At 72.2% G+C, this 55961-nt stretch carries 50 protein-coding genes and 2 pseudogenes (2 of these 52 only partly in view); 28 read left to right on the plus strand and 24 right to left on the minus strand.

Annotation, left to right across the window (positions count from 1 at the left end; translation table 11 throughout):
• From leuA to ACFY7C_RS11160, 3 genes are all read left to right on the plus strand, one after another.
• Nucleotides 1-1112 carry the 3' portion of a 2-isopropylmalate synthase gene (leuA, locus tag ACFY7C_RS11150; RefSeq protein ID WP_389647222.1) on the plus strand. 652 nt of this gene lie to the left of the window's left edge, so only the last 1112 of its 1764 coding nucleotides appear in the window; the start codon falls outside the window, past its left edge; its stop codon occupies nucleotides 1110-1112.
• A gap of 227 nt (nucleotides 1113-1339) precedes the next feature.
• Nucleotides 1340-2659 carry a choice-of-anchor A family protein gene (locus ACFY7C_RS11155; RefSeq protein WP_389647225.1) on the plus strand — a complete coding sequence of 440 codons (1320 nt, stop codon included), beginning with the start codon at nucleotides 1340-1342 and terminating at the stop codon, nucleotides 2657-2659.
• A gap of 156 nt (nucleotides 2660-2815) precedes the next feature.
• Nucleotides 2816-3511, plus strand: a complete 696-nt coding sequence (locus ACFY7C_RS11160; protein WP_389647228.1) for a TerB family tellurite resistance protein — start codon at nucleotides 2816-2818, stop codon at nucleotides 3509-3511.
• A 12-nt stretch (nucleotides 3512-3523) separates the two neighbouring features.
• On the opposite strand, the gene ACFY7C_RS11165 is transcribed toward ACFY7C_RS11160, so the two are convergent.
• The 3 genes from ACFY7C_RS11165 to ACFY7C_RS11175 form a co-directional block, all read right to left on the minus strand.
• Complete coding sequence (locus tag ACFY7C_RS11165; protein WP_389647231.1) at nucleotides 3524-4936, minus strand: LuxR family transcriptional regulator; 1413 nt, start codon at nucleotides 4934-4936, stop codon at nucleotides 3524-3526.
• 106 nt (nucleotides 4937-5042) lie between these two features.
• Nucleotides 5043-6416: an FAD-dependent oxidoreductase gene (locus ACFY7C_RS11170; RefSeq protein ID WP_389647234.1), complete on the minus strand. Its 1374-nt coding sequence runs from the start codon at nucleotides 6414-6416 to the stop codon at nucleotides 5043-5045.
• 154 nt (nucleotides 6417-6570) lie between these two features.
• Nucleotides 6571-7392: a hypothetical protein gene (locus ACFY7C_RS11175; protein ID WP_389647237.1), complete on the minus strand. Its 822-nt coding sequence runs from the start codon at nucleotides 7390-7392 to the stop codon at nucleotides 6571-6573.
• 90 nt (nucleotides 7393-7482) lie between these two features.
• Between ACFY7C_RS11175 and ACFY7C_RS11180 the strand changes: the two genes are divergently transcribed.
• From ACFY7C_RS11180 to ACFY7C_RS11195, 4 genes are read left to right on the plus strand one after another with little or no spacing between them, the layout of a single operon-like run.
• A complete protein-coding gene (locus tag ACFY7C_RS11180) occupies nucleotides 7483-8211 on the plus strand; it encodes a VanZ family protein (protein ID WP_389647240.1) in 729 nt (242 codons plus the stop codon).
• Between the two features lie 23 nt (nucleotides 8212-8234).
• Entirely contained in the window at nucleotides 8235-8930 is a 696-nt protein-coding gene (locus ACFY7C_RS11185) for a response regulator transcription factor (RefSeq protein ID WP_389647243.1), read from the plus strand.
• Nucleotides 8923-10020, plus strand: a complete 1098-nt coding sequence (locus ACFY7C_RS11190; RefSeq protein WP_389647246.1) for a sensor histidine kinase — start codon at nucleotides 8923-8925, stop codon at nucleotides 10018-10020. Before ACFY7C_RS11185 ends, ACFY7C_RS11190 begins: the two co-directional genes overlap by 8 nt.
• Complete coding sequence (locus ACFY7C_RS11195) at nucleotides 10017-10694, plus strand: class I SAM-dependent methyltransferase (protein ID WP_389647249.1); 678 nt, start codon at nucleotides 10017-10019, stop codon at nucleotides 10692-10694. The genes ACFY7C_RS11190 and ACFY7C_RS11195 overlap by 4 nt, the downstream gene beginning before the upstream one ends.
• Here the strand turns inward: ACFY7C_RS11195 and ACFY7C_RS11200 are convergent.
• Nucleotides 10660-11217 carry a GNAT family N-acetyltransferase gene (locus ACFY7C_RS11200; RefSeq protein WP_389647252.1) on the minus strand — a complete coding sequence of 186 codons (558 nt, stop codon included), beginning with the start codon at nucleotides 11215-11217 and terminating at the stop codon, nucleotides 10660-10662. The two genes, ACFY7C_RS11195 and ACFY7C_RS11200, sit on opposite strands and share 35 nt — an antisense overlap.
• Before the next feature lie 86 nt (nucleotides 11218-11303).
• Between ACFY7C_RS11200 and ACFY7C_RS11205 the strand changes: the two genes are divergently transcribed.
• Nucleotides 11304-11831, plus strand: coding sequence for a hypothetical protein (locus ACFY7C_RS11205; protein WP_389647256.1), 528 nt, complete (start codon nucleotides 11304-11306; stop codon nucleotides 11829-11831).
• On the opposite strand, the gene ACFY7C_RS11210 is transcribed toward ACFY7C_RS11205, so the two are convergent.
• The 3 genes and pseudogenes from ACFY7C_RS11210 to ACFY7C_RS11220 all read right to left on the minus strand — a co-directional run bounded on the left by ACFY7C_RS11210 (nucleotide 11819) and on the right by ACFY7C_RS11220 (nucleotide 13740).
• Nucleotides 11819-12652, minus strand: coding sequence for a hypothetical protein (locus ACFY7C_RS11210; protein WP_389647259.1), 834 nt, complete (start codon nucleotides 12650-12652; stop codon nucleotides 11819-11821). The two genes, ACFY7C_RS11205 and ACFY7C_RS11210, sit on opposite strands and share 13 nt — an antisense overlap.
• Nucleotides 12649-12924 carry a DUF397 domain-containing protein gene (locus ACFY7C_RS11215; protein ID WP_389647262.1) on the minus strand — a complete coding sequence of 92 codons (276 nt, stop codon included), beginning with the start codon at nucleotides 12922-12924 and terminating at the stop codon, nucleotides 12649-12651. Before ACFY7C_RS11215 ends, ACFY7C_RS11210 begins: the two co-directional genes overlap by 4 nt.
• Nucleotides 12900-13740 (minus strand): annotated as a pseudogene (locus ACFY7C_RS11220) (Scr1 family TA system antitoxin-like transcriptional regulator). Before ACFY7C_RS11220 ends, ACFY7C_RS11215 begins: the two are co-directional and overlap by 25 nt.
• Before the next feature lie 117 nt (nucleotides 13741-13857).
• Here ACFY7C_RS11220 and ACFY7C_RS11225 point away from each other — a divergent pair.
• The 6 genes from ACFY7C_RS11225 (at nucleotide 13858) to ACFY7C_RS11250 (ending at nucleotide 18001) form a co-directional block, all read left to right on the plus strand.
• Nucleotides 13858-14097, plus strand: coding sequence for a hypothetical protein (locus ACFY7C_RS11225; RefSeq protein WP_389647265.1), 240 nt, complete (start codon nucleotides 13858-13860; stop codon nucleotides 14095-14097).
• Nucleotides 14094-14309 carry a hypothetical protein gene (locus ACFY7C_RS11230; protein WP_389647268.1) on the plus strand — a complete coding sequence of 72 codons (216 nt, stop codon included), beginning with the start codon at nucleotides 14094-14096 and terminating at the stop codon, nucleotides 14307-14309. Before ACFY7C_RS11225 ends, ACFY7C_RS11230 begins: the two co-directional genes overlap by 4 nt.
• 175 nt (nucleotides 14310-14484) lie before the next feature.
• A complete protein-coding gene (locus tag ACFY7C_RS11235) occupies nucleotides 14485-15804 on the plus strand; it encodes a S8 family serine peptidase (protein WP_389647271.1) in 1320 nt (439 codons plus the stop codon).
• An 83-nt stretch (nucleotides 15805-15887) separates the two neighbouring features.
• Nucleotides 15888-16637, plus strand: a complete 750-nt coding sequence (recO, locus tag ACFY7C_RS11240; RefSeq protein ID WP_389647274.1) for a DNA repair protein RecO — start codon at nucleotides 15888-15890, stop codon at nucleotides 16635-16637.
• A gap of 13 nt (nucleotides 16638-16650) precedes the next feature.
• On the plus strand, nucleotides 16651-17475 hold the full coding sequence (locus tag ACFY7C_RS11245; protein WP_389647277.1) for an isoprenyl transferase: 825 nt from the start codon (nucleotides 16651-16653) through the stop codon (nucleotides 17473-17475).
• A 19-nt stretch (nucleotides 17476-17494) separates the two neighbouring features.
• On the plus strand, nucleotides 17495-18001 hold the full coding sequence (locus tag ACFY7C_RS11250; protein ID WP_389647280.1) for a YcxB family protein: 507 nt from the start codon (nucleotides 17495-17497) through the stop codon (nucleotides 17999-18001).
• Nucleotides 18002-18085: 84 nt separating this feature from the next.
• Here ACFY7C_RS11250 and ACFY7C_RS11255 read toward each other — a convergent pair whose 3' ends face one another.
• The 4 genes from ACFY7C_RS11255 to ACFY7C_RS11270 all read right to left on the minus strand — a co-directional run bounded on the left by ACFY7C_RS11255 (nucleotide 18086) and on the right by ACFY7C_RS11270 (nucleotide 21272).
• Nucleotides 18086-18496: a Fur family transcriptional regulator gene (locus ACFY7C_RS11255; protein WP_389647283.1), complete on the minus strand. Its 411-nt coding sequence runs from the start codon at nucleotides 18494-18496 to the stop codon at nucleotides 18086-18088.
• A gap of 72 nt (nucleotides 18497-18568) precedes the next feature.
• A complete protein-coding gene (locus ACFY7C_RS11260; protein WP_389647286.1) occupies nucleotides 18569-19459 on the minus strand; it encodes a metal ABC transporter permease in 891 nt (296 codons plus the stop codon).
• 2 nt (nucleotides 19460-19461) lie between these two features.
• Nucleotides 19462-20223 carry a metal ABC transporter ATP-binding protein gene (locus tag ACFY7C_RS11265; protein ID WP_389647289.1) on the minus strand — a complete coding sequence of 254 codons (762 nt, stop codon included), beginning with the start codon at nucleotides 20221-20223 and terminating at the stop codon, nucleotides 19462-19464.
• 23 nt (nucleotides 20224-20246) lie between these two features.
• Nucleotides 20247-21272, minus strand: coding sequence for a metal ABC transporter substrate-binding protein (locus tag ACFY7C_RS11270; protein ID WP_389647292.1), 1026 nt, complete (start codon nucleotides 21270-21272; stop codon nucleotides 20247-20249).
• 64 nt (nucleotides 21273-21336) lie between these two features.
• Here ACFY7C_RS11270 and ACFY7C_RS11275 point away from each other — a divergent pair, with 64 nt between their 5' ends.
• Both ACFY7C_RS11275 and ACFY7C_RS11280 read left to right on the plus strand, forming a co-directional pair.
• Nucleotides 21337-21852: a hypothetical protein gene (locus ACFY7C_RS11275; protein WP_389647295.1), complete on the plus strand. Its 516-nt coding sequence runs from the start codon at nucleotides 21337-21339 to the stop codon at nucleotides 21850-21852.
• An 86-nt stretch (nucleotides 21853-21938) separates the two neighbouring features.
• On the plus strand, nucleotides 21939-23321 hold the full coding sequence (locus ACFY7C_RS11280) for a glycine--tRNA ligase (RefSeq protein WP_389647298.1): 1383 nt from the start codon (nucleotides 21939-21941) through the stop codon (nucleotides 23319-23321).
• Between the two features lie 99 nt (nucleotides 23322-23420).
• Here the strand turns inward: ACFY7C_RS11280 and ACFY7C_RS11285 are convergent, their stop codons facing one another.
• The 3 genes from ACFY7C_RS11285 to ACFY7C_RS11295 all read right to left on the minus strand — a co-directional run bounded on the left by ACFY7C_RS11285 (nucleotide 23421) and on the right by ACFY7C_RS11295 (nucleotide 26618).
• Nucleotides 23421-24008, minus strand: a complete 588-nt coding sequence (locus ACFY7C_RS11285) for a TetR family transcriptional regulator (protein WP_389647301.1) — start codon at nucleotides 24006-24008, stop codon at nucleotides 23421-23423.
• 43 nt (nucleotides 24009-24051) lie between these two features.
• Nucleotides 24052-25098: an aldo/keto reductase gene (locus ACFY7C_RS11290; RefSeq protein WP_389647304.1), complete on the minus strand. Its 1047-nt coding sequence runs from the start codon at nucleotides 25096-25098 to the stop codon at nucleotides 24052-24054.
• A 74-nt stretch (nucleotides 25099-25172) separates the two neighbouring features.
• On the minus strand, nucleotides 25173-26618 hold the full coding sequence (locus tag ACFY7C_RS11295; RefSeq protein WP_389647307.1) for an MFS transporter: 1446 nt from the start codon (nucleotides 26616-26618) through the stop codon (nucleotides 25173-25175).
• A gap of 101 nt (nucleotides 26619-26719) precedes the next feature.
• On the opposite strand from ACFY7C_RS11295, the gene ACFY7C_RS11300 reads away from it, so the two are divergent.
• Entirely contained in the window at nucleotides 26720-27685 is a 966-nt protein-coding gene (locus tag ACFY7C_RS11300; RefSeq protein ID WP_389647310.1) for a helix-turn-helix domain-containing protein, read from the plus strand.
• Here ACFY7C_RS11300 and ACFY7C_RS11305 read toward each other — a convergent pair.
• The gene (locus ACFY7C_RS11305; protein WP_389647313.1) at nucleotides 27655-29121 is read right to left on the minus strand and encodes an MFS transporter; all 1467 of its coding nucleotides are present in this window, start codon (nucleotides 29119-29121) and stop codon (nucleotides 27655-27657) included. The genes ACFY7C_RS11300 and ACFY7C_RS11305 overlap by 31 nt on opposite strands.
• 52 nt (nucleotides 29122-29173) lie before the next feature.
• Here ACFY7C_RS11305 and dusB point away from each other — a divergent pair, with 52 nt between their 5' ends.
• The 3 genes from dusB to ACFY7C_RS11320 all read left to right on the plus strand — a co-directional run bounded on the left by dusB (nucleotide 29174) and on the right by ACFY7C_RS11320 (nucleotide 34952).
• Nucleotides 29174-30310, plus strand: a complete 1137-nt coding sequence (gene dusB, locus ACFY7C_RS11310) for a tRNA dihydrouridine synthase DusB (protein ID WP_389647315.1) — start codon at nucleotides 29174-29176, stop codon at nucleotides 30308-30310.
• 356 nt (nucleotides 30311-30666) lie between these two features.
• Nucleotides 30667-33378 (plus strand): pyruvate, phosphate dikinase, encoded by a 2712-nt coding sequence (gene ppdK / locus ACFY7C_RS11315; RefSeq protein ID WP_389647318.1) that lies wholly within the window; start codon nucleotides 30667-30669, stop codon nucleotides 33376-33378.
• 521 nt (nucleotides 33379-33899) lie between these two features.
• A complete protein-coding gene (locus ACFY7C_RS11320; RefSeq protein WP_389647321.1) occupies nucleotides 33900-34952 on the plus strand; it encodes an ArsR/SmtB family transcription factor in 1053 nt (350 codons plus the stop codon).
• On the opposite strand, the gene ACFY7C_RS11325 is transcribed toward ACFY7C_RS11320, so the two are convergent.
• Nucleotides 34922-36079 carry an alkaline phosphatase PhoX gene (locus ACFY7C_RS11325; protein ID WP_389647324.1) on the minus strand — a complete coding sequence of 386 codons (1158 nt, stop codon included), beginning with the start codon at nucleotides 36077-36079 and terminating at the stop codon, nucleotides 34922-34924. The two genes, ACFY7C_RS11320 and ACFY7C_RS11325, sit on opposite strands and share 31 nt — an antisense overlap.
• A 162-nt stretch (nucleotides 36080-36241) precedes the next feature.
• On the opposite strand from ACFY7C_RS11325, the gene ACFY7C_RS11330 reads away from it, so the two are divergent.
• Nucleotides 36242-37345, plus strand: coding sequence for a hypothetical protein (locus ACFY7C_RS11330; RefSeq protein WP_389647327.1), 1104 nt, complete (start codon nucleotides 36242-36244; stop codon nucleotides 37343-37345).
• A gap of 84 nt (nucleotides 37346-37429) precedes the next feature.
• Nucleotides 37430-37876, plus strand: coding sequence for a VOC family protein (locus ACFY7C_RS11335; protein ID WP_389647330.1), 447 nt, complete (start codon nucleotides 37430-37432; stop codon nucleotides 37874-37876).
• 25 nt (nucleotides 37877-37901) lie between these two features.
• Here the strand turns inward: ACFY7C_RS11335 and ACFY7C_RS11340 are convergent, their stop codons facing one another.
• The 5 genes from ACFY7C_RS11340 to ACFY7C_RS11360 all read right to left on the minus strand — a co-directional run bounded on the left by ACFY7C_RS11340 (nucleotide 37902) and on the right by ACFY7C_RS11360 (nucleotide 43586).
• Nucleotides 37902-38663 (minus strand): SDR family NAD(P)-dependent oxidoreductase, encoded by a 762-nt coding sequence (locus ACFY7C_RS11340; protein WP_389647333.1) that lies wholly within the window; start codon nucleotides 38661-38663, stop codon nucleotides 37902-37904.
• A gap of 140 nt (nucleotides 38664-38803) precedes the next feature.
• On the minus strand, nucleotides 38804-39388 hold the full coding sequence (locus ACFY7C_RS11345; protein WP_389647336.1) for a TetR/AcrR family transcriptional regulator: 585 nt from the start codon (nucleotides 39386-39388) through the stop codon (nucleotides 38804-38806).
• A 79-nt stretch (nucleotides 39389-39467) separates the two neighbouring features.
• A complete protein-coding gene (nirD, locus tag ACFY7C_RS11350; RefSeq protein WP_389647339.1) occupies nucleotides 39468-39797 on the minus strand; it encodes a nitrite reductase small subunit NirD in 330 nt (109 codons plus the stop codon).
• Nucleotides 39794-42358, minus strand: coding sequence for a nitrite reductase large subunit NirB (nirB, locus tag ACFY7C_RS11355; RefSeq protein ID WP_389647342.1), 2565 nt, complete (start codon nucleotides 42356-42358; stop codon nucleotides 39794-39796). The genes nirD and nirB overlap by 4 nt, the downstream gene beginning before the upstream one ends.
• A 1-nt stretch (nucleotide 42359) precedes the next feature.
• Entirely contained in the window at nucleotides 42360-43586 is a 1227-nt protein-coding gene (locus ACFY7C_RS11360; protein WP_389647345.1) for an NAD(P)/FAD-dependent oxidoreductase, read from the minus strand.
• 215 nt (nucleotides 43587-43801) lie between these two features.
• Here ACFY7C_RS11360 and ACFY7C_RS11365 point away from each other — a divergent pair, with 215 nt between their 5' ends.
• Entirely contained in the window at nucleotides 43802-44590 is a 789-nt protein-coding gene (locus ACFY7C_RS11365) for a sulfite exporter TauE/SafE family protein (protein WP_389647347.1), read from the plus strand.
• Nucleotides 44591-44618: 28 nt separating this feature from the next.
• Here ACFY7C_RS11365 and ACFY7C_RS11370 read toward each other — a convergent pair whose 3' ends face one another.
• The 3 genes from ACFY7C_RS11370 to ACFY7C_RS11380 form a co-directional block, all read right to left on the minus strand.
• Nucleotides 44619-45239, minus strand: coding sequence for a class F sortase (locus tag ACFY7C_RS11370; protein WP_389647350.1), 621 nt, complete (start codon nucleotides 45237-45239; stop codon nucleotides 44619-44621).
• Between the two features lie 83 nt (nucleotides 45240-45322).
• Nucleotides 45323-45883 (minus strand): hypothetical protein, encoded by a 561-nt coding sequence (locus ACFY7C_RS11375; RefSeq protein ID WP_389647352.1) that lies wholly within the window; start codon nucleotides 45881-45883, stop codon nucleotides 45323-45325.
• Between the two features lie 233 nt (nucleotides 45884-46116).
• Nucleotides 46117-46944, minus strand: coding sequence for an aminotransferase class IV (locus tag ACFY7C_RS11380; RefSeq protein WP_389647355.1), 828 nt, complete (start codon nucleotides 46942-46944; stop codon nucleotides 46117-46119).
• Between the two features lie 68 nt (nucleotides 46945-47012).
• Here ACFY7C_RS11380 and ACFY7C_RS11385 point away from each other — a divergent pair, with 68 nt between their 5' ends.
• The 5 genes and pseudogenes from ACFY7C_RS11385 to cutA all read left to right on the plus strand — a co-directional run.
• Entirely contained in the window at nucleotides 47013-47612 is a 600-nt protein-coding gene (locus tag ACFY7C_RS11385) for an NADPH-dependent FMN reductase (RefSeq protein ID WP_389647358.1), read from the plus strand.
• 15 nt (nucleotides 47613-47627) lie between these two features.
• Nucleotides 47628-49358: pseudogene (locus ACFY7C_RS11390) on the plus strand (ABC transporter ATP-binding protein); the annotation flags it as partial.
• A 98-nt stretch (nucleotides 49359-49456) separates the two neighbouring features.
• Nucleotides 49457-51352 (plus strand): ABC transporter ATP-binding protein, encoded by a 1896-nt coding sequence (locus ACFY7C_RS11395; RefSeq protein WP_389647361.1) that lies wholly within the window; start codon nucleotides 49457-49459, stop codon nucleotides 51350-51352.
• Nucleotides 51353-51405: 53 nt separating this feature from the next.
• A complete protein-coding gene (locus tag ACFY7C_RS11400) occupies nucleotides 51406-55680 on the plus strand; it encodes a trypsin-like peptidase domain-containing protein (RefSeq protein ID WP_389647364.1) in 4275 nt (1424 codons plus the stop codon).
• On the plus strand, nucleotides 55677-55961 hold the 5' portion of the coding sequence (cutA, locus tag ACFY7C_RS11405) for a divalent-cation tolerance protein CutA (RefSeq protein WP_389647367.1). 36 nt of this gene lie beyond the right edge of the window; 285 of the gene's 321 nt are visible here — the first part of the coding sequence; its start codon is at nucleotides 55677-55679; the stop codon falls past the right edge of the window. The genes ACFY7C_RS11400 and cutA overlap by 4 nt, the downstream gene beginning before the upstream one ends.

The raw sequence follows: 55961 nt of genomic DNA on the forward strand, positions 1-55961 counted from the left end.
GCGACGTCTGGCAGCCCGGCCCCGGCCGCGAGATCATCCTCAACCTGCCCGCCACGGTGGAGCGTTCGACGCCGTCCACGCACGCGGACCGCTTCGAGTGGATGTCCCGCAACCTGACCCGCCGCGAGTACGTCTGCCTGTCCGTCCACCCGCACAACGACCGCGGCACGGCCGTGGCGGCGGCCGAGCTGGCGATCATGGCCGGCGCCGACCGCATCGAGGGCTGCCTGTTCGGGCAGGGCGAGCGCACCGGCAACGTCGACCTGGTGACCCTGGGCATGAACCTGTTCAGCCAGGGCGTCGACCCGCAGATCGACTTCTCGCAGATCGACGAGATCCGCCGGACCTCCGAGTACTGCAACCAGATGGAGGTCCACCCGCGCCACCCCTACGCGGGCGACCTGGTCTACACCGCCTTCTCCGGCTCCCACCAGGACGCCATCAAGAAGGGCTTCGACGCCATGGAGGCCGACGCGGCCGCCCAGGGCAAGACCGTCGACGAGATCGAGTGGGCCGTCCCGTACCTGCCGATCGACCCGAAGGACGTCGGCCGCTCCTACGAGGCCGTGATCCGGGTCAACTCGCAGTCCGGCAAGGGCGGCATCGCGTACGTCCTGAAGAACGACCACAAGCTGGAGCTGCCCCGCCGGATGCAGATCGAGTTCTCGAGGATCATCCAGGCCAAGACCGACGCCGAGGGCGGCGAGGTCACCCCGAAGGAGATCTGGTCCGTCTTCCAGGACGAGTACCTGCCCAACCCGGACAACCCGTGGGGCCGCATCCAGCTGCGCTCCGGCCAGTCGACCTCCGACACGGACGGCACCGACACCCTCAAGGTCGAGGCCGTCGTCGACGGCGTGGAGACGGTCCTGACGGGCTCCGGCAACGGTCCGATCTCCGCCTTCTTCGCCGCGCTGCAGGCCATCGGCGTGGACGCCCGCCTGCTGGACTACCAGGAGCACACGATGAGCGAGGGCGCCTCCGCGCAGGCCGCCTCGTACATCGAGTGCGCCATCGACGGCAAGGTCCTGTGGGGCATCGGCATCGACGCCAACACCACCCGCGCCTCGCTGAAGGCGGTCGTCTCGGCGGTCAACCGCTCGGCGCGCTGACCCGACGCCCGCCCTCTTCACCGAAGCCGCCCCGCATCCCTTCCGAGGGGTGCGGGGCAGCTTCGTTTGTGAGCTGCGTCACGGTTTCAGGTTCGCTTAAGGAAGATCATGACGACATGCCGGAATCAGTGTCATATCGGGTGAGTTGACGCCACATCAGGCCGTGCCGGAAGGTCGGCTCGTCCACTCGGACAACCCTTCCCCCGCACTCCCGACCTGGAGCTCGCATGCGCACGTCCGCTGCCGTGGCCGCCGTTCTCGCGGTGACCGGAGCCGCCCTCACCTGGGCCCCCGCCGCCTCCGCCGCCCCCGGCCGGGACGGCACGGAATGCGTGACGAACCCGCTCGGGACGGCCGGCCGCTACGCCGAGTTCGTCGAGAAGGACTCGACCCGCTTCTCCGACTCCGAGGGCGCCGTCGCGGTCGGCGGCGACGCGCACTTCGGCGACGCCGGGACCGGCCAGGGCTTCTCCATCGGCCACAAGCTCACCGCCACCGACCTCGCCGCGCTCCCCGGCGGCCACAGCCTCGTCGTCGGCGGCACCCTCCACGCCAACCAGGTCGTGCTGACCAAGGGCTCCGGCGTCTACGGCGCGCTCGACGACCGCTCCGTGAAGGGCGCCGGCTTCGCCGTCGACGGCCCGCACGGGAAGGGCGCCTCCCCGACCTCCCCGATCGACTTCCGCAAGGAGTTCACGGGCCTGCGCGCCCTGTCCGCCGCCTGGGCGCGGGTCGAGCCGAACGGCACGGTCGCCGCCGACCGGACCGGCCGGGGGCTCTTCCTCACCGGAACGGACGAGCGGCTGAACGTCTTCGCCGTGAGCGCCGCCGACCTGGAGAAGGCCGGCGCGATCTCGGTCAAGGTCCCGGCCGGCTCGTCGACCCTCGTGAACGTCCTCGGCACCTCGTACGACATGCACAGCGAGCCGACCTACGGCGTCTGGCTGTGGGACCAGGCCAAGGGCGCCTACGTCCAGGACGACTACGCCGCCGGCAGCGACGCGTTCAAGAGCGTCCGCTCCAGGCTGCTGTGGAACTTCCCGCAGGCCGAGCAGGTGCGGAAGAACTACACCTCCTGGCCCGGCACCCTCTTCGCGCCGAACGCCACCGTCCGGATGGGCGACCGGAACGTCGGACCCGGCCACGTCAACGGCTCCGTGATCGCCGAGGAACTGATCACCGTGCCCGGCGCCGAGACCCACCAGATGAACTTCACCGGCTGCCTGCCCAGGGAGACGGAGCCGGGCCCGGTCGTCACCCCCGAGAAGCCCAGGCCGACCGACACCCCCGTCCCCACCCCGACCGCCACCCCCACGCCCACCGCCACCTCGACCGCTTCGGCCGCGCCCTCCTCCCCGGCCACCACCGCTCCCGCCCCCTCACAGTCCTCCTCGGCCGCGGTTCCCGCGCCGTCGTCCACTCCGGAGGGTGATCTCGCCCGGACCGGTTCGTCCTTCGGACCTGCCGCGATGGGCGTCGCCGGAGCGGCCGTCCTCGTCGGCGGCGGCTTCCTGGCCTTCGCGAAGCTGCGCAAGCGGGCTTCCTGAGGCCCCGGAAGGGCCCGGCGGAGGCCCGGCGGCGGTCCGTCGGGTCTCGGCCATCTCCGGGGCGTTCTGCTGACGAGGTGCTGACGCCACATCATCGATGTGGCTAACATCACGCCAACGCCGGCAGTGTTGCCGGACCGTCGAGGGAGGTGCGGCGTGCGGTCAGCGCGGAAGTCACGGGACCGGAGCAGGGTTCTCTGCGGAATTCGCACCTCCTGGAACACGGTCGGCGACGGCGAGTTCTTCTGCGCCGAGTGCGGCGGAGACCGCAACTACCGGCGCCGCACCGGCCGCCGCCGGTTCACCCTCCTGGGCGTGCCGCTGCTGCCCCGCGGCGAAGCCGGCCCGGTCATCGAGTGCGCCGCCTGCCACACCCACTTCGGTACGGACGTGCTGGCCCATCCGACGACCAGCCGGTTCTCGGGGATGCTCCGGGACGCCGTGCACACCGTCGCGCTGGCCGTCCTCGCGGCGGGCGGCACCTCCTCCCGTACGGCCGTGGACACCGCCGTCACCGGAGTGCGGGCCGCCGGGTTCGCCGACTGCACCGCGCTCCAGCTGGTCGAACTTGTCGAGGCGCTCGCCGCCGACACCGGCCGCTTCCTGCCGGACGTGAGCAGCGGGGGAGCGGCCCTCGCCATCGAACTGCACGAGGCGCTCGAACCGCTCTCCCCGCACCTCGCCGCCGCCGGCCGCGAATCGATCCTGCTCCAGGGGGCGCGGATCGCGCTCGCGGACGGCCCGTACAGCCCGGCGGAACGCGAGGTGCTCGGCACGGTCGGCAACGCCCTCGCGCTCCGCGCCGACGACACCGAGCGGCTGCTCGCCACCGCGCGTACGTCGTCCTTGTAGCGCGTACGGGGCTCAGGGGCCGGGGACCGCGCCGAGGCGCTCGAACACCCCGCGGGCGGCTCCCTCTTCGCGCCGGGCCGCATCCTCGTCGCCCGCCGCCCGCTCGGCCCGCGCCAGCAGCATCCGGACGCGCGCCGCCTCGTACGGCACGCGAAGGTCCCGCCAGAGCGCGAGCGCCCGCCGCAGCGGGTCGTGCGCCGGCTCGCCCCGGGCGAGGGCGAGCGCCCCGCGCGCGCCGGTGGCCACGGCGGTGAGCAGCGGAAGCTGCGGGTCGGCGAGCCCCTCCAGTTCCGCCACGGCCTCGGCGGCGGCGCCGGTCTCGCCGAGGGCGAGGGTCGCCTCGGTGAGCGCGGCGAGCAGCCGGGCCCGGCCGGCCAGGTCGTGCCGCGGGTCGCTCTGACAGTCCAGGGCGAGGCGCAGTCCGGCGCGCGCCGCGTCCGCGCGCCCCTGCGCGAGCCGCAGCAGCGCCAGCCCCGGCTGGGGGACCCGGCCCAGCTCATGGGCGTGGGCGTACGAGCGGGCCGCCTCCTGAGGGCGCCCCCGACGCCGCCGGATGTCGCCGATCGCGTACGCGGCGGCCGCGGCCGCGTCGAGAGAGTCGGCGGAGACCTCGTGGAGCACGTGCCGCGCCCGGTCCTCGGCGCGCTCCCACGCGCCGAGCAGATCGAGGACCTCGGCGTGCCGGACCCCGCACACGGCGCGGAACGGGTTGTGCGCGTGGGACGGGGCCGAGCACCAGGCCGTCGCCGCGTCCGTCCACCGCACCGCGCGGCCCAGGTCCCCGGCGGCGGCGACCCAGGTGAGGGCGAGGGAGTACAGCCAGCCGGTGAACAGGGGGCTCAGCTCGCCCGCGGTCACCGCGCGCATCACGTCGTCGAGGAGGGCGAGGCCCTCGCCGCGGCGGCCCTGGGCGATCAGCACGGAGGACTCGGCCTGCCGGCTCAGGGCGACGAGGTCGGGGCTGCCGGACCGCGCGGCGAGCCCGGTCATACGGCGTGCGGCGGCCAGGGCCGCGGGCGTGGCGTGGTGTTCCTCGGCCTCCGCCACGTCCGTCAGGGCCAGGAAGCACTGCTCGGGGCAGTCGGGGCGGCCCTCCAGATGGTGCCGGGCCCGGTGCGTCCAGCCCGCCGCGGCGGCGGGACGGCCGAGCCGGCGGTACTCGAAGGCGAGCCACCAGGCGCTGAGCCCGGCGCCGCGCCAGTCCCCCCGCGCCACGTAGGCGGCATGGGCCCGAAGGCGCGCCGTGACGGACTCGTCCACCCGGCCCGACCACCAGGCGGCGTCGGCGAGGGCGGCCAGATCGTCGGCGCCGAGGGGACCTGTGGGATGCCGGTCCGCCTCGTGCAGCAGCGCGTACGCCCCGGCCCAGTCCTCCCGGGCCACCGCGTCGCGCCCCCGCTCCCCGACGGACACGACCAGGGCCATCGCCGCTCACTTCCCTTCCCGGCCCTCCCAGAATAGGGCGGGCCGGGGACGGGGGCAGCGCGGCGACGGCGGGGTGGGTCCGGCCGGTTCAGCCGGTCCGGCCGGATCAGCCCAGGTCGACGCCGCTCGCGCGGAGCATGTCCTCGCGCTCGACGATCTTCACGCGCTCGCGGCCCTGCGGCTCGCCGAGGGCCTTCTCGGCGGCGTCGAGCTTGTACCAGCCCTCCCACGTCGTGTACGTGACGCCCTTGCCCTCCAGGAAGGACACGACCGCGTCCTCCTGCGGGGACTCGGGGGTGAGCAGACGGCCGTTGGCGTGGTCGTCGAGGAGGTTGGCCACGGTCTCGTTGGCGTCGCCCTTGGTGTGGCCGATGAGGCCGACGGGGCCGCGGCGGATCCAGCCGGTGACATAGGTGGAGGGCATGGGCGCGCCGCCCTCCTCGATCACCCGGCCGCCCTCGTCCGGGACGGTGCCGGAGACGGTGTCCCAGGGCAGCTTGGGCAGCTCGTCGGAGAGGTAGCCGACGGCGCGGTAGACGGCCTGGACGTCCCAGTCGGTGGTCTTGCCGGTGCCCGTGACGTTGCCGGTGCCGTCCAGCTCGGTGCGCTCGGTGCGCAGGCCGACGACCTTGCCGTCCTCGCCGAGGATCTCGACGGGCGACTCGAAGAAGTGCAGGAAGAGCTTGTGCGGGCGGTCGCCGATGTCGCGGATCGCCCAGTTCTCCAGGGTCTTGGCGACCATGTCGGTCTGCTTGTTCTTGCGCCGCTCGGCGATCGAGCCCTCGTCGTAGTCGATGTCCTCGGGGTTGACGATGACCTCGATGTTCGGGGAGTGGTCCAGCTCGCGCAGCTCCATGGGGCTGAACTTCGCCTGGGCCGGGCCGCGGCGGCCGAACACGTGGATCTCCACGGCCTTGTTGGCCTTCAGCCCCTCGTAGACGTTCGGCGGGATCTCGGTCGGCAGCAGCTCGTCGGCGGTCTTGGCGAGGATGCGGGCGATGTCGAGGGCCACGTTGCCGACGCCGAGGACGGCGACCTTCTCGGCCGACAGGTCCCAGTCGCGCGGGACGTCCGGGTGACCGTCGTACCAGGAGGCGAAGTCGGCGGCGCCGAGGGAGCCGTCGAGCTCGACGCCCGGGATGCGGAGCTCGCGGTCGAACATGGCGCCGGTGGAGAAGACCACCGCGTCGTAGAAGGAGCGCAGGTCGTCGAGGTGGATGTCGGTGCCGTAGTCGACGTTGCCGAAGAGGCGGACCTGCGGCTTGTCGAGGACCTGGTGGAGGGCGGTGATGATGCCCTTGATGCGGGGGTGGTCCGGCGCGACGCCGTAGCGGATGAGGCCGAACGGCGCGGGCATCCGCTCGAAGAGGTCGATGGACACGCCCGGTTCGGCGGCGGCCTCGGACTTCAGCAGCGCATCAGCGGCGTAGATCCCGGCGGGGCCGGCGCCGACGATCGCGACCCGGAGGGGGCGGGGCATGACGGGGTTCCCTTCGCAAGCGACGCGGCGGCGAGGATCGCCGCCACTTAGGTCACCCTAATTAACGCGTCGAGCGGATCGGTACCCGCCCCCGGTCTATGGCCTCATAAGGCGGACTTATGGGATCTCAAACGGAGTCCCAGAAGGCGGAATCCTAGGATCCGTCACCGGTGAGACCGCCTGCCGTCAGGGCGTCGGCGGTCATGAAGGCCAGCAGCGCGACGCCGTTCAGCCCGATGAAGAGGAGGACGGCGCCCATCGTGAGGTTGAAGCGCCGCATGATCGGGTGCTTCGGCGCGTGGACGTCCCCCGGGTCCTCGGAGTCGTAGGCGACCTCGAGGTACGACCGGTGACCCTCCCCGGACACGGTGCGGGTGACGCCGTCGCCGCCGACGTAGAGATACACCCCCGGCGCGTTGGACGGCTTGGCGAAGGTCCTGACGCCGTGCTTCCACAGGCGCCGCCCGCGGAGCCAGGCCCTCGCCTCGTACACGCCGAAGCCGAGGGCCGCGGTCGTCAGGAAGCCGATCGGCACGATGCCGATGGCGTGGCCGGCGCTTCCGGCGGCCGCGCAGACCACGCACAGCGCCACCACCGCCGCGAGACAGCCGATCAGGAACCACTTGAAGCGGCGCACGAACGTCTCGCGCGCCACCGTCTTGAGGGTGTGCACGACGACGAGGGCGTTGCCGTCGATCTCCTCGGCCGGTTCGAGCCTCAGGGCGTTCACCCCCTCGGCGAACGCGACGGCGGCGTCCTCCGCCACGTCCTCGATCCGGTGCACCACCGGCGTCGCCCCGGCCGGTGCCCGCAGCTCGATGACCAGCGTCCTCCCCTCGGCCCGCGCGTCCGCGATCGCCTCGCCGGGGATCGTGAGCTCCTCACGGGGCCGTTCCAGGATCAGACCTCGGCTGACGGCGCTCAGGACGACGCCGTCACGGCCCCGGAGCACGGGTATGGACGCGATGATCGACATGGGGGGATCGTAGGGGCGGAGGGCGGTGTATCGCGGGTGTATCGAGAATCGGATACGCCGCCGCAACCGGCCCTGGTCTTCCCTTGAGGTATGAACCACGACGCATCCCTGGCGGCGCCGCCGCGCCGCACCCGCCGGATCGTGCTCCTCGGGCTGGCCGTCCTCGGTGTGGGCGGCGGCCTTTTCGTTTTGCGGCGGCCGCTGATGATGTCCGCTCCGGCCTGCATGGCCGGGCAGTGGGACCACTGCCTCGGCACGTTCAACGGGGTGGTGCTCATGACGCTGGTGACGCTGCCGCCGGCCGTGTTGGTGGCGGGGGCCCTGGCGTGGGCCTATCGGCGGCGTGCGGGCGGGGGCACGGGCGCGGGGGCGTGGCGGAGAGCACTGGCCGAGGTGGGGATGGTCCACGGGACGGTGCCGTTCCTGTGGCTGATCCTGATGCCGGGTGAGGGCGCGGGTGTGGTGCCCGGCCGGGTGAGTCTCGTACCGCTGCGGGACCTGGTCACGATGGGGTCGCTGGGGATCGTCGGCAATCTGCTGGTCTTCGCGTCGCTGGGGTTCTTCGGTCCGATACGGTTCGCGGCCCTGGCGTCCGTGCCGCGGATCCTGGCGCTCGGCGTCGGCTGCTCGGTCCTGGTGGAGACCGCGCAGTACGTCCTGCGGCTCGACCGGGTGTCCTCCGTGGACGACGTCCTGGTCAACGCCACCGGTGCCGTGCTGGCCGGGCTGGCGTCGCGCCGCTGGTGGCGCACGACGGCACAGGCCCCTTCGGACCGGCCCGTTCCGGTGGACCCACGCCGTCGCATATGTCGGCGATAGGTGGTGCTGCCTAGGCTGCGGGCATGCGCGTACTGATCGTGGAGGACGAGCCCTACCTGGCCGAGGCCGTCCGTGACGGCCTCCGGCTGGAGGCGATCGCCGCCGACATCGCGGGCGACGGCGACTCCGCCCTCGAACTGCTCAGCGTCAACTCCTACGACCTCGCGGTCCTCGACCGCGACATCCCCGGCCCCTCCGGTGACGAGGTCGCCCGGCGCATCGTCGCCTCCGGCAGCGGCATCCCGATCCTCATGCTCACGGCCGCCGACCGGATCGACGACAAGGCGTCCGGGTTCGAGCTCGGCGCCGACGACTACCTCACCAAGCCGTTCGAGCTGCGGGAGCTCGTCCTGCGCCTGCGGGCGCTCGACCGCAGGCGCGCCTACGCCCGGCCCCCGGTCCGCGAGATCGCGGGCCTGCGGCTGGACCCCTTCCGCCGGGAGGTCTTCCGCGACGGACGCTATGTCGCGCTCACCCGCAAGCAGTTCGCCGTGCTCGACGTCCTCGTCGCCGCCGAGGGCGGGGTCGTCAGCTCCGAGGAGCTGCTCGAACGGGCCTGGGACGAGAACGCCGACCCCTTCACCAACGCCGTCCGCATCACCGTCTCCGCCCTCCGCAAGCGGCTCGGCGAGCCGTGGATCATCGCCACGGTCCCGGGCGTCGGCTACCGCATCGACACCGCGACCGGCACGACCGGCACCGGCCGTCCGCATGCGTAGGCCCGGACTCAGCGTCCGGCTGAAGCTCACCCTCAGCTACGCCGGGTTCCTCGCCGTCGCCGGCGGTCTGCTGCTCGCCGTGGTGTGGGGCTTCCTGCTGCGCTACGTCCCCGACAACTCCCAGGGGCTGCTGGGGATCGCGCCCAACCGCTACCTCCTCGTGCGGACCTTCGCGCCCGCCGCGGCCCTGGCGATGCTCTTCCTGCTCGTCTTCGGCCTCGTCGGGGGATGGATCCTGGCCGGCCGGATGCTCGCGCCGCTCACCCGGATCACGGCTGCGGCACGGCTGGCCGCGTGGGGATCGCTGTCCCACCGGATCAGGATGGAAGGACGCCGGGACGAGTTCCGCGAACTCGCCGACGCCTTCGACACCATGCTCGGCGAGCTCGAGTCGCACGTCTCCGAGCAGCGGAGGTTCGCCGCGAACGCCTCCCACGAACTGCGCACCCCGCTCGCCATCTCGCAGACCCTGCTCGACGTCGCCCGCAAGGACCCCACCCGGGACCGCGACGAGCTCCTCGCCCGCCTCCAGGCCGTCAACACCCGCGCGATCGGCCTCACCGAGGCGCTCCTGCTGCTCAGCCGCAGCGACCGCGGAACCTTCCGCCGCGCGAGAGTCGACCTCTCCCTCGTCGCCGAGGAGGCCGCCGAAACCCTGCTTCCGCTCGCCGAACAGCGTGGGATCACCCTCGACGTCATCGGAGGCGAGACCTGGACCACCGGCTCCGAGGAACTCCTGCTGCGGATGGTGACGAACCTCGTCCAGAACGCCGTCGTCCACAACCTCCCCACCGGCGGCACCGTCACGGTCCACATCGAGACGCGGGGCGACACGAGCGTGCTGTGCGTCGAGAACACGGGCCATCCGCTTCCACCGGACCTGGTGCCGACCCTCGTCGAACCCTTCCAGCGTGGCACGGAACGCGCCCGCACCGACGAGCACGCCGGCGTCGGCCTCGGCCTGGCCATCGTGCAGAGCATCGTCCGCGCCCACGACGGCATCCTCGACCTCGCCCCCCGCCCCGCCGGCGGCCTCCTCGTCACGGTGCTGCTCCCCGCCACGGCGCGGCCTCTAGAGTCGGGCGGGTGACCGAGACCCCTTACCTCCGGGCGGTGCGGAGCTCGTACGACACCGTCGCCGACGCCTACGTGCAGACCGTGCCCGCACCGGACCGCCTTGATCCGCTCTCCCGGCGGATGCTGGACGCGTTCGCCGAGACCGTCGAGGGCGGTCCCGTCGCCGACGTGGGGTGCGGGCCGGGAAGGGTGACCGCGTATCTCGCGCGGGCGGGGGCGGACGCCTTCGGGATCGATCTGTCACCCCGGATGGTCGCCCTCGCCCGCCGCGCGCACCCGGAACTCGGCTTCGCCGTCGGGTCGATGACCGCCCTCCCGGTCGCCGACGTCGCCCTCGCCGGAATCCTCGCGTACTACTCGACCCACCACGTGCCCCCGGAGCTCCTGCCCGCCGTCTACGCCGAGTTCCGCCGCGTCCTCGCCCCCGGCGGCCGGCTCATGATCGCCGGCCATGTGGGTGAGGACGACGGGGAGGGCGAGTGCCGTCACCACACCGAGGCGTACGGCGGGCTCCCCGTGTCGTTCGACTCCCACTTCCTGCCCCCGGACCGGATCGTCCGGCTGCTGGAAGAGGCCGGTTTCGTCGTGACGGCCCGCCTCACCCAGGAGCCGGCGCCGGGACAGAAACGGCGGTACGGGACCTTCCTCGCGGTCAGCCCCGGACCCGTGCCAGGTCGGCCCGGGTGAGTCGCCAGACGCGGAACTCGCCGTCGGCGTCCCGCAGCCGCCCCTGTTCGGTGCAGCCGAGGCGGGCGGCGACGGCGGCGCTGCGCTCGTTGCCCGGTTCGTGCACGACGAGGACTTGCTCGACGCCCGGCAGCCGGAAGGCCGTCTCGGCCAGGGCCCGGGCGGCGCGGGCCGCCACGCCCCGGCCGGTCGCGGCCGGGTGGAGCCAGTAGCCGATCTCGTACGCGTCGCCCGGGGTGTCCTCGCGCCGGTGGAGCTGGCACGCGCCGGACATCGTCCCGTCGAGCACGATCGCGTACGAGAACTCCTTGCCGGCCTCCCAGAGTTCCGCGCGCCGCGCGAGGAAGGCCAGGGTGCCGGCCGGGCTGTGGTCGTCGACCCACGCCATCCACGGCCGCAGATGGTCGAGCGACTCGTCGATGACCCGGTGCAGCTCGGGGAGGTCCGCCTCGCCGTCGAAGCGACGGAGGGTGAGACGGTCGTCGATCTCGATCACCTGAGGGGGCCGCGGCGCAGAATCCATGCGGGCAGGATCACCACAGCCCGGGTCCCTCCGGCAAGCGAATTGCCTTTGCGCGGGCGCCCAGCCGCTGTATTGGATGGGGCCCGATGGGCAGACAAGAGCGTGAACGCAAGGTGCACCGGCCGCTGAGGCGCGCCGGCCTGGAGGTCGTCCCGGACCCGGACGCCGCCGCCGCGTCGGCGGTCCCCTTCGTCACCGGGCACGGCCCGGAAGACTTCGTGGGTGGTTTCTCCCACGCGTACAAAACCCCGAGGCTCATCGAGCGCCTCAACGAGGACTGGTACGAGCTCGCCGTCTCCGCCGGCCTCTTCGACCACCGCCGGGAGTTCCTCGTGCGCCTTCCCCAGGGCACGAGGACCCACCGGGATGCGATCCACCGGGTGAACTTCGGCGGCGCCGCGCCCTGGGTCTGGACCCGCGTCCGGCTCCTGGAGCGCTGGGACGTCATGGGGAGGGGCGCGCAGTCCGCCTTCCTCGGCGTGTACGCCGGTCACCCGGGATTCAGCATGCTCGCCCTCGACGGCAGCGTCTACATCTCGGCCTCGACGGGCGAGGTCGGCATCGATGTCTACGCCGTGCGCGTTCCCGTCGGGCGCGCGGGTCAGATGTTCTGACCCATGAGGATCATCAGGTAGACGAGACCGAGCGTGGCGGCCCAGAGGATCAGGGACACGAGCGCGACCAGCACGCGGACGAAGGGCGGATAGACACCGACCGCCGTGCCGGGGGCGTCCGGGTGGTAGCAGATCTCGATCTCGCTCGCGTACGCCTGACGGAAGTAGGAGTAAGTCCTGCCGGTCGCGTCCGTGTACGTGTACGTCCCCGACTTGCCGTACGGGCTCGTGCGCACCGCCATCACCGTGATGCCGCGCCGGAGGAGCCACCACATCTGGAAGGCCCGCTCCATGGTGTAGACGCTGAAGAGGTTGAGGAGGATCGCCACGACCCCCAGGATCACGGAGAGGACGAGCGCGCCCGGCTCGCCGTTGGCGACGACCAGCACGCTCATGGCGATGAGCCCCGTGAGACCGGGACCGAAGGCCGCCAGGCCCCAGCCGAGGCCCCTGGCCTTCTCCCCGGTGCTGAGCGGGGTTCGCGGGGCGGTGGGCGTGCGCAGGGAGCGGGTCGTCACGAGCGTGGCGCCGTCGAGGGTCAGGTCGGGCTCGGGCAGTTCGGCCGCGGCGTCGTTCACCGCCGTGGCGAACAGCATGGCCGCCGCCTCGTTCACGCCGTCCACCCGGTAGCCGGCACCCGGGGCGCCTCCCGGCGCCCGCAGCTCGAAGACCACGGCCGGACCGTCCGGGGCGACGAAACGGATCGCCTCCAGCGGTACCCGTATCTCCTCGTCCTCGCGCCGCAGCGTCAGTGCCCCGTCCGTGTACCGGAGCAGGGCGCCGCCGTGGCCGCGCAGGACCGGGACGGAGACAGCCGTCACCCCTTGACCCCGGCCACGAACGCGGCCCAGGCGGCGGCCGGTACGACGAGGGCGGGGCCGTGCGGCACCTTGCTGTCACGGACGGGGACGACACCGGGCACGCCGTCGAGGACCTCGACGCAGTCGCCGCCGGACCCGTTGCTGTAGGAGCTCTTGCGCCAGGCGGCGCCGGCGAAGTCGTACGAGACCTCGACGCAGGAGCCGCCCTCGCCGTTGCTGTAGCTGCTCTTGAACCAGTGGGCGTTGCTCAGGTCGTACCCGTAGTCGCGCATCGTCTGAAGTCCTCCGCCGCCGACTCGATCAGTGCGAGGGACGCCTCTGGCGACAGCGCGGCGACCCTGAGCAGATCGTAGGCGCGCTGGGCCTGCTTCACCACAGCCGGGTCGTCGAGGAGAGTCCCCGAAAACTCCGTCTCGGTATAGGCGGTTGGCGGCTGGTCCGCGAACTCCATGAGCTTGAGGGTGCCGGTCATGTGCGCGTGCGCGCCGACCGCGCGAGGCAGCACGGTGACGAGAACCCACCGCTGCCGGATCAGTGCCGCGATGTGCTCCAATTGCGCGGCCATGGCCGCCGGGCCGCCTACGGGCGTGAGTACCGCGTTCTCGTGGAGGACGACCCAGTACTCGGGCCTTGTAGCGTCCTTGAGGATGCTCTGCCGCTCGATGCGCGCGGTGACCTTCTCGTCGACGTACTCCTCTGTGGCGAAAGGGGTGCACGGCCAGCGTCACCGCCCGCGCGTACTCCGGTGTCTGCAACAGTCCCGGCACCACCGTCGGCGCGAACTCGCAGATCTTCGTCGCCACCGACTCCAGCTCGGCCACCTCGTAGAAATACGAGGCATACGGCGAGCTGTCGATGAGCTTCCTACACGTCCGTTCGAAAATACCGCCGGTTTGTAGTACCTCGTCGATTCTCTTCGCCACATCCAACTGCGGCTTCCGGACCCCCTGCTCGAACAGCCCGATATACGCCCCGGACACGAACACGCGTGCCCCCAGCTCGGTCTGCGAGATTCCCGCCGCCTCCCGGCTCTCCTTCAGCAGCTCGCCGAAGAACTCCCAGGCTTCTTCCCGCTTGGCCTTGGCCATGGATTGAGTCCCGTACCCCACAACGCAGTTGTTGCCCCAGCGCGTCTGTCGATTCTACGGAGCGGCCCCCACCCTGGATGCGGAAAACGGGAAATGGATTCGGAAAGGAGCGCGTTGGTGAAGGAAGACAGCATGCGGCCGACGGAAACTGAAGAGGCGCGAGAGGCGGTGGCGGAATTGCGCGAGGCACTCGGGCGGGCCGGAATCACGCTGCCCTCGCTCGGGCTGGACGTCATCACCCTCGCCGCCGATCCTCCTCGGCCGCTGATCGAACTCGGGTGCTGCACGGCGGCCACCGCGCGACTGCTCGCCGCGGCGCTCGCCGGAGCGCCCACGAACGAAGGGGGACGAGGATGAAACCGCCCATCGGGGCGTACGTCGTCGACATCCGTACGGGAAAGGTCGGCACCGTCATGGGGCACGAGGGGCCCTACCTCCAGGTCCGTCCCCTCGGCGGCGGCCGCGAGTGGGACTGCGACCCGGACGGCGTCCGGGTCGCCACCGCCGCCGAGCGGCTGAGCGCCGCCACCGCGCACGTGAACGCCCGCAGCCGGGGCGAGGTCCCCTGAACGGAGTCGCCGCCCGGCGGGTGGTCCGCGGGCCGTGGCCGACGGCCTGTTAGTCCATCCGCCGCTCCCGCGCTGCACGCGCCTCGCCGCACCGGTTACGTGGTCGCCGCGAACTCCTGTGCCTCCTGTGCGGAGTTCCACTTCGTTGACCACGAAAGGAATCGAGGTGTTCGGCATGGCGGAACGAGGCCCGGTCGCGAGACCGGCGTACCGACTGGCCGCGGTGTCCGCGGCGGCGGTGGCGTTGCTGGCGGGGGGACTCACGGGGGCGGGGGCGACGGAGGGGCGGGCCGCCCAGCCGGAGGGACGGTACGTGATCGTCCTGGAGGACTCGGCCCGTGACCGGCTCGACGCGATCGTGCGGGAGCACGGCCGGAACCACGGGGTGCGGGCGGGGCTCCGGTACCGGCACGCCCTCGTCGGGTACGCGGCGGTGATGCCGGAGTCCCAGGTGGCCGCGCTGCGGGCGGCACCGGGCGTGCGGGCGGTGGCCCCCGACCGGCCCGTGCAGGCGACCCAGCAGGTCCTGCCGACCGGGGTGGACCGGGTCCAGGCCGACGTGAGCAGCACGGCCGCCGGGAACGGGACGGGTGCCGTCGACACGGCGGTGGCGATCATCGACACGGGGATCGACGACCGGCACCCTGACCTCAACGTGGCCGGCGGGATCAACTGCATGGATCCCTCGCGGCCCGGCGCGTGGCGGGACAACAACGGCCACGGCACCCACGTGGCCGGTACCGTCGCCGCCCGGGACAACGGCGACGACGTCGTCGGGGTCGTGCCCGGGGCCCGGCTCTACGCGGTGAAGGTGCTCGGGGCCAGCGGCGGCGGGTTCACCTCCACCATCGTCTGCGGGCTCGACTGGCTGGCGCAGAACGCCGGCCCGCTCGGCATCAAGGTCGCGAACATGAGTCTCGGCGGCGACGGCGCCGACGACGGCAACTGCGGGTTCACCGACAACGACCCGGAGCACCAGGCGATGTGCCGTGTGGTGAACGGCGCCGGAGTCACGGTCGTGGTCGCGGCCGGCAACGAGACCGAGGACCTCGCGAACCACACCCCCGCCGCCTTCGACGAGGTCCTCGCCGTGACCGCGACGGCCGACTTCAACGGGCAGCCCGGCGGCGGCGCCGCCGCGACCTGCCGGACGAGCAACCAGGACGACACCGCGGCGAACTTCTCCAATTTCGCCGTGAGCACCGCGGACGCCGCCCACACCATGGCCGGTCCGGGCGTGTGCATCCGGTCCACGCGCAGGAGCATCGGCACGACGGTCTACTCCGGCACCTCGATGGCCTCCCCGCACGTCGCCGGCGCGGCCGCGCTGTGCCTCGCCACCGGGCAGTGCACGGACCCGTCCCCGACCGGTGTGATCGCCAGGCTCCGCGCCGACGCCGCGGCCCAGCCCGCCTCGTACGGCTTCGCCGGCGACCCGAACGCGCCCGTCACCGGCCGCTACTACGGACACCTCGTCCACGCCGGTGGCTATTGAGCCACCCCTGTCGACGACTCCGCGTGAGAAGGAAGCCCCGGGTACCCGCCCGGGGCTTCCCCGTCGTACGGGACAATGGGGCCATGAGTCTGTTCCGCGACGACGGCATCGTGCTGCGCACCCAGAAGCTGGGTGAAGCGGACCGCATCATCACGCTGCTCACGCGCGGTCACGGGCGCGTACGCGCCGTCGCGCGCGGGGTGCGGCGGACCAAGTCGAAGTTCGGGGCGCGGCTCGAACCGTTCTCGCACGTCGACGTGCAGTTCTTCGCCCGGGGGAGTGAGCTGGTCGGGCGCGGACTTCCGCTGTGCACGCAGAGCGAGACCATCGCCGCGTACGGCAGCGGGATCGTCACGGACTACGCCCGCTACACCGCGGGGACCGCCATGCTGGAGACGGCGGAACGGTTCACCGATCACGAGGGCGAGCCTGCCGTGCAGCAGTACCTGCTGCTCGTGGGCGGATTGCGCACCCTCGCGCGCGGGGAGCACGCCCCCCACCTCATCCTCGACGCCTTCCTGCTCCGCTCGCTCGCCGTGAACGGCTACGCGCCCAGCTTCGAGGACTGCGCCAAATGCGGACTTCCCGGGCCGAACCGCTTCTTTTCGGTCGCAGCGGGCGGAGTGATCTGCGCGGACTGCCGGGTGCCCGGAAGCGTCGTACCCTCTGCGGAGGCCGTAGGCCTGCTCAGCGCGCTGCTCACCGGCGACTGGGAGACGGCGGACGCCTGCGAGCCGCGTCACGTCAGGGAGGGCAGCGGACTGGTGTCCGCCTATCTGCACTGGCACCTGGAGCGCGGACTGCGCTCGCTGCGGTACGTAGAGAAGAGCTAGGAGAGACCACGCCATGGCCATCGCACGACTCCTCGGGCGGCAGCGACGGGAGTACAGCACCCCCGAGCCGCACCCGTCCGGTGCCCGCCCGCCGAAGCTCCAGCCGGAGCTGGTGCCCGAGCACGTCGCGATCGTCATGGACGGCAACGGCCGCTGGGCCAAGGAGCGCGGCCTGCCCCGCACCGAGGGGCACAAGGTCGGCGCCGAGCAGGTGCTCGACGTGCTCCAGGGCGCGATCGAGATGGGGATCGGCTCGATCTCGCTGTACGCCTTCTCCACGGAGAACTGGAAGCGCTCGCCCGAGGAGGTGCGCTTCCTGATGAACTTCAACCGGGACTTCATCCGCAAGTCCCGCGACCAGCTCGACGAGCTCGGCGTCCGGGTGCGCTGGGTGGGCCGCATGCCCAGGCTGTGGAAGTCCGTGGCCAAGGAGCTCCAGGTCGCCCAGGAGCAGACCAAGGACAACACCCGGCTCACGCTGTACTTCTGCATGAACTACGGCGGCCGTGCGGAGCTCACCGACGCGGCGCAGGCGCTGGCGGAGGACGTGAAGGCGGGGCGGCTCGACCCGGCGAAGATCACCGAGAAGACCATCCAGAAGTACCTGTACTACCCGGACATGCCGGACGTCGACCTCTTCCTCCGCCCCAGCGGCGAGCAGCGCACCTCGAACTACCTGATCTGGCAGAGCGCGTACGCCGAGATGGTCTTCCAGGACGTCCTGTGGCCCGACTTCGACCGCCGCGACCTGTGGCGGGCGTGCGTCGAGTACGCCCAGCGCGACCGCCGCTTCGGCGGCGTGGACCCGGCGGACCTCGCCGTCCTCGACAAGGCCTGAGCGGGAACCGGGGGGTGTGATGGAGCTGGTCTACACGCCGACGCGTGAGGACATCGTCGACGCCGTACGGGTGCAGCTGCGGCATGGTTCGTTCCGGCTGCTGCGGTGGCTGATGCCGCTCGCCGCCGGGCTGGCGTTCCTGGCCACCGCCCTGCTGCTGACCGGGCCGGCCGAGCCGGACGTCGGGGGCGCGATCCTGCTGGGCGGGCTCGGCCTGCTCGTGGTCGTCCTCAAGCCGCTGACGGTCCGGCTGACCGCCCGGCAGGTGTACGCGATGGTCGAGCGGCAGGGCGAGCACCGCGCGAGCCTCGACGAGGACGGGGTGCGCTGGGTGACGGGCGTCCTCGAGACGACTGCCCGCTGGCAGATGACGCCCCGCTACTTCGAGACCCCGACGCAGTTCGTGCTGCTCTCCGGCGACAAGGGCCGCGCGGGCATCGCGGCCCTGCCCAAGCGCGGGCTCGCCGACCCCGCCGACGTCGACCGGCTGCGGGAGCTCCTGGACCGGAACATCACCCGCATGTGAGACGTACGCGTACGGGAGAGGGCCCGCACCGGACGAAACCGGTGCGGGCCCTTCGCGTACAGCCATGCGTACGGCCGGGAAGAACTACTTCGCCGCGCACTCCGCGCAGGTGCCGAAGATCTCGACCGTGTGCGCCACGTTCACGAAGCCGTGCTCGGCCGCGATCGTCTCCGCCCACTGCTCCACGGCCGGGCCCTCCACCTCCACGGCCTTGCCGCAGACGCGGCAGACCAGATGGTGGTGGTGCTCGCCGGTCGAGCAGCGGCGGTAGACCGTCTCGCCGTCGCTGGTGCGCAGCGCGTCGACCTCGCCGGCGTCGGCCAGGGACTGCAGCGTGCGGTAGACGGTGGTGAGGCCTACGGAGTCGCCGCGGTGCTTGAGCATGTCGTGCAGTTCCTGAGCGCTGCGGAACTCGTCCACCTCGTTCAGCGCCGCCGAGACGGCGGCCCGCTGCTTGGTCGAGCGGCCTCGTACGGGGGGTCCTGCCGTCACCACGGGGGCCTCCTTGAATCCTTGTGTGCCCCCGCCATTCTGCCAGCCCCCCGCCGGTCCCCCGTGTCGCCGGAGTCAGACCTTGACGTCGTCGGTCGGGGGACGGGTGCCCGGGACGGCCGCGTCGCAGGCGCGGGCGGCGGCTTCGGCGGCCCGGGCACGGCGCCTGGCCAGCGGCGTGGCGAGCGCGGTGAGGGCGATGAAGACGCCGATCGCGAGCAGCACGATCGTCGCGCCGGGCGGCACGTCCTGGTAGTACGAGGTGACGGTGCCGGCCAGCGTGACGCCGCTGCCGATGAGCACGGCGAGGACGAAGGTCGTGCGGAAGGACCGGGACAGCTGCTGTGCGGCGGCCACCGGGACCACCATCAGCGCGCTGACCAGGAGCAGGCCGACGACCCGCATGGCGACCGTGACGGTCACCGCGGCGGTGACGGCGATCAGCAGGTTCAGGGCGCGCACCGGCAGGCCGGTGACGCGGGCGAAGTCCTCGTCCTGGCTGACGGCGAAGAGCTGGCGGCGCAGGCCGACCGTGACGAGGACCACGAGACCGGCCAGGACGCTGATCGCGGTGACGTCCTCGGGGGAGACCGTCGTCAGCGAGCCGAAGAGGTACGAGAGCAGGTTGGCGTTGGAGCCGTTGCCGATGTTCATCAGCATGACGCCGCCGGCCATGCCTCCGTAGAAGAGCAGCGCGAGCGCGATGTCGCCGCGGGTCCTGCCGTAGGCGCGGATCAGTTCCATGGCGACGGAGCCGACGACGGCGACGGCGGTGGCCATCCAGACGGGGCTGGTGTTGAGGAGGAAGCCGAGGCCGACGCCGGTCATGGCGACATGGCCGATGCCGTCGCCCATGAGCGCCTGGCGGCGCTGGACGAGGTAGATGCCGACGGCGGGGGCGGTGATGCCGACGAGCACGGCGGCCAGCAGGGACCGCTGCATGAAGGGGAGCTGGAGGATTTCCATGATCAGGTCAGCAATCCGGTACGGATCGGCTCGTCGGCCGCGTGGGGGTGGACGTGGTCGTGGCCGGGCAGCGCGTGCTGGCCCACGGCCTCCGGGGGCGGGCCGTCGTGGACGACGCAGCCGTCGCGCAGCACGACGGCGCGGTCGATCAGCGGCTCCAGCGGGCCGAGCTCGTGCAGGACGAGCAGGACGCTCGTACCGCCGGCGACCTGTTCGCGCAGGGTGGCGGCGAGGATCTCCTGGCTGGCCAGGTCGACGCCGGCCATCGGCTCGTCCATGATCAGCAGCTCGGGTTCGGAGGCGAGGGCGCGGGCGATGAGCACGCGCTGGTGCTGGCCGCCGGAGAGGGCGGAGACGGAGTCCCTGGCGCGGTCGGTGAGGCCGACGAGCTCGATGGCCCGGTCCACGGCGGCCTTGTCCGCCCGGGTGAGGAAGCCGAGCCTGCGGCGGGCGAGCCGGCCGGAGGTGACGACCTCGCGGATGGTGGCGGGGACGCCGCTGGCGGCGGTGGTGCGCTGCGGCACGTAGCCGACGCGGGCCCAGTCACGGAATCGCTTCTGCTCGGTGCCGAAGAGCTCGATGGTGCCGCCGGTCAGCGGCACCTGGCCGATGACGGAGCGGACGGCGGTGGACTTCCCGGAGCCGTTGGCGCCGAGGAGGGCCACGACCTCACCGTGGTTCACGGTGAGGTCGACCCCTCGCAGGACGGGCCGTGCGCCGAGGGCGGCGGTGGCCCCGCGGACGGAGATGACGGGCGCGCTCACGGTTGCCTCCTGCTGTGCTCGCTTCACTTCGCGCCGAGGGCCTTCTTCAGCGCGGCGAGGTTGGACTCCATGACCTCGATGTAGTCATCGCCCTTGGACTGCTCTGTGATTCCCTCCAGCGGGTCGAGCACGTCGGTCTTGAGACCGGTGTCGTTCGCGAGGGTCTTGGCGGTCTTGTCGCTCGCCAGGGTCTCGAAGAAGACGGTGGAGACCTTGTCCTTCTTCGCGATGTCCTGGAGCTCCTTCATGCGGGCGGGGCTCGGCTCGGACTCGGGGTCGATGCCGGAGATGCCCTCCTGCTCCAGGCCGTAGCGCTCGGCGAGGTAGCCGAAGGCGGAGTGGGTGGTGATGAAGGTCTTGGTGGTGGTGTTCTTCAGGCCGTCGCGGAAGGCGGTGTCCAGGTCGCCGAGCTTCTTCACCAGGGCGTCGGTGTTCTTCTTGTAGTCGGCGGCGTGGGCCGGGTCGGCCTTCTCCAGGGCGCTGCCGAATCCCTTGGCGACCTCGGCGTACTTCACGGGGTCGAGCCAGATGTGGGGGTCGGCGCCGGCCTCGGAGCCGTGGTCGTGGCCCTCGTGGGCCTCCTCGCCGGCGTGCGTGGCGTGCTCCTCGGCGGTCTCGCCCTCGTGGCCCTTGCCGCCTTCGTGGCCTTCGTGGCCGACCTCGGTGCCGTGCTCCTCGAGCGTGGTGAGGCCGGCGGCGTCGATGGTGTTCTTGACGCCCGCCTGCTGGACGGCCTCGTCGACGGCGGGCTGGATGCCCTTGAGGTAGAGGATGACGTCGGCCTCGCCGAGCTCGCCGATCTGCTTCGGCTTGAGCTCCAGGTCGTGCGGCTCGACGCCCGGCTTGGTGAGCGTGGTGACGGAGACGTGGTCGCCGCCTATCTGCTCGGCCAGGTACTGCATCGGGTAGAACGACGCCACGACGTCCAGCGAGCCGCCGCTCCTCTTGTCCGCCGCGTCGGAGGTCCCCGAGCAGGCGGAGAGGCTGACGAGACCGAGGGCGACGGCTCCGGCGACGGCGGTGGTGGGTATCAGGCGACGTACGTTCATGACACTCATTTTCAACAAAACTGGAAACGGTTGTCAATTGCCGAACATGTGTCCCTGCCCACTGGTGTGCGGATTCACGCGGCGCGCGGAGATCAACGGAATTCCCTGCTACTGGGACGACATTCCCGGCCCCTTCACCGCCCGGCTCCCCCGCGACCTCGCGGGCGGACTCGACGGCGTCCTGCGGGAGCCGGCCGCCGACGGACCCGCCGAGGAGCAGGTGCGGCGCGTCGAGAGGACCTGGTCGGACCGGCTCGACGGCGACCGGGCACGCTTCGGCGACGGCTTCCACGAGGCGCACGAATACCGGCCGAGGCCCTTCGGCGGCGGCGCGGGGCGCCCGGGGCGTCACGAGCGGATGTATCTGGCCGACGAAGGGCTCACCCGCTGGAACGGCTGCTGCACGGATGCCGTCCGCTGGAACCAGGTGGCCGGTCTCGGGATCTTCCCCTCGGGGGCGCGGCGGCTCTACGGGGAACACGGCACCGTCATCGATATCCAGGCACACTGGTACAAGTCGGGAGGCGATCTCGTCGCCGCGTCGACGCCCGTGTCCCCACCGCTCTTCGCTTCCCGATGAGCGAGGGGGAACCGATTTGATACGGGGGGTGCGGGCGCCGGTAATCTGAGGCATTCGCACTTCGTCGTCGTAATGAAGAGAGCACCGTGGCCGCCGACAAGATCGACACCATCGTCAGCCTGAGCAAGCGCCGTGGCTTCGTCTACCCGTGCAGCGAGATCTACGGCGGTCAGCGTGCCGCCTGGGACTACGGGCCGCTGGGTGTCGAACTCAAGGAGAACATCAAGCGCCAGTGGTGGCGTTACATGGTCACCGCGCGCGAGGACGTCGTCGGCATCGACTCGTCGGTGATCCTGGCCACCGAGGTGTGGGAGGCCTCCGGTCACGTCGCCACCTTCACCGACCCGCTGACCGAGTGCACCTCCTGCCACAAGCGCTTCCGCGCCGACCACCTGGAGGAGGCGTACGAGGCGAAGCACGGCCGTCTCCCCGAGAACGGCCTCACCGACCTCAACTGCCCCAACTGCGGCAACAAGGGCACCTTCACCGAGCCCAAGCAGTTCTCCGGCCTGCTCTCCACCCACCTCGGCCCGACCCAGGACACCGGCTCCGTCGCCTACCTGCGTCCCGAGACCGCCCAGGGCATCTTCACCAACTTCGCCCAGGTGCAGACGACCACGCGCAAGAAGCCGCCGTTCGGCATCGCGCAGATGGGCAAGTCCTTCCGGAACGAGATCACTCCGGGCAACTTCATCTTCCGCACCCGCGAGTTCGAGCAGATGGAGATGGAGTTCTTCGTCAAGCCGGGCGAGGACGAGCAGTGGCAGGAATACTGGATGGAGCAGCGCTGGAACTGGTACACCGGCCTGGGTCTCCGTGAGGAGAACATGCGCTGGTTCGAGCACCCGAAGGAGAAGCTCTCCCACTACTCCAAGCGCACCGCCGACATCGAGTACCGCTTCTCCTTCGGCGGCAGCGAGTGGGGCGAGCTGGAGGGCGTCGCCAACCGCACGGACTACGACCTGAGCGCCCACGCCAAGGCCTCCGGTGCCAACCTGATGTTCCACGAGCAGGAGTCCGGCGAGCGCTACACGCCGTACGTCATCGAGCCCGCGGCCGGTGTCGGCCGCACGATGCTCGCCTTCCTGCTCGACGCGTACACCGAGGACGAGGCCCCGAACGCCAAGGGCGTCATGGAAAAGCGCACCGTGCTGCGCCTGGACCACCGCCTGGCCCCGGTCAAGGCCGCCGTCCTGCCGCTGTCCCGCAACGCGCAGCTCTCGCCGAAGGCCAAGGGCCTCGCGGCCGACCTGCGGCAGAACTGGAACATCGAGTTCGACGACGCCGGTGCCATCGGCCGCCGCTACCGCCGTCAGGACGAGATCGGCACGCCGTTCTGCGTGACCGTCGACTTCGACACCCTCGACGACAACGCGGTGACCGTGCGCGAGCGCGACACCATGAAGCAGGAGCGCGTCTCCCTCGACCAGATCCAGGGCTACCTGGCCAGCCGCCTGCTGGGCTGCTGACCCCGGTCGTACGACGCGGCATCAGGCAGACGGGAAAGCCCCCGGTTCCGTTCTCGGAACCGGGGGCTTCGCCGTGCGGGCGGGAGGAGGACGGCGGCGTCACGCGCGCAGGCCGCGCAGCAACAGGCCGACGACCGACTCGAACTCCGCCTCGATCGCGGTGCGTCGCCACTCCGGGGCATAGGCCGGGTCGTGGAAGCGGGCGGTCGCGTGGAACAGGGCGCGGGCCGTGGCCTCGGGGTCGGGGGCGGTGAACTCGCCCTCGCGCGTTCCTTCTTCGACGATCGAGCGCACCTGGCCGATCAGTTCCTCGATGTGGGCGTCGACCACGCCGCTGTTCTCGTCGATCAGCACGCCATAGGTCGCGAACAGCTCCGGGTCGTCGCCCGCCTTGTGCCGCTTCGCCTCGAAGAGCGTGGCGAACCAGGTCTCGAGCTTCTCCGCCGCCGGCCGCCCGGGCGCCGCGGTCAGTTCCGCGAGGGCCGTCTCGGTGCGGGAGAGCCACCGCTCCGTCACCGCCTCGCGCAGCGCCGCCTTCGTACGGAAATGGCGGTAGACGCTGCCGTGGCTGACGCCGAGCACCTTGGCCACGTCCACCACGGTCGCCTTCGCGGGGCCGTAGCGGCGCAGCACCTCCTCGGTGGCTTCGAGGATGCGGTCCGCGGTCAAGGTCTCGGTGGCAGCCATGGAACGACACTACCTGTCAGCACGGATCTGTCAGCCGTATCGCTCAGCGCTCGCTGTCCAGGTCGGCCATCTGCGACTCCGGGTAGCGCGCGCCGGTCGCCGCGCCGGCCGGGACGGCCGCCTCGATCGCCGCCAGGTCGGCCGCGTCGAGGGTGACGTCCAGGGCGCCGAGCGCCTCCGCGAGGCGGTCCCGGCGGCGGGCGCCGATCAGCGGCACGACGTCCGCGCCGAGCCGGGGGCCCTGCGCGAGGACCCAGGCGATCGCGGCCTGTGCGACCGTCACGCCCCTGGCCTCGGCGACCGCGCGCAGCCGGTCGACCAGGTCCAGGTTCCGCCCGAGGTTGTCGCCCTGGAAGCGCGGGGACATCCCGCGGAAGTCGCCGGGGGCGAAGGTGTGCTCGCGGGTGACATGGCCGCTGATGAGGCCGCGGGAGAGGACCCCGTACGCCGTGATGCCGATGCCCAGCTCGCGGGCGGTGGGCAGGATCTCCCGCTCGATGTCGCGGGATATCAGCGAATACTCGATCTGGAGGTCGGCGATCGGGGCGACGGCGGCGGCCCGGCGCAGGGTGTCGGCGCCCACCTCGGAGAGGCCGATGTGCCGGACGTGCCCGGCCTCCACCAGCTCGGCGATGGCGCCGACGGTCTCCTCGATCGGCACGTCCGGGTCGACGCGGGCGATCCGGTAGATGTCGATGTGGTCGGTGCCCAGGCGCTGCAGCGAATAGGCCGCGAAGTTCTTCACCGCGTTCGGCCGGCCGTCATACCCGGACCAGCCGCCCTCGGCGGTGCGCAGGGCACCGAACTTCACGCTGGTCAGGGCCTGCTCGCGAGCGGCGGCGGGGGCGGTGCGCAGGGCCTCGCCGATCAGCAGCTCGTTGTGCCCCATCCCGTAGAAGTCGCCGGTGTCGAGCAGGGTGACCCCGGCGTCCAGGGCGGCGTGGAGGGTCGCGATCGACTCGGCCCGGTCGGCCTCGCCGTACAGGGCGGACATGCCCATGCAGCCGAGGCCGAGCGCGGAGACGCGGGGGCCGGTGGTGCCGAGGGGGCGGGTCGGGAGGGAGCGGGGGAGGGAAGGTGTCGTCGTCATGCCGACAAGCGTGGCATGGGCGATGACAGATTTCAATATCTGTCATTCACTCTTTCGTGTGGCGCCGGTCCGGGTCACCTCATCGAGGGGAGGCGCAGGCTCAGCAGCAACGTCAGCACGACCACGACCAGCTGCACGCCCAGCGTCGTAACCAGCGCCGTGCCCATGTCGGCCGGCGACGCGCCGGCGAGCGACAGGAAGAGCGACCCCAGCGTGGCCACGCCGAGCGCCAGGGCCGACTGCTGCGCGGTCACCATCACGCCGCTGCCCACGCCCGCCCGTTCCGCCGGCACCTCCGAGAGCACCACCCGGAACAGCACCGGCAGCTGGAGGCCCTGGCCGAGGCCCGCGATCGCCATGCCCGGCAGCAGGCTCCACCCCGACAGGTCCGGCCAGCCGCCCGCCACGGTCCAGGCGAGCAGGCCGAGGCCGAGCGCCTGGAGCGCCGCGCCCGCCGGCACCACCCGGGTGCCCCAGCGCCCGACGAGCCGCGGGCCCGCCAGTGAGACCACGAAGAAGGCCAGCGCCATCGGCACCAGGGCCGTGCCGGAGGCGACCGCGCCCAGCGCGAGGCCCTGTTGCAGCGCCACCGCGATCACGAACATGAAGCCGCCGAAGCCCACCGAGAACGGCAGCACGATCACGAGGCCGCGCCGCAGCGAGACCAGAGCCAGCAGGCTCGGCGGCACCAGCGGCGTCCCGCCCCGGCGGTCCGCCCGCAGCTCCACCCACCAGAACGCGCCGGCGACGAACGGGAACGCCGCCAGTGACACCCACGTCCACACCGGCCAGCCCGCCGCCCGGCCTTCCGTCAGCGGGGCGAGCAGGGTGATGAGGGACAGCGCGAGCAGCAGCGTGCCCGGCACGTCGACCGGCGCGGGCCGCTCCGAGCGGGTCTCCGGCACCGCGCGGGCCGCGAGCACCAGGCCGAGCAGCGCCACCGGCACGTTGACCAGGAAGATCGCTCGCCAGCCGCTGCCCGCGACATCGGCCGCGACGAGCACCCCGCCCAGGATCTGGCCGGCGACCATCGACAGGCCGGCGGTCGCCCCGTACAGGCTCAGCGCCTTCGCGTGCCGGGCGCCCGAGGTCGAGGAGTGAATGGTCGCGAGGACCTGCGGCAGCATCAGCGCCGCCGCGGCACCCTGTGCCACCCGGGCGACGACCAGCGTCCAGGCGTCCGGCGCCAGGCCACAGGCCAGCGAGGTCAGACCGAAGGCCGCCATGCCCGCGAGGAAGAGCCGGCGCCGGCCGAAGAGGTCGCCGAGCCGGCCGCCGAGGACCAGGAGCACCGCGTACGACAGTCCGTATCCGGCCACGACCAGCTCCAGGAGGGCCGGTCCGGCCGCCAGGTCGTGGTCGATGGTGGGCAGGGCGACGTTGACGATGAAGAAGTCGATCAGGGGCAGCGCCGCACCGAGCAGCACGGTGAACAGTCCGAGCGGGCCGAGGGCCGGCCGCGCGGGGCCGACGGCCGCGGTGGCGGCGTCACGGGCGGACAGGGATGTTGTCGTAGTCACGCATCCGAGCCTCACGCCCCCGTCAGCCTGGTACCAGAGTGTCTTTATCCTGGTACAAGCACTACCTGGAAACGGGCTGTCCGCCCCCGCACCCTGGGAGCATGACCCTCATGCCGGCCGCACCCCGCACCGCCGAACCCGACATGCGGCGGCACGAGCTCGCCGCCTTCCTGCGCAGCCGGCGCGAGCGCATCACCCCCGAGGAGGTCGGGCTTCCGCGCGGTCGCCGCCGGCGCACCCCCGGGCTGCGCCGCGAGGAGGTCGCCCAGCTCTCCGCCGTCGGTGTCACCTGGTACACCTGGCTGGAGCAGGCCCGGCCCATCCAGGTCTCGCCGCAGGTCCTGGACGCCCTCGCCGCCGCCCTGCTGCTCGACCCCACCGAGCGCACCCACCTCTTCGCCCTCGCCGGCCAGGCCGATCCGCACCCGGAGACGCCCTGCCCCACCGTCACGCCCGCGCTGCGGCAGCTGCTCGACCAGCTGGAGCCCGTACCGGCCGCGATCCAGAACAGCCGCTACGACTTCCTCGCGTACAACCGCACCTTCGGGCGGCTCTTCTGCGACCTGGACGCCCTGCCCCGCGAGGACCGCAACAGCCTGTGGCTGGCCTTCACCCACGACGACTTCCGGGCCGCCGTCACCGACCTGCCCGAGGTCCTCGCCTCCCTGGCCGGCAAGCTGCGCGCCGCCATGGCCGAGCACCTCGCCGAGCCCGCCTGGAAGGCGCTGCTGCACCGGCTGGAGACGGCCTCGCCGGAGTTCCGCGAGATCTGGGCCCGGCATGACGTGGTCGACCAGTCGGGGCGTACGAAGCTCATCCACAACGCCCGCGTCGGGCTGCTCCGGCTCGACCACACCAACCTCTGGCTCGGCCCCTCGGCCGGTCCGCGGCTCGTCACGTACGTCCCGGTGGACGAGGCGAGCCGGGCCGGGATCGAACGCCTCCACGCGCTCGCCCTGGCGGAGGAGGCCGCCCGACACGCGACTCCGGACCGGGAGCCCGCCCCCCAGGAGCGCGCACCTCAGGAGCGCGCCGCTCAGGACGAGGGCGCCTTCGCCGTCGCCTGAACGTCGCCCTCCGCCTCGAGCCGCCGCGCCGTCCGCTCCGCCGTGGCACGCGCCCAGGGCCCGCTGCTCAGCGCCCCGGCGAGCAGCACGGCCAGGCCGCAGCCCGTCACGATCCAGTAGACCGGTTTGCTCGCCTCGACGAAGCCCTCGGTCGTGTACGTCGTGGCCGAGGCGAGGCCCGTGGTCAGCACGGCGCCCGCCACCGCGACGCCGAGCGTCTGGCCGATCTGGCGGCTCGTCGAGGCCACCGCCGCCGCCACCCCGGACTGCGCGCGGGGCATCCCCGACACCGCCGTGTTGGTGATCGGCGCGTTCACCAGACCGAAGCCGATGCCGAACACCACGTACCCGGTGAACAGCATCGGCGTGCTGGTCTCCGCGTGGAAGGCGGCGAACAGCAGCGCGCCCGCCGCCATCGCCGTGCCCGCGAGCAGCAGCGAGGGCCGCGGGCCGCGCGCCCCGACCAGCCGGCCCGACAGCGGCGCGAAGACGAAGGTCATCGCCGCCATCGGCAGCATGAAGAGCCCCGCGTGCAGGGCGGACAGGCCCCGGACGTCCTGGAGGTAGAGGGTGTTGAGGAAGAGGAAGGCCCCGAGCGCGGAGAAGGCGCACACCGCGATCACCGTCGCCCCGCTGAACGGCGCGCTGCGGAAGAACCGCAGGTCGATCAGGGGTTCGCGGCGCCTCGGCTCGTAGAGCAGCACCCCGAGCAGGGCGAGGCCGGCGATCCCGGCGAACCGCACGTCGGTCTCGATGATCGCGTACGTGAGGGAGCCGAGCAGCACCGTCACCAGGATCTGGCCCACCGGGTCGGGGCGGCGGGGGCGGGGCGCGCGGGACTCGGGGACGTAGCGGAGGGTCAGCAGCAGGGCGGCCAGGCCGATCGGAAGGTTCACCCAGAAGATCGCCCGCCAGCCGACCGACTGGACGAGCAGACCGCCCACCAGCGGACCGGTCGCCATGGAGACGCCGACGACCGCGCCCCAGGCGCCGATGGCACGCGCGCGTGCCGCCGGTTCCGTGAAGGTGTTGGTGATGATCGACATGGCGACCGGGTTCAGCATGGAGCCGCCCACCGCCTGCACCATCCGGAACGCGACCAGCGCCTCCAGACTGGGCGCGAGCGAGCACAGCAGCGAGCCGAGGACGAAGAGCACGAGCCCGGTGACGAAGACCTTGCGGCGGCCGATCCGGTCGGCGGTGGAGCCGGAGAGCATGAGCAGCGAGGCGAGCACCAGGGTGTAGGCGTCGATGGTCCACTGCAGGCCGGACACGGAGGCGTGCAGCTCCCGCTGGAGGGAGGGCAGGGCCACGTTGAGGGCGGTGTTGTCCAGGCTGACGATCAGCAGGCTCATGCAGCAGATCGCCAGGACGACCCGTTGCCGGCCGGGGGAGAGCCCCGCCTTCGGGGGGTCGGGCTTCATGGGCGCGGACATGTGCGGATCGTACGGCTGTCTAAAGACTCGCGCAGTGCGGGACAATGGGCGAATGACCGCGTTCTCTCCCCTCGCCATCGGGCCGCACATCGTGCAGCCGCCGGTGGTGCTCGCGCCGATGGCCGGCATCACCAACGCCCCGTTCCGCACTCTCTGCCGCGAGTTCTCCGCGGGCAAGGGACTCTTCGTGAGCGAGATGATCACGACGCGGGCGCTGGTCGAGCGCAACGAGAAGACGATGCAGCTCATCCGCTTCGACGAGACCGAGAAGCCGCGTTCCATCCAGCTGTACGGCGTGGATCCGGTGACCGTCGGCAAGGCGGTGCGGATGATCGTGGACGAGGACCTGGCCGACCACATCGACCTCAACTTCGGCTGCCCGGTCCCCAAGGTCACCCGCAAGGGCGGCGGCTCCGCGCTCCCGTACAAGCGGCCGCTGCTGCGGGCGATCCTGAACGAGGCCGTGTCGAACGCCGGCGCGCTGCCGGTGACGATGAAGATGCGCAAGGGCATCGACGACGACCACATCACGTTCCTGGACGCCGGCCGGATCGCCGTCGAGGAGGGCGTCACGGCCATCGCCCTGCACGGCCGCACGGCCGCCCAGCACTACGGCGGCACGGCCGACTGGGACGCCATCGCCCGTCTGAAGGAGCACGTGCCGGAGATCCCGGTGCTCGGCAACGGTGACATCTGGTCGGCGGACGACGCGCTGCGGATGATGCGCGAGACCGGCTGCGACGGCGTGGTCGTGGGCCGTGGCTGCCTCGGCAGGCCCTGGCTCTTCGGCGACCTGGTGGCGGCCTTCGAGGGCACCGGGGAGTACGCGCGGCCCGAGCTGCGGACGGTCGCGGACACGATGGTGCGGCACGCGCGGCTGCTCGGCGAGTGGCTGGGCGACGAGGCGCGCGGTGTCATCGACTTCCGCAAGCACGTGGCCTGGTACCTGAAGGGCTTCGCGGTCGGCTCCGAGATGCGCAAGAAGCTGGCGATCACCTCGTCCCTGGACGAACTGCGCGCTCAGTTGAGCGAGCTCGATCTGGACCAGCCCTGGCCGGTGGGCGCGGACGGTCCCCGGGGCCGTACGTCCGGAAACAACCGAGTCGTCCTGCCCGACGGCTGGTTGAAGGACCCCTACGACTGCGCCGGGGTGAGCGAGGACGCGGAGCTGGACACGTCCGGCGGGTGAGATCCGGGCCCTTCCCGGCGAGTGATTCTCGCCACCCCTGATAGGGGGTGTGCTCAGATGAGCATGTTACGGGCCCGTCTTCCGCTTGAAGGGTGGCACTGGGTGCCACCCTTTTTGCGTTCAAGACTTGAACGCAGATGCTGCTTTACGCGCTCATGTGAGCGCGATAGCCCAGCTTTGAGTCAAACGAGCTTCGGGGCCTGAAAGCGGAAGCTACCGCTCAGTTACTTTCGATGTGCTGGCGGACGGGTGGTTAAGACCAAGTGACCGGTAGGCGTACCTCCCCAGACGCCTTCGATCTGGGTATGTTCCTCGCCGTCAGGGCAGCCAACCGAGTCGTCGAGGAGTCGAGACCCGTGTCGGAAAACAATGATCAGAAGTTCGTGTACGACTTCACCGAGGGGAACAAGGACCTCAAGGACCTCCTCGGTGGCAAGGGCGCGAACCTGGCCGAGATGACCAACCTCGGTCTCCCGGTTCCTCCCGGCTTCACGATCACGACCGAGGCGTGCAAGACCTACCTCGACAGCGGCTCCGAGCCGGCCGAGCTCCGCGACGAGGTCAGCGCGCACCTCGACGCCCTCGAGCAGAAGATGGGCAAGAAGCTCGGCCAGGCCGACAACCCGCTGCTCGTCTCCGTCCGCTCCGGCGCCAAGTTCTCGATGCCGGGCATGATGGACACCGTCCTCAACATCGGCCTCTCCGACGTCTCCGTCGAGGGCCTCGCGGCCCAGGCCGACAACGAGCGCTTCGCCTGGGACTCGTACCGCCGCCTCATCCAGATGTTCGGCAAGACCGTCCTCGGCGTCGACGGCGAGCTCTTCGAGGACGCCCTCGACGAGGCCAAGGCCGCCAAGAAGGTCACCAGCGACACCGACCTCGACGCCGCCGACCTGAAGAAGCTGGTCGAGCAGTTCAAGGCCATCGTCAAGACCGCGACCGGCCGCGACTTCCCGCAGGACCCGCGCGAGCAGATGGACCTGGCCATCAAGGCCGTCTTCGACTCCTGGAACGGCGACCGCGCCAAGCTGTACCGCCGCCAGGAGCGCATCCCGCACGACCTCGGCACCGCCGTCAACGTCTGCTCCATGGTCTTCGGCAACCTCGGCCCGGACTCCGGCACCGGCGTCGCCTTCACCCGCGACCCCGCCTCCGGCCACCAGGGCGTCTACGGCGACTACCTGCAGAACGCGCAGGGCGAGGACGTCGTCGCCGGCATCCGCAACACCGTGCCGCTCGCCGAGCTCGAGTCGATCGACAAGAAGTCGTACGACCAGCTCATGCAGATCATGGAAACCCTCGAGACGCACTACAAGGACCTGTGCGACATCGAGTTCACCATCGAGCGCGGCCAGCTGTGGATGCTGCAGACCCGCGTCGGCAAGCGCACCGCCGGTGCCGCCTTCCGCATCGCCACCCAGCTCGTGGACCAGGGCCTCATCGACGAGGCCGAGGCGCTGCAGCGCGTCAACGGCGCCCAGCTCGCCCAGCTGATGTTCCCCAAGTTCGACGAGAACGCCGCCGTGGAGCAGATCGGCCGCGGCATCGCCGCCTCCCCGGGCGCCGCCGTCGGCAAGGCCGTCTTCGACTCGTACACGGCCGTCAAGTGGTCCCGCTCCGGCGAGAAGGTCATCCTCATCCGCCGCGAGACCAACCCGGACGACCTGGACGGCATGATCGCCGCCGAGGGCATCCTCACCTCGCGCGGCGGCAAGACCTCGCACGCCGCCGTCGTCGCCCGCGGCATGGGCAAGACCTGTGTCTGCGGCGCCGAGGAGCTCGAGGTCGACACCAAGCGCCGCCGGATGACCACCGCCTCCGGCGTGGTCGTCGAGGAGGGCGACGTCGTCTCCATCGACGGCTCCACCGGCAAGGTCTACATCGGTGAGGTACCCGTCGTACCGTCCCCGGTCGTCGAGTACTTCGAGGGCCGCATGCACGCCGGCGCCGACGACGCAGACGAGCTGGTCCAGGCCGTCCACCGGATCATGGCCTACGCCGACCGCGTCCGCCGCCTGCGCGTCCGCGCCAACGCCGACAACGCCGAGGACGCCTCGCGCGCCCGCCGCTTCGGCGCCCAGGGCATCGGCCTGTGCCGCACCGAGCACATGTTCCTCGGCGAGCGCCGCCAGTACGTCGAGCGCCTCATCCTCGCGGACACCGACGAGGAGCGCGAGGCGTCGCTGAAGGCCCTGCTGCCGCTGCAGAAGCAGGACTTCGTCGAGCTCTTCGAGGCGATGGACGGCCTGCCCGTCACCGTCCGCCTGCTCGACCCGCCGCTGCACGAGTTCCTGCCCGACATCACCGAGCTGTCGGTGCGCGTCGCCCTCGCCGAGGCCCGCAAGGAGCCGCACGAGAACGACCTGCGCCTGCTCCAGGCCGTGCACCGGCTGCACGAGCAGAACCCGATGCTGGGTCTGCGCGGCGTCCGCCTGGGCCTGGTCATCCCCGGTCTGTTCACCATGCAGGTCCGCGCCATCGCCGAGGCCGCCGCCCAGCGCATCGACGCCAAGGGCGACCCGCGCGCCGAGATCATGATCCCGCTCGTCGGCACCGTCCAGGAGCTGGAGCTGGTCCGCGAGGAGGCCGAGCAGGTCATCGCCGAGGTCCAGGCGCAGACCGGCGTCGAGCTGAAGCTCGCGCTGGGCACCATGATCGAGCTGCCGCGCGCCGCCGTGACCGCCGGTCAGATCGCCGAGGCCGCCGAGTTCTTCTCCTTCGGCACCAACGACCTCACCCAGACCGTCTGGGGCTTCTCCCGCGACGACGTGGAGGCCAGCTTCTTCACCGCGTACCTGGAGAAGGGCATCTTCGGCGTCAGCCCCTTCGAGACCATCGACAAGGACGGTGTGGGCGCCCTGGTCCGCAGCGCCGTCGAGGCCGGCCGCGCCACCCGCCCGGACATCAAGCTCGGCGTCTGCGGCGAGCACGGCGGCGACCCGGAGTCGGTGCACTTCTTCCACGAGGTGGGCCTCGACTACGTCTCCTGCTCGCCGTTCCGGATCCCGGTGGCGCGTCTGGAGGCCGGCCGCGCGGCGGCCGAGTCGAAGGGCAGCGACAGCCGCTGAACCCAGGTTCAGTAGCAAAGACCCCGGAGCCGCCGTCCGTCCCCGACCCTCAAACCGATGGGCGGCGGCTCCGGTCTCCAAGAGAGACGGGGCGGACACCTTGTGCGGAGGTGTCCGCCCCGTCGTATTTCGTCCCGGTGCGGTTTTTGCATGATCGTTGGGGAAATGTGAGTTCCTGTTCAACTCCATGCCCTTGGCGCATTGAATTATTCGGAGTTGAACTTTCGCAAAGAATGGGGCGGGCGCGACCTCCGGATCCCCACCCGGAGGCCGCGCCCATTACCCTCGTCGGGCGGGTGAGCCGCAACCTCGCCGACCGCCGCCGGACACGACAAAGCCCCCCACGGTCTTCGCCGCGTCACCTCGGTCCTGAAGGTTTCCCGTCCGACACCGCACAGCTTTTCGGTTCTCGGCGTTCGCCGCGATGCCTTTCAAGTGTGGCTGAAACACCCTGGTAACGTGCAGTGATGCTGTGCATACTCGTCGTCGGGGGTGGTTGCGAGTGCACAGGTGGGGGTTCCATGCTGCGGATTCATTTCACCGGAAACGACTTGGCCGGGGTCCGGATGGCCGCCCGGCCGGATGTTCTGTGGGAAACGATTCTCAGTTTTCACCGTTTAAGAGACCGGCGCGGCTCCATGGTGTATGGGGAATGGCGGTCCGAGGCGCGTATACGACTGGGCTCTGAGACCAGGCTCCTTGCCGCGCTCGTGCCGGGCCGCGGCTATTTCCCCGACTTCCTGACCCCGCCCCAGGGCATCCTGGGCCTCGACGAGGGTCTGGACGCGATCCGGGCCACCCCGCCCGGCCGGCTCCACACCGAACTGGCCCTGATCGGCGCCGGCCGCTCCGGCCGCCCCGCCGTCCCGGCCGCGCTGCGGGCCCTCGCCGACGGCGGCAGCGAGCCCCTCGGCCGGCTCCTCGGCGCCCTGCGCAGCTACCACCGGGCCGCCGTGGAGCCGTACTGGACCGACATCCAGGCCCGGGTCGAGGCCGACCGGGCCAAGCGCGGCCGGGCCCTGCTGGACGGGGGAGCGGACGAACTCCTGGCCTCCCTGCCGCCGATGCTCCGCTGGCGCAGCCCCGTCCTGGAGGCCGACTACCCGGTGGACCGGGAGCTCCACCTCGACGGGCGCGGGCTGCTGCTCCAGCCCTCCTTCTTCTGCCGCGGCACCCCGGTCGTGCTGCGCGACCCGGAGCTGCCGCCGGTGCTCGTCTACCCGATCACCCACTGCGAGCCGCCGACCGTGCGCGCGCCGGGCCTGCCCTCGCTGGCCAAGCTGGTCGGGCACACCCGCTCCGCGGTGCTCAGCGCCATCGGCGACGGCGGCACCACCAGCGAGCTGGCCCGCAGGGCGGGGGTGTCGGTCGCCTCCGCGAGCCAGCACGCCGGCGTCCTGCGGGAGGCCGGCCTGGTCGCCACGCTGCGGCACGGCAACGCGGTCCTGCACACCCTGACGCCGCTGGGCGCCGCCCTCCTGGGTGGAGGGGACGCCCACGACCATGTGCGGAGCACCGGGTCGCCCCGGTGCTACGCGAAGAGCTACGCGCGGAACGGGCCGGTCACCTCGTAGGTGATGCCGCCGGAGGAGCTGCCGCTGGTGCCCCGCTGGCTGGAGAAGTACAGGCGCCGGCCGTCGGGGGAGAAGGCCGGGCCGCAGATCTCGGACGAGGACTGGCCGTTGATGCGGAGGAAGGGCGCCACGATGTCGTCCGGGGTGATGATGCAGATCTCCATGTTGCCGCCGTCCTCCGCGATGAACAGGTCGCCGGAGGACGAGCCGGTGACGTTGTCCACGCCGGTGAGCGGCGCGCCGCCGCTCACCAGGGAGTCGTCGTAGGCCAGTTCGTACGTGCTCGTGGCGAGGTTGAGCTGCCAGACCCGGCCGTCGCCCTTGGTGGTGAACCAGACGGTGTCGTTGGCGTAGTGGCAGCCCTCGCCGCCGTTGAACACCTTGGCGCCGGAGACCTGGTAGCGGGTGGCGGTGGGGGAGCCGTCGGGGTCGGGGACGTTGGCCCAGGTGAAGGAGCCGGAGGTGGCGGTGCCGGCCACGAGGACCTGGAGGGTGCCGGTGGAGAGGTTGCCCCAGGTGCCGGGCACGAAGCGGTAGAAGCGGCCGTCGGACTTGTCCTCGGTCAGGTAGACCACCTTGCGCACCGGGTCCGCCGCCGCGGCCTCGTGGTTGAACCGGCCCATCGCGGCCCGGCGGGTGGCGGCGTTCACGCCCCAGGGGTCGGTCTCGTAGACGTAACCGGTGTCGACCTCCTCGCAGGACAGCCAGGTGTTCCACGGGGTCTTGCCGCCCGCGCAGTTGCGGTTGGTGTTGGACAGGATGCGGTACGCCGAGGTGACGCCGCCCGAGGAGTTGAACTTGATCGCGCTGGCGCCGCCGGTGCTGGATATCTCCGAGTTCGACACGTAGATCCAGCCGGATCCGTCGGCGAAGCAGGCGCCGCCGTCGGGGGCGCTGTGCCAGACGTACGAGGTGCCCGGGACGGTCTGTCCGGACCGGGCGATGACCCGGCTGGTGAAGCCGGCGGGCAGCTGGATGCCGTTGGCGTCCGCCGCGCCGAGGGCCCCGTAGGGGCCGGCGCCGGGCTGGGCGGGGGCGGCGTAGGCCGCCCCCGGCATCAGCGTGTAGCCGAAGGCCGCGGCCGAGGTGCCCATGACCGCTCCACGCAGGAAACTGCGTCGCTCCACGTCTCACTCCTGTTGGGGTGTGAATCGCCCCGCCACACCGGTCGGCGGCGGGGTCGCGCGCTTCCGGAACCTAGGAGTACGGAGTTGACTGTGCATCAACAAGCGGTGAAGGGGAAGCGGCGGGAGCGGGGCGGTGTCAGTGGCCCTCGCTACGTTCGGGCCATGACCATCGACTTCGACGCACGACTGATCACCTCGCTCGCGTTCCCCGGCGTGGGCGCGCTCCTCGACGAACCCGTCGTCGAGAAGCGGGGAAGCGGCCGGCACCGGGCCCTGCTGATGCAGGGAGGCGAGCTTGAGGTCCACGACCTGGACGCCCTCCTGGCGGGGGAGCGGGCACCGGAGTCCGTGTTCCGGCTGCCCTGGCCCGGCTGGGAGCGCGGCGTCCACTCGGTGAGCCCGGACGGCACCTTCGCCGTCTTCTCGGGACAGCGGTCGGTCCGTGCGGTGAACGCGGACGGCACGACCCGGTGGGTGTACGGGCACGGCTGCTGGGACCAGGAGATAGGCCACCCGCACACCGGCGACGAACTCCAGGTCTGCCAGGGCTCCGAGCACGGCTCCTGCCGGGTGTCCGACGACGGGCGGCTCGTGTGGGCCCACGTCGTCCTCGCGGCGGGCGACGAGCCCGGCGACTACACGGAGGGCTGGGTCGTCCTCGACGCCGAGGACGGCCGGGAACTGGCCCGGCACGCGCTGGAGGAGAGCGTGGCCTCCGGCTCCTGGCACCTCTCCCACCCCGACGGGGTCCACATGGGGCTCTGCGTCGGGATGGGGCAGGACGGCGTCCTCGTGTACTGGGGCCGCTGGGACGGCGAGCGGCTGACCGTCCACGACGAGCTGAACGAGGACCTCGACCGCATCCTGTTCGACGTCCACCCCGCGCACCCCGGCTTCCTGACCGTCGAGCACTACGGCAACGACATCCAGCTGCACGCCCTCGACGGCACGGTCCTCGCCGAGACCGAGGAGCCGCGCTGGGACCACGCCTGCGGCTTCCTCGACGGCGACACCGTCCTCACGACCACCGAGGTCGAGTACGCGGAGGACCCGGAGGAGTACGGCACCTGGCTCCTGGACGCCCGCACCCTGGAGACACGCGGCCGCGTCCGCTACCCCGACGGCCGGACCGACAGCCGCGTCCTGCCGCTCGGCGACGGCACCTGGCTCACGCACGACCGCGCGGCCGGCACCGTCCACCGTTGGAAGGTCCAGGAGCGCACCGCTGAGAAAAAACTTCCGGGAGAAACGCCGAGCGGGCGATGAGTTCCGGGCGGCCCGCCCGTCTTAACTCTCGAAAGCGCCGATACGGCTGTGACCGACAAGGCACCGACGGAAGAGAGTGACACCATGGCCCCCCAGATGATCTTCGTGAACCTGCCGGTGAAGGACCTCGACGCGAGCAAGGCCTTCTACGAGAAGCTCGGCTACTCGATCAACCCGCAGTTCAGCGACGAGACCGCCGCCTGTGTGGTCATCAGCGACACGATCTTCGCGATGCTGCTCACCGAGGAGAAGTTCAAGAGCTTCACCGCGCCGGGCAAGGAGATCTCCGACGCGACCAAGAGCACCGAGGTGCTGATCACGCTGAGCGCCGAGAGCCGCGAGAAGGCCGACGAGCTCGCGGACAAGGCCCTGGCCGCCGGGGGCGGCCCGGCGAAGGAGCCGATGGACCTCGGCTTCATGTACGGGCGTTCCTTCGCCGACCCGGACGGCCACCACTGGGAGGTCTTCTGGATGGACCCGGCGGCCGCCGCCGGGGGCGACCAGGGCGACCAGGGCGTCGACCAGGGCTGACACCGCGGTCCCGCCCGCAGCCGCATCAGGCCGAGACGCCGCCGTCGATCACCAGATCCGTGCCGACGGCGGAGCCGGCCGCGTCCGAGGCGAGGTAGAGGACGGCGGCCGCGATCTCGACCGCCGAGGAGACCCGCCCGAGCGGCGACTGCTCCTTCATCCGCACCTCCCGCTCGGCCTCGCTCTCGCCCGGCAGCAGCGACATCGACGACTCCGAGGGGCCGGGGCTCACCGCGTTGATCCGGATCCCGTCGGCCACGTGGTCGCGGGCCGCGGCGCGCGTCATCGCGGAGACGGCCGCCTTGGAGACCTGGTAGCCGAACACGCCCGGGATGCGGACGTGGGCGCCCAGGTTGGACGAGATGTTGACGATCGCCCCGCCGCCGTGGCCGCGCATGTGGGCGATCTCCGCCTGGAGCGCGTGCAGGACACCGGTGACGTTGATGTCGAGCAGCGTGTGCCAGTCCTCCAGGGGGAAGTCGGCGGCACTGTGGCCGCCGCGGAAGACGCCGGCGTTGTTGACGGCCACGTCGAGGCCGCCGAAGGCCGTGACCGTGTCCCGTACCAGCCGGTGAGCGTCCTCGGCCCGGGCGACGTCCGCGGTGAAGGCGCGGGCGGTGCCGCCCGCCGCCTCGATCAGCGCCACCGTCTCGTCGAGGGGGGCCGCGCTGCGGCCGGCCACGGCGACCCGGGCGCCCTCGGCGGCGAAGGCGAGCGCGATGGCCCGGCCGAGGCCGGAGCCGGCGCCGGTGACGAGCACGGTGCGGTCGGTGAAGCGGTGCGACATGGTCGACTCCTCGTGAGGTCGTCAGTTCGGCAAGCTCGGTACTTGACCGTTCATTCTGTTATCAGCGTCAAAAAGTGGGGCGCCCGAGGGCGCCCCGGCGGCGAAGTCCGGTCAGTCCGGTCAGTCCGGTCAGTGCGGGCTCAGTCCAGCAGGGCCAGCGCCTGCTCCGCCGCGTCGTGCACGCGGGCCGGGTCGCTGGACGCCTTCCCCACCACGCGCAGCCCCTGCAGCAGGACCAGCAGCATCCGGGCGAGCGCCCGCGGATCGCGGTCCTCGGGCAGCTCGCCCTGGGCCCTGGCCCTGCTCAGCGCGCTGTGCAGCAGGGTCTCGACGTTCTCCCAGCTGAGCTCCACCCGGCGCCTCACCTCGGCGTCGTGCGGCGCCAGTTCGGCCGCCGAGTTGGTGACGAAGCAGCCGTTCTGGCGCTCCCCGTCGGTCGCGGCCTGCGCGGCGAACCGGCGCACCAGACCCCGTACGGCAGGCAGCGCCGGACCCGGAGCGGAGAGCTCCGCCATGATCCGCGGGTCGCGCGTCTCCAGGTAGCGCTCCAGGGCCTTCATGTACAGCTCGTGCTTGCTGCCGAAGGTCGCGTAGATGCTGGCGCGGCCGATGCCGAGGTGCTCGACGAGGTCCGCCATCGACGTCGCCTCGTAGCCGCGCGCCCAGAACAGCTCGAGAGCCGACTGGAGCGCGGCGTCGGGATCGAATTCCTTGGTCCTGGCCACGCGATGACCGTACGCCCTCCCCAGGCGCATTTCAAGAACGGTCGGTCAAGAAAGGTTCGGAGGCGTGGGAGCCGGAGCGTCAGACCGTGCGCACCGGGTACACCGCCACCGCCACCTCGTCGTCGTCCAGGCACCGCCCCGTCTCCAGGTCGAAGCGCTGCTTCAGCAGCGGCGACGCCACGAACGGCCGCCCCTCCGCCGAGCCGAGCAGTCCGCGGGAGAGCACCTGCGCGCCCGTGAACGGATCGCGGTTGTCGATCGCGTACGTCCGTCCCGCCCGGTCCCTGAAGACCGCCGCCTGCCGGCCGTCCGGCAGCAGCGCCGCCATGCCCCGCCCCGGCGTGAGCCGGGACTCCTCGCAGACCGTCATCCAGGAGTCGGCGGAGGGGGAGAGTTCGAGCGTCGTCATCGGGAGGTGGCTCCTTCCAGGGGCTGGGTGCCGAGGGGCTTGGTGCCGATCGTGAGGATGGTCAGGTCGGGCTTGATCTGGTCGCGCTCCGGCACGAAGCGGACCGTCGGGTCCGGGGTCTCCGGCGCGTTCACGAAGGAGACGAAGCGCCGCAGCCGCTCCGGGTCGTCCAGGGTCTGCGCCCACTCGTCCTGGTAGTCGGCGACATGCGCCGCCATCAGCGCCTCCAGCTCGTCGCACAGCCCGAGCGAGTCGTGCACCACCACGTCCCGCAGGTGGTCGAGCCCGCCCTCCAGGCGCTCCAGCCAGGTGGAGGTGCGCTCCAGACGGTCGGCGGTGCGGATGTAGAACATCAGGAACCGGTCGATCAGCCGCACCAGTTCGGCGTCCGACAGGTCCTGGGCCAGCAGATCGGCGTGGCGCGGGGTCGCGCCGCCGTTGCCGCCCACGTACAGGTTCCAGCCGTTGGCCGTCGCGATGACGCCGAAGTCCTTCGACTGGGCCTCCGCGCACTCGCGGGCGCAGCCGGAGACCGCCGACTTCAGCTTGTGCGGGGCGCGCAGGCCGCGGTAGCGCAGCTCCAGCTGGATCGCCATCTTCACGGAGTCCTGCACTCCGTAGCGGCACCAGGTCTGCCCCACACAGGACTTCACGGTGCGCAGCGCCTTGCCGTAGGCGTGTCCCGACTCGAAGCCGGCGTCGACGAGCCGGGTCCAGATCGCCGGGAGCTGGTCGACGCGGGCACCGAAGAGGTCGATCCGCTGACCGCCGGTGATCTTCGTGTAGAGGCCGAAGTCCCGGGCCACCTCGCCGATCACGATCAGCTTCTCGGGGGTGATCTCGCCGCCGGGGATGCGCGGCACCACCGAATAGGAGCCGTTGCGCTGGAGGTTCGCCAGGTGGTGGTCGTTGGTGTCCTGCAGCGCGGCCTGCTCGCCGTCCAGGATGTAGCCGCCCGCACCGATCGTCGGGGCGAGGCTGGCCAGGATGGAGCCGACGGTCGGCTTGCAGACCTCGCAGCCCTCGCCGCCCTTGGCCGCGTCGCGGCCGTGCGAGTCGAGCAGCTCGGCGAAGGAGGTCACCCGGAGAGTGCGGGCGATCTCGTAGAGCTCGCTGCGGGTGTACGAGAAGCAGCCGCAGAGCCCTTTGTCGGTGGCCGCCGGCAGCAGCTTCTCGATCACCTTCACACAGCTGCCGCAGCCGGTGCCGGCCTTGGTGCACTTCTTCACCTCGGGCAGCGAGGTGCACTGGGTGATCGCGTGCTTGGTGACGTTGTGGCAGGAGCAGATCACCGCGTCGTCCGGCAGCGCGGACGGGCCGAGCGCGACCGGCGCGCCCACGCCCGCCGGCAGCACCAGCTGCTCGGGCGAGACCGGCGGCTTGCTGCCGGTCAGCGGGCGCAGCATGCCGTACGACTCGGCGTCGCCGACCAGGACGCCGCCGAGGAGCCGGCCCTCGCCGTCGACGACCAGCTTCTTGTAGATCCCGGAGCGGGAGTCGGAGTAGACGACGTCGAGGCAGCCGTCGGCGGTGCCGTGCGCGTCGCCGAAGGAGGCCACGTCCACGCCGAGCAGCTTCAGCTTGGTGGACATGTCCGCGCCGGTGAAGCCGTTCCCGGTCTCCTCCTCGGCGATCACCGCGGCCGCCGTCTGCGCCATCTCGTAGCCGGGCGCCACCAGGCCGTAGACCCGTCCGTCGGTGGCGAGCGCGCACTCGCCGATGGCGAACACCGCCGGGTCGGAGGTCCGGCACAGCTCGTCCACGGCGATGCCGCCGCGCTCGCCCACGTCCAGGCCGCAGTCGCGGGCCAGCTGATCGCGGGGGCGGACGCCCGCCGAGAAGACCACCATGTCGGTGGCGACCTCGGAGCCGTCCGACAACTTCATGCCGGTGACGGCGCCGTCGGTGGTCACGACCTCCTGGGTGCCGGTGCCGGTGTGGACGGTCAGCCCCATCTGCTCGATCGTGCGCAGCAGGGCCGCGCCGCCGCCCTCGTCGACCTGCACCGGCATCAGCCGGGGCGCGAACTCCACGATGTGCGTGTCGAGCCCGAGGCCCTTGAGCGCGCCGGCCGCCTCCAGGCCGAGCAGACCGCCGCCGACGACCGCGCCGGTCGTCGCCGTCTTCGCGTACTCCTCGATCGCCAGCAGGTCCTCGATGGTGCGGTAGACGAAACAGCCGCGGGCGTCCTTGCCGGGCACGGGCGGCACGAAGGGGTACGAGCCGGTGGCGAGCACGAGGGTGTCGTACGCGACGACCCGCCCGGACCGGGCGGTGACCGTGCGGGCCTCCCGGTCGATCGTGACGGCCGGGTCGTCGGTGTACAGCTCGATGCCGTGCCGTGCCATGAAGCCGTCCTCGACCATCGACAGGTCGTCGGGCGTGCGGCCGGAGAAGTACGAGGTCAGCTGGACGCGGTCGTAGGCGGGGCGGGGCTCCTCGCAGAGCACCACGACACGGGCGCGCTCGGTGACGCCGCGGTCCGCGAGCGCCTCCAGGAACCGCTGGCCGACCATTCCGTGGCCGACCAGGACGATGGTGGGGGTGGGCGCGGTCGTCATGTCAGGAGCCTCCGTCGTGGGTGAGCAGGTGCAGCAGGGGGGCGTCGGGCAGGGCCTCGTCGCCCTCCCAGGCCCGGGCGAGCGTCCCGACCGCGGCGAGATCGCCGAACAGGACTCCGCCGACGAGCCGGTCGCCGCGGACGACGACCTTCCGGTACGCCCTCCGGGTCGCGTCCGTGAGCTGGACGACGTCGTCCCCCGGGGCGGCGGTGGTCTCCCCGAACACGGCGAGGTCGAGCGACTCGGTGCCGGCGAGGGTGAGACGGGTCAGGGCGCGGGTGCCGGTGTAGCGGGTTCCGGCCCCCGGCGTGGCCGGCACCCCCGGCGTGGCCAGGGCCCCCGGGGTGGTCAGCAGGTCCGCCAGGACGTCGGCCTGGTCCAGGGCCGGGCCCGCGAGCCCGTACACCCGGCCGTCGTGCTCCGCGCAGTCGCCGATCGCGTGGATGTACGGATCGGAGGTGCGCAGCTCGTCGTCCACCACCACGCCCGTGCGGACGTCGAGGCCGGCCTCGCGGGCCAGGGCCACGCGCGGGCGGACCCCGCAGGCGAGGACGACGACCTGGGCGTCGAGGACGAAGCCGTCGGCGAGTTCGACCGCGGTGACCGTGCCGCCCTGCTGCCGCAGCCCGCTCACCCGGCACTCGGTGTGCACCTCGACCCCGAGCGCCTCCATGTGGGTGCGCAGCAGGGCCGAGGAGTGCTCGTCGAGCTGGCGCTCCATCAGGCGCTCGCCCTGCTGGGTGAGCATCACCTCGGCGCCGAGGGCCGCGAGGGCCCGCGCCGCCGAGACCCCGAGCAGGCCGCCGCCGATGACGACCGCCCGCACCCCGGGACGTACCACCCCGCGCAGCGCGAGACAGTCGTCGAGGGTGCGGAACGGATGGACCCCGGAGGGCAGCTCCGCCCCGCGCAGTCCCCGCAGCGGGGGCAGCACGGGGGCCGACCCGGTCGCCAGGACCAGCCGGTCGTACGGCACCGACGTGCCGTCCGCGCACTCCACCGTGCGGGCCGCGCGGTCGATCCGCACCGCCCGCACGCCGAGCCGGGCCGGCTCCCGCGCCTCGGGCAGCGCGATCACCTCGGGGCCGTACCGCCCGGCGAGGACGTCCGCGAGCAGCAGCCTGTTGTAGGGCGCGTGCGGCTCCTCGCCGAGCAGGGTGACCGGCAGGCGCTGGGCGAGCCGGGCGCCCGCCGTTCCGCCGCCGACCACCACGATCCGTGTACTCATACCGGGAAGCGTGCGGGGCGGGTGTTTCCCGACGACATCCCGACTGTTTCCCGTACGGAACGCTGACCTCACCGCGGCCCGGGCGCACTGTGAGGGCAGGGCCACGTATACGTTCCGCCAGGGGCTCCGAGGTGTGGTCCGCCCGGACCTCAGAAGCAGCTCAAGACTCACGGGATCGATGGGTGGCACACCCATCGGCCGCCTAGGCTCCGGTCATGCCTGCTGACATCTCCCTGACCACCCTTGTCCTGCTCTGTCTCGCGGCGCTGATCGCCGGCTGGATCGACGCCGTGGTCGGGGGCGGCGGGCTGCTCCTGCTGCCCGCGCTGCTGCTCGGCCTGCCGCAGGTGCCGGCCGCCCAGATCCTCGGCACCAACAAGGCCGTGGCGATCGTCGGCACCTCCGGCGCCGCCGTCACCTACGTCCGCAAGGCGCCCGTCCGGGTGGGGACGGCGGTGCGGATCGGGCTCGCGGCCCTCGCCGGATCGATGGGCGGCGCCTTCTTCGCGGCCGGTATCAGCAGCGAGGTGCTGCGGCCGGTGATCATGGTGGTGCTGCTCGGCGTCGCCGCCTTCGTCATGTTCCGGCCGTCCTTCGGCACCCGTGCGGCGGGGGAGGAGCGGGCGCCGCTCACCCGGGCCCGGATCGTGACCGCGATCGTCGTGGTCGGCGGCGGCATCGGCTTCTACGACGGACTCTTCGGGCCCGGCACCGGCACCTTCCTGGTGCTCGCCCTGACGGCGGTCCTGCACCTGGACCTGGTGACGGCCTCCGCCACCGCCAAGATCGTCAACGTCTGCACCAACGCGGGCGCGCTCGCGATGTTCGCCCACCAGGGGAACGTGCTGTGGCAGCTCGCCGCGGTCATGGCCGTCTTCAACCTCGCCGGCGGCATGCTCGGCGCGCGGATGGCACTGCGCAAGGGCGCGGAGTTCGTGCGCGGAGTGCTGCTGGTGGTGGTCTTCTCGCTGGTCGCGAAGCTCGCCTTCGACCAGTGGGCGTAGCGGGGGGCGGGGTCGACGAGGGGCCGGCTCAGCGGACCCCGATCAGATGGCCGAACGCGACCACGTTCCCCTGGTAGCCGCCGGACTTCTTGGAGAAGTCGCCGCCGCAGGTGATCACCCGGATCTCGGCCCGGTCCGCCTCCCCGTACACCTTGGCGTCCGGGAACCGGTCCTTGTCGTAGACCTCGATCGCGTCGATCGTGAACACCGCGGTACGGCCGTCCCGCCGGTCCACCTCGATCCGGTGCCCCTTCTTCAGGGCGCCGAGCGCGTAGAAGACCGCGGGCCCCTTGGCGTTGTCGACGTGGCCGGCGACGATCGCGGTGCCCTCGGCGCCGGGCCGGGTGCCGTCCTCGTACCAGCCGGCCAGGTTGCGGTCGTCGGCCGGCGGCACGTCGAGGGTGCCGTCGGCGCCGAGGCCGAGGCCCATCAGGGGCGTGTCCACGTCGATCTCGGGGATGCGCAGCCGTACCGGCTCGGAGGGCGGGAGCGGGTCGGCGGCGGCGTCGGTGTGGACGCTCGGCCCGGCGGCGAAGGCCTGCGCGGCCGAGGGCACCGGCGGGGTGACCTCGCCCGAACCGTTCTGGATCATCCAGAGGCCGACACAGGCGGCCACGGCTATGCCCCAGCCCTTGCTCCTGTTGGTCATGCTGCTCTCCGGGTACGGGTGTGGCCCTGCCCCCGCCGGGCCGTCAGCGGGCGCGCGGCGGGGGCAGGACGATGGCGGTACGGTCAGCCGTCCTGCGCGCCGCTCGCCCGGCGGCGCAGGAGCCACATACCGCCGACGGCGGCCGCGGCCAGCACCGCCGCACCCGCCGCGATCTGGGCGTGGTCGGGGCCGACGCTGCCGCCGATCCCGGTGCGCACATGCCCGCTGGGGTTCTTGTGCTTGACGACGAGCTCGCCGCGGGCCGTGCGGCCGTTGTCGCAGGCGACGCTGATCCAGTACGTCCCGGCCTTGGCATGGTGCGGCACCGTGAACTGGCCGACCACGACCTCCTTGTGGGTGCTGGGGTTCAGCTGGAACTCGCCCGCGCCGAGCGAGTTCGCGTCGCCCACGCCGTGGCCGTGCTTGCCGCAGGCGAGGGTGTTCACGGTGACGGTGGTCCCCGGGTCGGCGGAGGAGGGGAAGACCTCCAGCGCCTCGGACTTGCCGTGGTTGCTGCTGCTGTTGTTGTGGCTGTTGCCACCGCCGTCGTTGTCGCCGGCGTACGCCAGGGGAGTGGCCAGGGCGCCGAGGGCGACGACCGTCAGCGCGGTACCGGTGAGCAGGGGGACAGGGGTGCGGCGCATGGGGGCCTCCGTGGCGCGCGGACGTCTTGCCGGAAAGGGGCTTCCGTAGGTCCGAGGTAAACGCCCGGGCGCGCACCGCGCCTGCTGATGTCCCATCAGAATTGCTCCGTCCGGTGCGGCGCGTCGCCTGGATAACGGACGTTTGTGCAGGTCGCAGCGGGTTTCTGGGCGTCAGCTGACGGCCCGTGCCGAACGGGTGACCGGTCGCCCGCCTGTGCGAACGGGTGCCCGGCTCACACGCCCTCCAGGGCGTCCCACGGCACCGCCTCATAGGCTCCGTACACCCGTGCCATCAGGTCCTCGTCCACCGTGAGCGCGGTGTCGTCGATCCGGGAGACCGGGGCGATGCCGCGCGAGTTCGTCACGAAGGCGGAGCGGAAGGAGGGGACGTCGGCCAGGGTCACCCGGCGGGTCACGGACGGCAGCCGGGGTGCCAGCAGGGACATGGTGACGCCCGCCAGGCACGGGGCCGACGGCCAGACGACCGAGGTGCCGTCCCAGAAGGCGATGTTGGTGACCGCGCCCTCGGCGATCTCGTCGTCCGGCCCGCCGGTGAGCAGGGCTTCGTCGAAGCCCGCCCGGCGGGCCGCGTCGCCGTGGAAGGTCTGCCCGAAGCCGCCCAGGTGCTTGAGGTGCGCGGCCGGCCGCCAGTACGCCACGGACTTCAGGGCCTGGGGCGTGCGGTCCACCGGGTACGGGGCCCGCACCGTCACGACCGTACGGGCGCCCTCGTACACGTACACCCGCGCGGAGGCGTCCCGCCGCCCCGCCGCCGCGAGCGCCCCGGCGAGCAGCGAGCGGACCCGTCCGCCGTCCAGGGCGCGGCCGAACAGCTCATGGGTGGCCCTCTCCAGCCGGTCGAGATGCAGCCCGAGCCCCCGCACGCGGCCGTCGCGCACCTGCATCGCCGTGAAGTGCCCGTAGCCGCTCATCAGGGTCGCCAGGAGCTCCGGGTCGGCGGCCGGCTCGCCGTCGACCTCGATGTGCAGCGGGGGCGGCGGGAGTTCCCCGGAGGGCGTCGTGGGCGGGGGCGTGGGCGGGGTCGTCGGAGGCGTCGTCATGGGGTCCACCGTATGCCGGGAAATCCGCGCTTGACCTCAACCAAGCTTGAGGTACCAGGATCCTCGGCATGGACATCACGAACTCCACCACCACGCCCCTGAACCTCGCCGTCATCGTCGCCAGCAACCGCGAAGGCCGCTTCGGCCCCGTCGTCGCCGACTGGTTCACCGCCCGCACCGGCGAGCGCGACGACTTCACCACCCAGGTCGTCGACCTCGCCGAGATCGACCTGCCCACCGCCCTCTCCCACCGCCCCGGCCCCGCCGTCCGCGCCGAACTCGACAAGGTCAGCCCGGTCCTCGCCGCCGCCGACGCCTTCGTCGTCCTCACCCCCGAGTACAACCACTCCTTCCCCGCCGCCCTCAAGTCCCTGATCGACTGGCACTTCACCGAGTGGCAGGCCAAGCCGGTCGGCTTCGTCTCCTACGGCGGCATCTCCGGCGGCCTGCGCGCGGTCGAACAACTCCGCCAGGTCTTCGCCGAGATGCACGCCGTCACCGTCCGCGACACCGTCTCCTTCCACCTGGCCCACGGCCGCTTCGACGAGGACGGCAACCCCAAGGACCCCACCGGCCCCGACACCGCCGCCAAGACCATGCTCGACCAGCTCGGCTGGTGGGCCCGCGCCCTGAAGGACGCCAAGTCCCTGCGCCCCTACGCCGGCTGACCGGAGGACACCGCCATGCTGCTCCGCCTCATCGCGGCGAGACTCGCCCCCCACCGGCCGTTACTCGCCCTCCTCGTCCTCCTCCAGCTCGTCCAGAGCCTCGCCTCCCTGACCCTGCCCGCCCTCAACGCCGGCGTCATCGACGAAGGCGTGCTGCGCGGAGACACCGGCCGCGTCCTGTCCGGCGGCGGCGCGATGCTCGCCGTCACCCTCCTCCAGGCAGCCGCCGCGGCCGCCGCCACCTACACCGGCGCCCGCATCGCCATGGGCATCGCCCGCGACCTGCGCTCCGAGGCCTTCCGCCGCGTCCAGGACTTCTCCGCCCGCGAGACCGGCCGCTTCGGCACCGCGTCCCTCATCACCCGCACCACCAACGACGTCCAGCAGATCCAGACCTTCACCGTCCTCGTCCTCACCATGCTGGTCGCCGCACCCCTGATGTGCCTGGGCGGCCTCGCCATGGCCGTCCGTCAGGACGTGCCGCTCTTCCTCGTCCTGCTGCTCTTCGTCCCCGTCATGACCGGCGCCGTCGGCGCGATCGTGCTGCGCATGCGGCCCCTCTTCCGCGGCATGCAGCAGCGCGTCGACCGGGTCAACCGGCTGCTGCGCGAACAGATCACCGGCATCCGGGTGGTCCGCGCCTTCGTCCGCGACCCGCACGAGCAGCGCCGCTTCGCCGGCGCCAACGACGAACTGCTCGCCGTCGGCCTGCGGGCCGGCCGCCTCCAGGCCGTCATGTTCCCGACCGTCCTCGTCGTCTGGGAGGCGACCACCGTCGGCATCCTCTGGGTCGGCGCCCACCGCCTCGACTCCGGTGCCCTCCAGGCCGGTTCGCTCGTCGCCTTCCTCGGCTACCTGCTCCAGATCGGCATGTCCGTGATGATGGTCCTCTTCCTCCTCATGCACATGCCCCGCGCCGAGGTCAGCGCCGAACGCGTCCGCGAGCTCCTCGACACCACCCCCTCCGTCACCCCGCCCACCACCCCGCTCGCCCCGGCCGCCGACCCCGGCCGGCTCGACCTCACCGGCGTCGGCTTCCGCTACCCGGGCGCCGAGGAACCCGTCCTCACGGACATCGCCCTCAGCGCCCGCCCCGGCCGCACCACCGCTGTCATCGGCTCCACCGGCAGCGGCAAGTCCACCCTCCTCGGCCTCGTGCCCCGCCTCCACGACACCACCGGCGGCCGGGTCACCCTCGGCGGCACCGACGTCCGCGACCTCGACCCGGCGCTGCTCGCCCGCACCGTCGGACTCGTCCCCCAGAAGCCGTACCTCTTCTCGGGGACGGTCGCGACCAACCTGCGGTACGGGAAGCCGGACGCCACCGACGAGGAGCTGTGGCACGCCCTGGAGGTCGCCCAGGCCGCCGACTTCGTCCGCGCCCTGCCCGAGGGCCTCGACGCCCCCGTCGCCCAGGGCGGCAGCAACCTCTCCGGCGGTCAGCGCCAGCGCCTGGCCATCGCCCGGGTCCTTGTCGCACGGCCCCGCGTCTACCTCTTCGACGACTCCTTCTCCGCCCTCGACAACGCCACCGACGCCCGGCTGCGGGCCGCGCTCGCCGAGGAGACCTCCGACGCGACCGTCGTCATCGTCGCCCAGCGGGTCTCCACCATCCGCGACGCCGACCGGATCGTCGTCCTCGACCGGGGCCGGGTCGTCGGCACCGGCCGCCACGAGGAACTCCTCGCGGACAACCCGACCTACCGGGAGATCGTCCTCTCCCAGCTCACCGAAGGGCCCGCAAGCGAGCCCGTCGACCGCGTCGCCGCCCCAGCCGTCGGCGAGCCCGCCGCCAGCCCCGCCGCCAGTCCCGCCGACCGGCTCACCGATCAGGAGGCCGTCGCATGAGCACCGCCACCGCCGTCCGGCCGCCGAAGCGGGACGAGGACCGCGCCCCCGCCCGGATCGGCCCCGCCGCCCCCCAGCGCGGCCCGGGTCTCGCCACCCCCGCCCTCGAACGCTCCCTCGACTTCCGCGCCTCCGGCCTGCGCCTGCTGCGCACCCTCACCCCCGACCGCCCGCTGCTCCTCGCCGTCCTCGCCACCGCGGCCCTCGCCGTCGGCCTCAACGTCCTCTCCCCGAAGATCCTCGGCCACGCCACCGACCTCGTCGTCTCCGGCGCCCGCACCCCCGCCGGCGTCGACTTCACCGCCGTCGGCCGGGCGCTCGCCGCCTCCGCCGCGGTGGTCGCCGCCGCCGCCGTCCTCATGTGGGTCCAGCAGCGGCTCGCCACCACCGTCGTCCAGCGGGCCGGCCACCGACTGCGCGCCCGCGCCCAGGCCAAGCTGTCCCGGCTGCCGCTCACCTACGTCGACCGCCAGTCCCGCGGCGAGCTCCTCTCCCGCACCACCAACGACATCGACAACGTCGTCCAGACCCTCCAGCAGGCCTTCAGCCAGATGATCCGGGCCCTGCTCACCCTGGTCGGCGTGCTCGCGATGATGTTCTGGATCTCGCCGACGCTCGCCCTGATCGTGCTCGGCACCGTGCCCGTCTCGGTCGGCGTCGCCGCGTACGTCGGCCGCCGCGCCCAGCCGCAGTTCGTCACCCAGTGGTCCGTCACCGGCCGCCTCAACGGCCACGTGGAGGAGATGATCACCGGCCATGCCGAGGTCGTCGCCTTCGGCCGCCGCGCCGAGGCCGTCCGCCGCTTCGACGAGCTCGGCCAGGAGCTCTACCGGGCGAGCTTCCGCGCCCAGTTCATCTCCGGGTTCATCCAGCCCGCCCTCACCCTCGTCGGCAACCTCACCTACGTGGTCGTCGCCGTCGCCGGCGGACTGCGGGTCGCGAGCGGCACCCTGACCGTCGGCGACGTGCAGGCCTTCATCCAGTACTCGTACGAGTTCAACGGCCCCGTCACCCAGGTCGCCGCCATGGCCAACCTGCTCCAGTCCGGCGTCGCGTCCGCCGAGCGGGTCTTCGCCCTCCTCGACGCGGAGGAGGAGACACCGGACCCGGACGCGCCCGAGCGCCCCGCACGCGTGTCGGGCCGGGGAAGCGGCCGGGTCTCCTTCGAGAAGGTCGCCTTCCGTTACGAGGCGGACAAGCCGTTGATCGAGGACCTGTCGCTGGCGGTGGAGCCGGGGCAGACGGTCGCGATCGTCGGGCCGACCGGGGCGGGCAAGACCACCCTGGTCAACCTGCTGATGCGGTTCTACGAGGTGACCGGGGGCCGGATCACCCTCGACGGGGTCGACATCGCGAACATGTCCCGCGCGGACCTGCGCTCCGGGATCGGCATGGTCCTGCAGGACACCTGGCTGTTCGGCGGCACCATCGCCGACAACATCGCCTACGGCGCCACCCGCGAGGTCACCCGCGCCGAAATCGAACAGGCCGCCAGGGCCGCACACGCCGACCGCTTCATCCGCACCCTCCCCGACGGCTACGACACCCTCCTCGACGAGGAAGGCGGCGGTCTCAGCGCCGGCGAACGCCAACTCCTCACCCTGGCCCGCGCCTTCCTCGCCGAGCCCGCCGTCCTCGTCCTCGACGAGGCGACCAGCTCCGTCGACACCCGCACCGAGGTCCTCGTCCAGAAGGCGATGGCCCGCCTCGCCCACGGCCGCACGAGCTTCGTCATCGCCCACCGGCTCTCCACCATCCGCGACGCCGACGTCATCCTGGTCATGGAGAACGGCTCCATCGTCGAACAGGGCACGCATGAGGAACTGTTGGCGTCCGGCGGGGCCTACGCCCGGTTGCACGCGGCGCAGTTCGCCCAAGGGGCGGCGCGGTGAGGGCAGTTGGCCTAGGGTGACCGGCGGGACCACAGCGAGAATGGGGGACCGCCGTGGCCGCCGTCCACGAGGAACAGATCCTCGCCCGATCCGTCGTCCGCCTACGCTCCCGCTCCGGCCAGGTCGTCGGGGCGGGATTCCTCGTCGACACCGACCTCGTGGCCACCTGCGCCCATGTCGTCGCCCGCGCGGCCGGCCGGGACGGCATCCCCGACGAACCGCCCGACGGCCCGGTCGACCTGGACCTGCCGTTGCTCGGCGGCGCGCGGGCCCGCGCGACCGTCGTCACCTGGCGCGCGGACGACATCGCCCTGCTGCGGCTCGAAAGCCCGCCGCCCGGCAGCCGCCCCGTGCCCCTGGCCGACGGCGACGGCGGCCACGTCTGGGACCACCGCTTCCGCGTCATCGGCTTCCCCGCCCACTCCGACGGCGGCGTGTGGGCGACCGGCACCCTGCGCGGCGGGCAGGGCGACGGCTGGGTCCAGATGGAGACCGACGTGCCCGGGCAGCGGATCGTCCCCGGCTTCAGCGGATCCCCCGTCTGGGACGAACGGCAGGGCGGCGTCGTCGGGATGACCGTCGCCGCCGACGGCGCCACCGACTCCACGACCGCCTATCTGATCCCGTCCGGCTCCCTCGCCGACGAGACCGTCCTGCCCGCCCCCTGCCCCTTCCAGGGCCTGGCCCCGTTCACCGAGGCCGACACCGCCCGCTTCCACGGCCGCGAGGACGAGACCGCCCGCCTGCTCGCCGCCGTCGCGCGCCACCCGCTCACCCTGGTCGTCGGCCCCTCCGGCTGCGGCAAGTCCTCCCTCGTCCGCGCCGGCCTGCTGCCCGCCCTGCGCGCCGAAGGCGCCGGCGTCTCCGAACTGCGCGCCGTCCCCGGCACGCCCCCCGCCCTCGCCCTGGCCCGCGCCCTCGTCCCCGTACTCGAACCGGAGGCCGGGGAGGTGGCGCGTCTCGCCGCGGCCGAGGAACTGGCCCGGCTCCTGGAGTCCCCGCACACCCCCGCCGCGCTGCGCGACCGGGTCCTCGACCGCTCCGGCCCCGGCGGACACGTCCTCTTCGTCGACCAGCTGGAGGAGTACGCGGGAGCCGATCCGGCCGCGGCCCGCACCCTGGCCGGCCTCCTGGTCGCCCTTCGCGGCGGGGCGTTACGGGTCGTGGCCACCGCCCGCCCCGAATCCCTGGACGCCCTCGTCACCCCCGAGGCCGCCGACGTCCTCAGCGACGCCACCCGCTATCTCGCCCCGCTCTCCGCCGAAGGGCTGCTCCGGGCCGTCACCGGCCCGGTCGCCGCCCTCCCCGGCCTGTGGTTCGAACCCGGCCTGCCCGAGCGGATCGTCGCCGACGCCGCCGGCGAACCCGGCCGCATGCCGCTCGTCGAGTTCGCCCTCACCCGCCTCTGGGAGCACCGCGAACGCGGCACCCTCACCCACGCCGCCTACGACGCCCTCGGCGGCGTTGCCGGCGCCCTCGTCGGCTACGCCGAGACCTGTGTCGAGGACCGGCTCCGCCCCGGCGAGGAGCCCCTCGCCAAGCGCCTGTTCGCCCAGCTCGCCCGCCCCGCCGACGACGGCCGCTTCACCCGCCGCCCCGCCCGCACCGCCGACCTCGACCCGGCCCTCGCCGACCTCGCCCGCCGGCTCGCCCCGACCAAGCTGCTGGTGCTGGGGAGTGTGGACGGCGAGGAGATCGTCGACCTCGCCCACGAGTCGCTGACCGAGCTGTGGCCCCGCCTCGGCCGCTGGCTCGCCGAGACCCGCGACTTCCGCGTCTGGCAGGAGCAGCTGCGGCGGGACCTGGCCCGCTGGGAGGAGCAGCACCGCGACCCGGACACCCTCCTGCGCGGCCCGGTCCTCGCCACGGCCTGCGACTGGCTGGCCCGGCGTCCCGAGGACCTCACCGACGCGGAACGCGCTTACATCCGCGCCGGCGACCGCCAGACCCGCCGCGGCACCCGCCGCCTGCGGATGACGGTCGCCGTCCTGACCCTCCTGGCCCTCCTCGCGGGGACCCTGTCGGTCGTCGCCTGGCGCAGCAACGACCGGGTCACGGAACAGCTCCGCCGCCAGGCCGCCCAGGTCCTCGCGGAGACCTCCCGGCGCCACGAGGCCAACCAGCCCGCGACCGCCCTCCAACTGGCGCTGGCCGCCCGCGCGACGGACCCCGCGCCCGAGACGTACGGGGCGCTGCTGCGGCAGTACGCGCGGGGCGGGCAGCTGACCGGCAGCCGGCCAGGGCTGTGGCCCGGCGCCTTCCAGGGCATGGACGTCACGCCCGACGGCCGGACGGCGGTGGTGCTGTCCCTCGACGAGGCCGGCAGGCGGAGGTTCTCCGTCGTCACGGGACTCGGCGACGACGCCCCGCGCTCCCGGCCGCTCACGCGCGTGCCGGCCGAGTCACTGAGGGGCGTCGAGCGCGACGGCGCGAGTGAACTCTCCCCGGACGGGCGGTTTTTCGCCCTCGCCGGGGTGGACGGTCGCGTATGGCTGTGGGACCTCACGGGCAAGGGCCCGGACGACTGGCCGCGCACGCTGCCGTCCGCCGACGCCCGGGGCCGGAAGGTCAACGGGGTCGACATGGACTTCAGCGGGGACGGCCGGAGACTGCTGCGGATCCTCAACTTTTACGACGGGTCGGGGTCCACCGGCCCACAGGACCGTCACTCGGTTCTCTCCGTCTGGGAGGTCGGCTCGGGGCGCAGGCTTCCTTCGGCGCCGTCCCTGATGCGGGGCGTCCCGGGGAGCGCCGCCTTCACCGCAGACCCCCACCTCGTCCTCTTCCCCGGCAGCGAGCCCGTGGTCCGCCACCTCGGGACCGGCCGCGACGTCCGTTCCTTCGACACGCACGGCGCCGGCGGGGTCATGGCGGCGGGCGGTGAACTGCTCGTCGTCGAGAGCCGGGACGCCGTCGGACGGTCCTCTCCCGCCCACGCCTTCCCGACGAGCGGGGCGCCCGGCCGCGAGGTGTCCCTTCCGGGTGCGGTCTCGTCCCTCCATGCCCCGGACCGAACCGGTGAGTTCGCCGTCGTCGTCCCGGCGGAGACGGCACGGACGTACTGGTACGACCTGCATCTGGTCCATCTGCGTACCGGCCGAGTCCATCGCACCCGCATCCCCGACACCGGGCTGCCGGCGGTCTCCGCCGCCGGCGATCTGGCCGATGTCATCACCGTCATGGCCGGCCCGGGAGGTGACCTGAAGGTACTCGTTCCCACCAGAGACGCCCTGGTGACCGCCCGTGCCGCCCCGATCGCGTCCATCCCGCCCATCGGCACGAACCGCGAGCTCGTCGACGGGGGCCTGTCCCCGGACGGCACCCGGCTCGCCCGCTCCGGGGAGGACTTCCTGGAGATCGTCCACACCACCACCGGCCGGGCTCAGCGGGTCCCCCAGCGCCCCGAGGGCTACGACCGACCCGTGTTCTGGACCGCCGACTCGCGCTGGGCCGTCGTCGCTCAGGCGGACGGCGGCCTGGCGGCCTTCTCCGCCGACGATCCCCGCCGCCGCGTGGACGTCGACATGGGTGTCTGGGGCCGGGAGAAGAGGTACCGGGGCGTGGAGGCGATCGAGCCGACCCGGGACAGCGAGCTCGCCGTCCTCACTTCGGACGGCAGGCTGATGCTCATCGACGCGGCGACGGGCCGCAGAATCGCCCTCACCGTCCAGGTGGAGCGGAAGACACCGGCCCAGCTGTCCGAATGGACCAGGCACAAGGGACAGCTGCGCGCCCGCCCCGGCCACCCCGACGAGGTCGCGGTCGTGACCACCACGATGCGGGAGACCGGCACGGTGGAGCTGTGGAACGTACGCAAGGGCAACCGACTGCGCACCCTCACCACCGGCACCCTGCCCTACGTCTTCGACCTGCTCCCCTCCCCCTACCTGCTCTTCGACCCCACCGGGCGCACCCTCCACACCTCCCACGACGACGGCTTCCTGCGCCGCTGGAACGTCGACCCGGGCACACCGGCCCGCCCGCCCCTCGCCCTGGGAGAGGGAAAGATCCGGCTCGTCGGCCTCGGACCGGACGACCTGCTCGTCACCGACGACCCCGTGATCCCGGGCGGCACCCGCTTCTGGGACCTGCGCACCGGCCGCCTCCTGACCGACCTGCCGCTGGCGGCGCCCCTCGGCGTCACGGTCCAGGGCCACCGTTTCCTCGCGGCCGGTGACGGCTGGTTCGTGGACCTGGACCTGCGCCCCGGGGAGATGACCAAAGCCCTCTGCGCGGGCGCGCTCGCCCGGGACTTCACCGCGGCCGAGCGTGACCTCCTGCCACCCGGAGCCCCGCGCACCCCGCCCTGCCGTACCGTGGGCAGATGATCCTCACCGTCCTCACCACCACCGACGCCCGCGCCAAGGCCGAGGCCCTGGCGCGCGGGGCCGTCGAGGCCAGGGTCGCCGCGTGCGCGCAGATCTCCGGACCGGTCACGTCCGTCTACCGCTGGCAGGGGGCGATCGAGACCGCCGAGGAGTGGCAGGTGGTGTTCAAGACCACCGAGGCCCGCCACCCGGCATTGGAGGCCCATCTCCTCGCCGCCCACGACTACGACACCCCGGAGATCGTCGCGACGCCGGCGGCGCGGGTGAGCGCGGACTACGCG

This window comes from Streptomyces sp. NPDC012769 (assembly GCF_042901205.1).
Lineage (GTDB): Bacteria > Actinomycetota > Actinomycetes > Streptomycetales > Streptomycetaceae > Streptomyces.

Excerpts from the sequence above, each read along its gene's own strand:
- ACFY7C_RS11155 (WP_389647225.1), top strand. The coding sequence starts at position 1,340 with ATGCGCACGTCCGCTGCCGTGGCCGCCGTTCTCGCGGTGACCGGAGCC.
- ACFY7C_RS11165 (WP_389647231.1), bottom strand. The coding sequence starts at position 4,936 with ATGGCCCTGGTCGTGTCCGTCGGGGAGCGGGGGCGCGACGCGGTGGCC.
- ACFY7C_RS11170 (WP_389647234.1), bottom strand. The coding sequence starts at position 6,416 with ATGCCCCGCCCCCTCCGGGTCGCGATCGTCGGCGCCGGCCCCGCCGGG.
- ACFY7C_RS11175 (WP_389647237.1), bottom strand. The coding sequence starts at position 7,392 with ATGTCGATCATCGCGTCCATACCCGTGCTCCGGGGCCGTGACGGCGTC.
- ACFY7C_RS11180 (WP_389647240.1), top strand. The coding sequence starts at position 7,483 with ATGAACCACGACGCATCCCTGGCGGCGCCGCCGCGCCGCACCCGCCGG.
- ACFY7C_RS11185 (WP_389647243.1), top strand. The coding sequence starts at position 8,235 with ATGCGCGTACTGATCGTGGAGGACGAGCCCTACCTGGCCGAGGCCGTC.
- ACFY7C_RS11190 (WP_389647246.1), top strand. The coding sequence starts at position 8,923 with ATGCGTAGGCCCGGACTCAGCGTCCGGCTGAAGCTCACCCTCAGCTAC.
- ACFY7C_RS11200 (WP_389647252.1), bottom strand. The coding sequence starts at position 11,217 with ATGGATTCTGCGCCGCGGCCCCCTCAGGTGATCGAGATCGACGACCGT.
- ACFY7C_RS11205 (WP_389647256.1), top strand. The coding sequence starts at position 11,304 with ATGGGCAGACAAGAGCGTGAACGCAAGGTGCACCGGCCGCTGAGGCGC.
- ACFY7C_RS11215 (WP_389647262.1), bottom strand. The coding sequence starts at position 12,924 with ATGCGCGACTACGGGTACGACCTGAGCAACGCCCACTGGTTCAAGAGC.
- ACFY7C_RS11230 (WP_389647268.1), top strand. The coding sequence starts at position 14,094 with ATGAAACCGCCCATCGGGGCGTACGTCGTCGACATCCGTACGGGAAAG.
- ACFY7C_RS11235 (WP_389647271.1), top strand. The coding sequence starts at position 14,485 with ATGGCGGAACGAGGCCCGGTCGCGAGACCGGCGTACCGACTGGCCGCG.
- recO (WP_389647274.1), top strand. The coding sequence starts at position 15,888 with ATGAGTCTGTTCCGCGACGACGGCATCGTGCTGCGCACCCAGAAGCTG.
- ACFY7C_RS11245 (WP_389647277.1), top strand. The coding sequence starts at position 16,651 with ATGGCCATCGCACGACTCCTCGGGCGGCAGCGACGGGAGTACAGCACC.
- ACFY7C_RS11250 (WP_389647280.1), top strand. The coding sequence starts at position 17,495 with ATGGAGCTGGTCTACACGCCGACGCGTGAGGACATCGTCGACGCCGTA.
- ACFY7C_RS11260 (WP_389647286.1), bottom strand. The coding sequence starts at position 19,459 with ATGGAAATCCTCCAGCTCCCCTTCATGCAGCGGTCCCTGCTGGCCGCC.
- ACFY7C_RS11270 (WP_389647292.1), bottom strand. The coding sequence starts at position 21,272 with ATGAACGTACGTCGCCTGATACCCACCACCGCCGTCGCCGGAGCCGTC.
- ACFY7C_RS11285 (WP_389647301.1), bottom strand. The coding sequence starts at position 24,008 with ATGGCTGCCACCGAGACCTTGACCGCGGACCGCATCCTCGAAGCCACC.
- ACFY7C_RS11290 (WP_389647304.1), bottom strand. The coding sequence starts at position 25,098 with ATGACGACGACACCTTCCCTCCCCCGCTCCCTCCCGACCCGCCCCCTC.
- ACFY7C_RS11300 (WP_389647310.1), top strand. The coding sequence starts at position 26,720 with ATGACCCTCATGCCGGCCGCACCCCGCACCGCCGAACCCGACATGCGG.
- ACFY7C_RS11305 (WP_389647313.1), bottom strand. The coding sequence starts at position 29,121 with ATGTCCGCGCCCATGAAGCCCGACCCCCCGAAGGCGGGGCTCTCCCCC.
- dusB (WP_389647315.1), top strand. The coding sequence starts at position 29,174 with ATGACCGCGTTCTCTCCCCTCGCCATCGGGCCGCACATCGTGCAGCCG.
- ACFY7C_RS11320 (WP_389647321.1), top strand. The coding sequence starts at position 33,900 with ATGCTGCGGATTCATTTCACCGGAAACGACTTGGCCGGGGTCCGGATG.
- ACFY7C_RS11330 (WP_389647327.1), top strand. The coding sequence starts at position 36,242 with ATGACCATCGACTTCGACGCACGACTGATCACCTCGCTCGCGTTCCCC.
- ACFY7C_RS11335 (WP_389647330.1), top strand. The coding sequence starts at position 37,430 with ATGGCCCCCCAGATGATCTTCGTGAACCTGCCGGTGAAGGACCTCGAC.
- ACFY7C_RS11340 (WP_389647333.1), bottom strand. The coding sequence starts at position 38,663 with ATGTCGCACCGCTTCACCGACCGCACCGTGCTCGTCACCGGCGCCGGC.
- nirD (WP_389647339.1), bottom strand. The coding sequence starts at position 39,797 with ATGACGACGCTCGAACTCTCCCCCTCCGCCGACTCCTGGATGACGGTC.
- nirB (WP_389647342.1), bottom strand. The coding sequence starts at position 42,358 with ATGACGACCGCGCCCACCCCCACCATCGTCCTGGTCGGCCACGGAATG.
- ACFY7C_RS11360 (WP_389647345.1), bottom strand. The coding sequence starts at position 43,586 with ATGAGTACACGGATCGTGGTGGTCGGCGGCGGAACGGCGGGCGCCCGG.
- ACFY7C_RS11365 (WP_389647347.1), top strand. The coding sequence starts at position 43,802 with ATGCCTGCTGACATCTCCCTGACCACCCTTGTCCTGCTCTGTCTCGCG.
- ACFY7C_RS11370 (WP_389647350.1), bottom strand. The coding sequence starts at position 45,239 with ATGACCAACAGGAGCAAGGGCTGGGGCATAGCCGTGGCCGCCTGTGTC.
- ACFY7C_RS11375 (WP_389647352.1), bottom strand. The coding sequence starts at position 45,883 with ATGCGCCGCACCCCTGTCCCCCTGCTCACCGGTACCGCGCTGACGGTC.
- ACFY7C_RS11380 (WP_389647355.1), bottom strand. The coding sequence starts at position 46,944 with ATGACGACGCCTCCGACGACCCCGCCCACGCCCCCGCCCACGACGCCC.
- ACFY7C_RS11385 (WP_389647358.1), top strand. The coding sequence starts at position 47,013 with ATGGACATCACGAACTCCACCACCACGCCCCTGAACCTCGCCGTCATC.
- ACFY7C_RS11395 (WP_389647361.1), top strand. The coding sequence starts at position 49,457 with ATGAGCACCGCCACCGCCGTCCGGCCGCCGAAGCGGGACGAGGACCGC.